Annotated in this window: 51 protein-coding genes, 1 tRNA gene and 1 pseudogene (2 of these 53 cut by a window edge); 31 read left to right on the forward strand and 22 right to left on the reverse strand. The window is 63.2% G+C overall.

Annotation, left to right across the window (positions count from 1 at the left end; all coding sequences use genetic code 11):
• Positions 1 to 881, forward strand: the 3' portion of a protein-coding gene (locus EA472_RS12280; RefSeq protein ID WP_124191808.1) for an ABC transporter ATP-binding protein. The gene continues 133 nt to the left of window position 1, outside the view; only the last 881 of its 1014 coding nucleotides appear in the window; its start codon lies beyond the left edge, outside the window; it ends in the stop codon at positions 879 to 881.
• Positions 878 to 1651, forward strand: a complete 774-nt coding sequence (locus EA472_RS12285) for an ABC transporter permease (protein WP_124191809.1) — start codon at positions 878 to 880, stop codon at positions 1649 to 1651. Before EA472_RS12280 ends, EA472_RS12285 begins: the two co-directional genes overlap by 4 nt.
• 163 nt (positions 1652 to 1814) lie before the next feature.
• Here EA472_RS12285 and nikR read toward each other — a convergent pair whose 3' ends face one another.
• From nikR to EA472_RS12300, 3 genes are all read right to left on the reverse strand, one after another.
• Positions 1815 to 2243: a nickel-responsive transcriptional regulator NikR gene (gene nikR, locus EA472_RS12290; RefSeq protein WP_124191810.1), complete on the reverse strand. Its 429-nt coding sequence runs from the start codon at positions 2241 to 2243 to the stop codon at positions 1815 to 1817.
• A gap of 119 nt (positions 2244 to 2362) precedes the next feature.
• Positions 2363 to 2578 carry a hypothetical protein gene (locus EA472_RS12295; protein ID WP_124191811.1) on the reverse strand — a complete coding sequence of 72 codons (216 nt, stop codon included), beginning with the start codon at positions 2576 to 2578 and terminating at the stop codon, positions 2363 to 2365.
• Positions 2579 to 2677: 99 nt separating this feature from the next.
• Positions 2678 to 2887, reverse strand: a complete 210-nt coding sequence (locus EA472_RS12300; protein WP_124191812.1) for a hypothetical protein — start codon at positions 2885 to 2887, stop codon at positions 2678 to 2680.
• Between the two features lie 128 nt (positions 2888 to 3015).
• Between EA472_RS12300 and EA472_RS12305 the strand changes: the two genes are divergently transcribed.
• A complete protein-coding gene (locus EA472_RS12305; protein WP_124191813.1) occupies positions 3016 to 4734 on the forward strand; it encodes a glutamate--tRNA ligase in 1719 nt (572 codons plus the stop codon).
• A 45-nt stretch (positions 4735 to 4779) separates the two neighbouring features.
• Here EA472_RS12305 and EA472_RS12310 read toward each other — a convergent pair whose 3' ends face one another.
• Both EA472_RS12310 and EA472_RS22540 read right to left on the reverse strand, forming a co-directional pair.
• Positions 4780 to 5688 (reverse strand): carboxypeptidase-like regulatory domain-containing protein, encoded by a 909-nt coding sequence (locus EA472_RS12310; protein ID WP_124191814.1) that lies wholly within the window; start codon positions 5686 to 5688, stop codon positions 4780 to 4782.
• A gap of 244 nt (positions 5689 to 5932) precedes the next feature.
• Entirely contained in the window at positions 5933 to 6097 is a 165-nt protein-coding gene (locus tag EA472_RS22540; protein ID WP_165874880.1) for a hypothetical protein, read from the reverse strand.
• A 153-nt stretch (positions 6098 to 6250) separates the two neighbouring features.
• Between EA472_RS22540 and EA472_RS12315 the strand changes: the two genes are divergently transcribed.
• Positions 6251 to 7477, forward strand: a complete 1227-nt coding sequence (locus tag EA472_RS12315) for an RNA-guided endonuclease InsQ/TnpB family protein (RefSeq protein ID WP_124191815.1) — start codon at positions 6251 to 6253, stop codon at positions 7475 to 7477.
• 12 nt (positions 7478 to 7489) lie between these two features.
• Here EA472_RS12315 and EA472_RS12320 read toward each other — a convergent pair whose 3' ends face one another.
• Complete coding sequence (locus tag EA472_RS12320; protein WP_124191816.1) at positions 7490 to 7975, reverse strand: DUF456 domain-containing protein; 486 nt, start codon at positions 7973 to 7975, stop codon at positions 7490 to 7492.
• A gap of 112 nt (positions 7976 to 8087) precedes the next feature.
• Entirely contained in the window at positions 8088 to 8759 is a 672-nt protein-coding gene (locus EA472_RS12325; RefSeq protein ID WP_124191817.1) for a hypothetical protein, read from the reverse strand.
• Between the two features lie 180 nt (positions 8760 to 8939).
• Here EA472_RS12325 and EA472_RS12330 point away from each other — a divergent pair, with 180 nt between their 5' ends.
• The gene (locus tag EA472_RS12330) at positions 8940 to 9662 is read left to right on the forward strand and encodes an SDR family NAD(P)-dependent oxidoreductase (protein ID WP_124191818.1); all 723 of its coding nucleotides are present in this window, start codon (positions 8940 to 8942) and stop codon (positions 9660 to 9662) included.
• 30 nt (positions 9663 to 9692) lie between these two features.
• Here EA472_RS12330 and tmcA read toward each other — a convergent pair whose 3' ends face one another.
• Complete coding sequence (gene tmcA / locus EA472_RS12335) at positions 9693 to 12065, reverse strand: tRNA(Met) cytidine acetyltransferase TmcA (RefSeq protein ID WP_124191819.1); 2373 nt, start codon at positions 12063 to 12065, stop codon at positions 9693 to 9695.
• Positions 12066 to 12419: 354 nt separating this feature from the next.
• Here tmcA and EA472_RS12340 point away from each other — a divergent pair, with 354 nt between their 5' ends.
• The 13 genes from EA472_RS12340 (at position 12420) to EA472_RS12400 (ending at position 24982) form a co-directional block, all read left to right on the forward strand.
• Positions 12420 to 12779 carry a hypothetical protein gene (locus EA472_RS12340; protein WP_124191820.1) on the forward strand — a complete coding sequence of 120 codons (360 nt, stop codon included), beginning with the start codon at positions 12420 to 12422 and terminating at the stop codon, positions 12777 to 12779.
• 297 nt (positions 12780 to 13076) lie between these two features.
• On the forward strand, positions 13077 to 13439 hold the full coding sequence (rpl7ae, locus tag EA472_RS12345) for a 50S ribosomal protein L7Ae (RefSeq protein WP_124191821.1): 363 nt from the start codon (positions 13077 to 13079) through the stop codon (positions 13437 to 13439).
• An 11-nt stretch (positions 13440 to 13450) separates the two neighbouring features.
• Positions 13451 to 13675: a 30S ribosomal protein S28e gene (locus tag EA472_RS12350; RefSeq protein WP_006064297.1), complete on the forward strand. Its 225-nt coding sequence runs from the start codon at positions 13451 to 13453 to the stop codon at positions 13673 to 13675.
• Between the two features lie 4 nt (positions 13676 to 13679).
• The gene (locus tag EA472_RS12355; RefSeq protein WP_124191822.1) at positions 13680 to 14228 is read left to right on the forward strand and encodes a 50S ribosomal protein L24e; all 549 of its coding nucleotides are present in this window, start codon (positions 13680 to 13682) and stop codon (positions 14226 to 14228) included.
• Positions 14225 to 14689 (forward strand): nucleoside-diphosphate kinase, encoded by a 465-nt coding sequence (ndk, locus tag EA472_RS12360; RefSeq protein ID WP_124191823.1) that lies wholly within the window; start codon positions 14225 to 14227, stop codon positions 14687 to 14689. The genes EA472_RS12355 and ndk overlap by 4 nt, the downstream gene beginning before the upstream one ends.
• Before the next feature lie 153 nt (positions 14690 to 14842).
• Positions 14843 to 15223 (forward strand): DUF7344 domain-containing protein, encoded by a 381-nt coding sequence (locus EA472_RS12365; protein WP_124191824.1) that lies wholly within the window; start codon positions 14843 to 14845, stop codon positions 15221 to 15223.
• A 264-nt stretch (positions 15224 to 15487) separates the two neighbouring features.
• Positions 15488 to 16090 (forward strand): superoxide dismutase, encoded by a 603-nt coding sequence (gene sod / locus EA472_RS12370; protein ID WP_124191825.1) that lies wholly within the window; start codon positions 15488 to 15490, stop codon positions 16088 to 16090.
• Positions 16091 to 16269: 179 nt separating this feature from the next.
• The gene (locus EA472_RS12375; RefSeq protein WP_124191826.1) at positions 16270 to 19485 is read left to right on the forward strand and encodes an FAD-binding and (Fe-S)-binding domain-containing protein; all 3216 of its coding nucleotides are present in this window, start codon (positions 16270 to 16272) and stop codon (positions 19483 to 19485) included.
• Positions 19486 to 19511: 26 nt separating this feature from the next.
• Positions 19512 to 19778, forward strand: a complete 267-nt coding sequence (locus EA472_RS12380; RefSeq protein WP_124191827.1) for a DUF5827 family protein — start codon at positions 19512 to 19514, stop codon at positions 19776 to 19778.
• A complete protein-coding gene (locus tag EA472_RS12385; RefSeq protein ID WP_124191828.1) occupies positions 19775 to 20638 on the forward strand; it encodes an ATPase in 864 nt (287 codons plus the stop codon). Before EA472_RS12380 ends, EA472_RS12385 begins: the two co-directional genes overlap by 4 nt.
• Before the next feature lie 202 nt (positions 20639 to 20840).
• Positions 20841 to 22004 (forward strand): thiamine ABC transporter substrate-binding protein, encoded by a 1164-nt coding sequence (locus tag EA472_RS12390; RefSeq protein ID WP_124191829.1) that lies wholly within the window; start codon positions 20841 to 20843, stop codon positions 22002 to 22004.
• 15 nt (positions 22005 to 22019) lie between these two features.
• Complete coding sequence (locus EA472_RS12395) at positions 22020 to 23912, forward strand: ABC transporter permease (protein WP_243637839.1); 1893 nt, start codon at positions 22020 to 22022, stop codon at positions 23910 to 23912.
• On the forward strand, positions 23909 to 24982 hold the full coding sequence (locus tag EA472_RS12400; RefSeq protein WP_124191830.1) for an ABC transporter ATP-binding protein: 1074 nt from the start codon (positions 23909 to 23911) through the stop codon (positions 24980 to 24982). The genes EA472_RS12395 and EA472_RS12400 overlap by 4 nt, the downstream gene beginning before the upstream one ends.
• A 126-nt stretch (positions 24983 to 25108) precedes the next feature.
• Here EA472_RS12400 and EA472_RS12405 read toward each other — a convergent pair whose 3' ends face one another.
• The gene (locus EA472_RS12405) at positions 25109 to 25687 is read right to left on the reverse strand and encodes an MBL fold metallo-hydrolase (protein ID WP_124191831.1); all 579 of its coding nucleotides are present in this window, start codon (positions 25685 to 25687) and stop codon (positions 25109 to 25111) included.
• A 217-nt stretch (positions 25688 to 25904) separates the two neighbouring features.
• Between EA472_RS12405 and EA472_RS12410 the strand changes: the two genes are divergently transcribed.
• A complete protein-coding gene (locus EA472_RS12410; RefSeq protein WP_124191832.1) occupies positions 25905 to 27152 on the forward strand; it encodes a helix-turn-helix transcriptional regulator in 1248 nt (415 codons plus the stop codon).
• A gap of 122 nt (positions 27153 to 27274) precedes the next feature.
• Positions 27275 to 27349, forward strand: a tRNA-Glu gene (locus EA472_RS12415).
• A gap of 192 nt (positions 27350 to 27541) precedes the next feature.
• Here the strand turns inward: EA472_RS12415 and EA472_RS12420 are convergent.
• Positions 27542 to 28054, reverse strand: coding sequence for a hypothetical protein (locus tag EA472_RS12420; protein ID WP_124191833.1), 513 nt, complete (start codon positions 28052 to 28054; stop codon positions 27542 to 27544).
• Positions 28055 to 28357 (reverse strand): hypothetical protein, encoded by a 303-nt coding sequence (locus EA472_RS12425; RefSeq protein WP_124191834.1) that lies wholly within the window; start codon positions 28355 to 28357, stop codon positions 28055 to 28057.
• 767 nt (positions 28358 to 29124) lie between these two features.
• Between EA472_RS12425 and EA472_RS12430 the strand changes: the two genes are divergently transcribed.
• On the forward strand, positions 29125 to 31020 hold the full coding sequence (locus EA472_RS12430; protein WP_124191835.1) for a beta-CASP ribonuclease aCPSF1: 1896 nt from the start codon (positions 29125 to 29127) through the stop codon (positions 31018 to 31020).
• A 645-nt stretch (positions 31021 to 31665) separates the two neighbouring features.
• Here EA472_RS12430 and EA472_RS12435 read toward each other — a convergent pair.
• Positions 31666 to 32322, reverse strand: a complete 657-nt coding sequence (locus EA472_RS12435; RefSeq protein WP_165874881.1) for a DUF7504 family protein — start codon at positions 32320 to 32322, stop codon at positions 31666 to 31668.
• A gap of 504 nt (positions 32323 to 32826) precedes the next feature.
• Complete coding sequence (locus EA472_RS12440) at positions 32827 to 33624, reverse strand: hypothetical protein (RefSeq protein WP_243637840.1); 798 nt, start codon at positions 33622 to 33624, stop codon at positions 32827 to 32829.
• Between the two features lie 265 nt (positions 33625 to 33889).
• On the opposite strand from EA472_RS12440, the gene EA472_RS12445 reads away from it, so the two are divergent.
• Positions 33890 to 34081, forward strand: a complete 192-nt coding sequence (locus tag EA472_RS12445) for a DUF5786 family protein (protein WP_124191837.1) — start codon at positions 33890 to 33892, stop codon at positions 34079 to 34081.
• Positions 34082 to 34192: 111 nt separating this feature from the next.
• Here the strand turns inward: EA472_RS12445 and EA472_RS12450 are convergent, their stop codons facing one another.
• The 3 genes from EA472_RS12450 to EA472_RS12460 all read right to left on the reverse strand — a co-directional run bounded on the left by EA472_RS12450 (position 34193) and on the right by EA472_RS12460 (position 38055).
• Complete coding sequence (locus EA472_RS12450; RefSeq protein WP_124191838.1) at positions 34193 to 35536, reverse strand: ribonuclease J; 1344 nt, start codon at positions 35534 to 35536, stop codon at positions 34193 to 34195.
• Positions 35537 to 35893: 357 nt separating this feature from the next.
• Positions 35894 to 37492, reverse strand: coding sequence for a M56 family metallopeptidase (locus tag EA472_RS12455; protein ID WP_124191839.1), 1599 nt, complete (start codon positions 37490 to 37492; stop codon positions 35894 to 35896).
• Positions 37489 to 38055: a hypothetical protein gene (locus EA472_RS12460; protein ID WP_124191840.1), complete on the reverse strand. Its 567-nt coding sequence runs from the start codon at positions 38053 to 38055 to the stop codon at positions 37489 to 37491. The genes EA472_RS12455 and EA472_RS12460 overlap by 4 nt, the downstream gene beginning before the upstream one ends.
• Before the next feature lie 63 nt (positions 38056 to 38118).
• Between EA472_RS12460 and EA472_RS12465 the strand changes: the two genes are divergently transcribed.
• The 4 genes from EA472_RS12465 (at position 38119) to EA472_RS12480 (ending at position 43034) form a co-directional block, all read left to right on the forward strand.
• On the forward strand, positions 38119 to 38487 hold the full coding sequence (locus tag EA472_RS12465) for a phage NrS-1 polymerase family protein (protein ID WP_124191841.1): 369 nt from the start codon (positions 38119 to 38121) through the stop codon (positions 38485 to 38487).
• A 5-nt stretch (positions 38488 to 38492) separates the two neighbouring features.
• Complete coding sequence (locus EA472_RS12470; protein ID WP_124191842.1) at positions 38493 to 39806, forward strand: hypothetical protein; 1314 nt, start codon at positions 38493 to 38495, stop codon at positions 39804 to 39806.
• Between the two features lie 28 nt (positions 39807 to 39834).
• Positions 39835 to 41823, forward strand: coding sequence for a PKD domain-containing protein (locus EA472_RS12475; RefSeq protein WP_124191843.1), 1989 nt, complete (start codon positions 39835 to 39837; stop codon positions 41821 to 41823).
• A gap of 122 nt (positions 41824 to 41945) precedes the next feature.
• The gene (locus tag EA472_RS12480) at positions 41946 to 43034 is read left to right on the forward strand and encodes an HNH endonuclease (protein WP_124191844.1); all 1089 of its coding nucleotides are present in this window, start codon (positions 41946 to 41948) and stop codon (positions 43032 to 43034) included.
• Between the two features lie 29 nt (positions 43035 to 43063).
• Here the strand turns inward: EA472_RS12480 and EA472_RS12485 are convergent, their stop codons facing one another.
• Both EA472_RS12485 and EA472_RS12490 read right to left on the reverse strand, forming a co-directional pair.
• Positions 43064 to 45001: a right-handed parallel beta-helix repeat-containing protein gene (locus tag EA472_RS12485; RefSeq protein WP_124191845.1), complete on the reverse strand. Its 1938-nt coding sequence runs from the start codon at positions 44999 to 45001 to the stop codon at positions 43064 to 43066.
• Between the two features lie 9 nt (positions 45002 to 45010).
• Entirely contained in the window at positions 45011 to 46585 is a 1575-nt protein-coding gene (locus EA472_RS12490) for an Hsp70 family protein (RefSeq protein ID WP_124191846.1), read from the reverse strand.
• Between the two features lie 95 nt (positions 46586 to 46680).
• Between EA472_RS12490 and EA472_RS12495 the strand changes: the two are divergent.
• A pseudogene (locus EA472_RS12495) lies at positions 46681 to 47012 on the forward strand (IS1595 family transposase); the annotation flags it as partial.
• A 224-nt stretch (positions 47013 to 47236) separates the two neighbouring features.
• Here EA472_RS12495 and EA472_RS12500 read toward each other — a convergent pair.
• Positions 47237 to 48088: an ABC transporter permease gene (locus EA472_RS12500; protein ID WP_124191847.1), complete on the reverse strand. Its 852-nt coding sequence runs from the start codon at positions 48086 to 48088 to the stop codon at positions 47237 to 47239.
• The gene (locus EA472_RS12505; RefSeq protein WP_124191848.1) at positions 48089 to 49024 is read right to left on the reverse strand and encodes an ABC transporter permease; all 936 of its coding nucleotides are present in this window, start codon (positions 49022 to 49024) and stop codon (positions 48089 to 48091) included.
• Positions 49025 to 49357: 333 nt separating this feature from the next.
• On the opposite strand from EA472_RS12505, the gene EA472_RS12510 reads away from it, so the two are divergent.
• The 3 genes from EA472_RS12510 to EA472_RS12520 all read left to right on the forward strand — a co-directional run bounded on the left by EA472_RS12510 (position 49358) and on the right by EA472_RS12520 (position 52602).
• Positions 49358 to 50512 (forward strand): extracellular solute-binding protein, encoded by a 1155-nt coding sequence (locus EA472_RS12510; protein ID WP_165874882.1) that lies wholly within the window; start codon positions 49358 to 49360, stop codon positions 50510 to 50512.
• Between the two features lie 66 nt (positions 50513 to 50578).
• Positions 50579 to 51586 (forward strand): ABC transporter ATP-binding protein, encoded by a 1008-nt coding sequence (locus tag EA472_RS12515; RefSeq protein ID WP_207891159.1) that lies wholly within the window; start codon positions 50579 to 50581, stop codon positions 51584 to 51586.
• Positions 51587 to 51591: 5 nt separating this feature from the next.
• Entirely contained in the window at positions 51592 to 52602 is a 1011-nt protein-coding gene (locus tag EA472_RS12520; protein WP_279387176.1) for a proline racemase family protein, read from the forward strand.
• A 115-nt stretch (positions 52603 to 52717) separates the two neighbouring features.
• On the opposite strand, the gene EA472_RS12525 is transcribed toward EA472_RS12520, so the two are convergent.
• Positions 52718 to 53899 (reverse strand): M24 family metallopeptidase, encoded by a 1182-nt coding sequence (locus tag EA472_RS12525; RefSeq protein ID WP_124191852.1) that lies wholly within the window; start codon positions 53897 to 53899, stop codon positions 52718 to 52720.
• A gap of 613 nt (positions 53900 to 54512) precedes the next feature.
• On the opposite strand from EA472_RS12525, the gene mutS reads away from it, so the two are divergent.
• The gene (gene mutS / locus EA472_RS12530; protein ID WP_124191853.1) at positions 54513 to 57281 is read left to right on the forward strand and encodes a DNA mismatch repair protein MutS; all 2769 of its coding nucleotides are present in this window, start codon (positions 54513 to 54515) and stop codon (positions 57279 to 57281) included.
• A gap of 90 nt (positions 57282 to 57371) precedes the next feature.
• Here the strand turns inward: mutS and nucS are convergent, their stop codons facing one another.
• Positions 57372 to 57671: the final stretch of an endonuclease NucS gene (nucS, locus tag EA472_RS12535; protein ID WP_124191854.1), read on the reverse strand. The gene runs 450 nt beyond the window's last position; the window shows 300 of its 750 coding nt (coding positions 451–750); its start codon lies beyond the right edge, outside the window — the gene reads right to left on this strand; it ends in the stop codon at positions 57372 to 57374.

The raw sequence follows: 57671 nt of genomic DNA on the forward strand, positions 1-57671 counted from the left end.
CGCTCGTCCGGGCGATGACGGGCACGACCGAACCCGACGCGGGCAGCGTTCGACTGCTCGGCGACTCCCCGAGGACCGTCGATCGAAACCGACTCGGCGTCCTTCCGCAAGCGTTCTCGCCGCCCGATCGGCTCACCGCGCGCGAACTCGTCTCCTACTACGCGGGACTCTACGACGGCGCTCGCGATCCGGACGACGTCCTCGCGGACGTGGGACTCCTCGACGCGGGCCGAACGTGGTACGAGGACCTCTCGGGCGGTCAACAGCGGCGGGTCTGCGTGGGATCGACGCTGGTCAACGATCCCGACGTGCTCTTTCTCGACGAGCCGACGACGGGGATCGATCCGGCCGGCCGACGCACCGTCTGGCGGCTGATCGAAGAGCTCGCGACCGCGGGGACGACCGTCGTCCTCACCACCCACGACATGGTCGAAGCCGAACGGCTCGCAGACCGCGTCGGACTGCTCGCGGACGGCGCGCTCGTCGCCTGCGGCGATCCCGACGATCTCGTTCGGACACACGGCGGCGAGAGCCGCCTGCGAATCGAAACGGACGCCGAGCCGAGCGCGCTCGACTTCCTCGAGCAGCCGGTGGCGCGCGCGATGGAGGCGGGGGGCGGACGCCGGACGCTGCGTGAGGACGGTGCGCTCGTCGTCTCCGGTGTCGAACCCGCGGAGATCGGGCGGCTGGTCGACACCCTCGAGGAGCGCGGAATCGAGTACACGGGCCTCTCGTGGAGCGAGCCTGATCTGGAGGACGTCTACCTCGCGCTGGCCGACGAGACGGAGCGAGAGCGGACCGGCGACCTCGAAGCGGACGAGCGAGAGGGTGCGGACGCGACCGGGGACGAAGCCGCCGGACGAGCGGGTGAGACGGCGTGAGTCGCGTCGGACGCGTCCGGTCCGAAACGGGTGCCGGATGGCGATCGTTCGTACGCCGCCGAACGGCGGTCTTTTTCACGTTCTTCTTTCCGGTGATCCTGATCGTCATCTTCGGCGCGCTGGTGCGGACCGATCCGACCGGGGGCGGACTGTTCGCCGAGCCGGCGGCCTACTACGTCCCCGGCTACCTCGCCGTCGTCGTCCTCTTTACGCCGCTGTCGCGGATGGGAAGCGAGGTGGCGAGACACCGGGAGGGGAACCGCTTCGAGAAGCTGGCGACGACGCCGCTGTCGCGGGGGGAGTGGTTGCTCGCCCAGACCGTCGTCAACGCGGTTATCATCGGGATCGCGAGCCTGCTCATCCTCGCTCTGGTGATCGCGCTGACCGGCGCGCGGATCGCCTTCTCGGCGCTACTCGTCCCGTACGTCCTCGTCGGCGTCGTCTGCTTTTGCGGGGTCGGGGCGATGCTCGGCAGCTACACCGACTCCCGCGACGGGGCGGTCGCCGCCAGCAACGCGATCGGGCTCCCGCTGTTGTTCCTCTCGGAGACGTTCGTTCCGCTCGAGCAACTGCCCGGCTGGTTCGAGCCGCTGGTCGGCCTCTCGCCGCTTACGTACTTCGCCCGCGGCGTGCGAGCGGCGACGTACCCGGAGTACGGAACGCGAGCGATCGCGGGCGTCGATCCCGCGCTCGCGAACCTGGGCGTGCTGGCGGTGCTCGCCGTCGTCGCGTTCGCGCTCGGCGCGCGGTCGATTCCGCGAACCGACTGAGCCGCAAACCGACCGATCCACCGGCTGGCTGAACCGAGAGCCGACCGATCCGACCGCCGAGCGGGCCGAACACCCACCGATCCGACCGCCGAGCGGTCCAAGAACCGACGGGGCGGTCGCTCGAGTCGTCGAGTATCGACCAACGAACGATCGGCGACTTCGACTACCGATTCTGTGCGATCGGATCGAAGTCGTCGACGGGAATAACGGAGTAATCGACCGTCAGCGCGTCTTTCGTCGCCCTGATCTTGCCGACGAACGTCGAGATGTCCTCGAGGTCTCCCTCGAGAACGAACAGCTCCATGCAGTGGTGATCGCCGACGTGACTGTGAAAGTTCGAAGCGACGAGTTCCTCGTGCTCGTGGCGGAGGTGCATCATCCGCTCTTCGACGCTCGTCGTCTCGTAATCGAACAGCACCGTGACGATCCCCATCAGGTCCCGATCCTCGAGACGGGTGTCTTCGAACTCCCCGAGTAGTTTTCGCGACGCCTCCCTGACGACTTCGCTCCGGCCGGTGTAGCCGTGCTCGTCGGCGAACTCGTCGAGCCGATCGAGGAGTTCGTCCGGCATGGAGATGCTTACGACTGCCATGTAATAACTCGGCGGCGAAAATCTATTAAGGCTTATCATCGGTCCGAACGCCGGCGTCGTCGCGCGCCGCGCAGTCGCGAACCGCGGCCCCAGACGCCGTCCGTGCGACGTGCGTCGCGTTAGCGTTCGTATTCGTCGCCGCGCTCGAGCGGTTCGTCCTCGTCGTTCTCGAGGATCGCGTCGTCGCTCAGCCTGACGAAATCCGTGCCGCCGCACTCACATCCCTGCGGTTTCCCGATCGGCCGCGGATCGCCGTCCTCTCGTTCTCGCGCGGCGTACACCGATCCGCACGCCGCACACTCGACCATCAATCGATCCGTCCCCCCGTCGACCATTTAAAATACATGATTAGTCGTGTATATAACTGTTGTCCTCCGGAGCGTCCCGGACCGGGAACGGACGCGAACTGCGGCCGAGAAGAATCGGAACGCCCGTCAGGCGGTTTCTCGATCGATTCCGGTGAACACGCTCCACGCGCCGAGCAAGACGAGGAAGAACGTGGCCCCGATGCCGGCCCGGAGTGCGAGTTCTTCCCAGCCGGTCGCTTCGGCGTGGACGAGCGCTGCGGCCCACCCGCCGACGAGGATCGCGAACCCGGTCGCGACGACGAGCATGAGCAGGAGTCGGTCGGTCGGAACGTTCATCGGCGGACGTCGGCGTCGCGGCGCGTTAAGGGACGTGCCTGAGTGCGCCACGGCCGCGAGGATTCGAGCGGCCGATTCGCGGGACGACACCGCGGGGGTTTTGGTCGGGGCGCGAATATCCCTCCCCAATGAACGACGAGTTGCGCGAGCGCGTCGAGCGCGAGGCCGAAAAGCACGCGCTGTTGAACGCCGTCAAACACGAAAGCGACGCCGACGTCGGCGCCATCATGGGGCCGCTGATGGGCGACAACCCTGACTTCCGCCAGCACGGCGACCGGATTCCGGGCGTCGCCGGCGGCGTCGTCGGCCGCGTCAACGACCTCTCCTACGAGGAGAAACGCGAGCGACTCGAGGAGCTCGCCCCCGAGGAACTCGCCGAGATCGAGGCCGGGGACGAGGAAGACGAACACGACCTGCCCTCGCTACCCAACGCAGCGGAGCACGAAGAGATTCGAATGCGGTGTGCGCCGAACCCCAACGGCCCGTGGCACGTGGGCCACGCTCGGATGCCGGCAGTCATCGGCACCTACCGCGACCGCTACGACGGCTGGTTCTGCGTCCGGTTCGACGACACCGATCCCGAGACGAAACGGCCCGACCTCGACGCCTACGACGCGATCCTCGAGGACCTCGAGTACCTCGGCTTCGAACCCGACGAGATCTACCGGGCGAGCGACCGCCTCGAGACGTACTACGATCACGCCCGGGAGCTGATCGAACTCGGCGGGGCGTACACCTGCTCGTGTCCCGGCGAGGAGTTCTCGGAGCTGAAAAACGCCGGCGAGCCGTGTCCCCACCGCGACAAGGATTCCGAAACGGTGCTCGCGGAGTTCGAGGAGATGATCGACGGCGAGTACGAAAGCGGCGAGCTGGTCCTTCGCGTGAAAACGGACATCGAGCACAAGAATCCGGCGCTACGCGACTGGGTCGCCTTCCGCATGATCGATACGCCTCACCCGCGCGAGGAGGCAAGCGAGTACCGCTGCTGGCCGATGCTCGACTTCCAGTCGGGCGTCGACGATCACCTCCTCGGCATCACCCACATCGTCCGCGGAATCGACCTGCAGGACTCCGCGAAACGACAGCGGTTCGTCTACGACTACTTCGACTGGGAGTATCCCGAGGTCGTCCACTGGGGACACGTCCAGATCGACGCCTACGACGTGAAAGTGAGCACGTCGACGATCGCCGCGCTGATCGAGGAGGGGGAACTCGACGGCTGGGACGATCCGAGCGCACCGACGCTCTCGAGCCTCCGACGGCGGGGAATCCGCGGAGAAGCGATCGTCGACGCGATGGTCGAACTCGGCACCTCGACCAGCGACGTCGACCTCGCGATGAGCGCCGTCTACGCCAACAACCGCGAGCTGATCGACGACGACACCGACCGGCGGTTCCTCGTTCGCGAGGGCAACCAGCTCCCGCTCGGCGGGAGCCCGCCCGACGAAGCGAACCCACCGTTGCACCCCGACCACGAGAGCCGCGGCGTCCGCGAGATCCCGGTCGGCGACGCCGTGCTCCTCGAGCCCGACGACGTTCCGGCCCGCGAGGAGCGCGTCTGGCTCAAGGGGCTGGGCTGTTTCCAGTACACCCGCGATACGCTCCAGTACACGGGCGAGGACATCGACGTGGTCCGCGATGGCGACGTCGACGTCGTCCACTGGGTGCCCGCTCGCGAGAGCGTCCCCGTCAGAATGCGGACGATGGACGGCGACGTCTCCGGTCGCGCGGAACCGGCCGTCGCCGAGCTCGAGGCCGACGAGGTCGTCCAGTTCGAGCGCGTCGGCTTCGCCCGCGTGGATCGTCACGAGGACGACGAGACGGTAGCCTACTACGCCCACCCCTGACGTTCGGTCCCCACTAATTCGCGGCTTTTCGGCTTCGACGGGCCGTTACGTCGACTCGAGCGAGACGGCAAGCTCCGTCGTGCGGCCGAATCGAACGGTGACGGTCCCGCGACGCACGTCGTAGCCGTCCGCGACGGCCACGACGGAGTGTCGGCCGTGCTCGAGGTCGGTCTCGAACTCGCCGTTGCCGTCCGTCGTGAACGATTTGCCGCCGACGCGAAGCCCGGCGTTCTCGATCGGATCGCCGTCCTCGTCGGTGACGATTCCGCGCAGGCGTCCCGTCTCGGGGATCTCGCGGTCGCCCTCCTCGAGTTCGACCCACGCGAGCTCCGACGTTCCGGCCGCGACGTACACCTCCGCGTAACCGTCGTCGTATCCGGGAGCGTCGCTGACGCGAACCTCCCACCAGCCCTCGCTCACCCGGAACCCTCGGCTCCACGTGCTCGAGTCGGGAATCGCACCCTCCGGCGCGTCCGCGTAGTACTCGTCGTCGCCGTAGACCCTGACGCGACACGGGATCGTCTCGCCGCCGCCGACCTCGGTGGCGTACACCTGGAGTTCGCCCACGTCGTCGCCCCACTCGCGCTCGAGCGACACGTCCGCGGTGATCGATCCGCCGGGCGCGACCGCCACCGCTCTCCGCTCGTCGGCGTAGCCGTCGGCGCTCACCTCGAGAACGGTCGAACCGATTTTGCCGACCTCGTCTCCCTCGAGTTCGGCGGCGTCGATGACGATTTCGTAGGTGCCGTCTTCGTCCGTCGTATCGGAGTTCGGCCCGACGGACGCCACCGCGTCCTCGACCGGTTCGCCGAAGTACGAGATCGTTCCGGAAACCCGTGCATCGTCTTCCGACGCCGTCGCCGTCGTCGTCCAGCTGACCGTCGTCGGCCCGACCACCAACGCCCCGCCCGCGAGACCGACGCGATTCAGAAACGTTCGCCGATCGTTCGTCATGGAGTGATCACCCGGACTTCTTCGAACATCCGAGCATAGGCTTTCCGAAACGAGTAACGATCGGTAATCGTGACAATACAATCGAGGAGAGAGTCAGTCCGAGCGGGAATCGGTCGGTGCCCAGGGGCTCGACCGAACGACGATCGAAACGGCACCATCGTTCGAAACTGCGGCGCTCGAACCATCACCGGTCTCGGCCCACGATGGTCGAGCCGACGACGCTCGAGGACGGAACCTCGGCTCGTCACTCGAGCAGGTCGTCTGCGCTGTCCGGGAGCGGATCGGCGACGACGCCGTCCTGGCGGCCGAGCACGCGGGCGTGAGCGGCACAGACGAGCCGGTTGTCGTCCCAGGGGATGTGCAGTTCGACGACCGCGGACCGACCGCAGTCGTCCTCCGAGCAGTCCATACGGAATCGACCGCGGGCCGGAAGTTCAGTATTTCCCTCGACGCGCGTTTACAAGCAGTATAGGAGAATGCCCCGGGGCTTGACCCCGGGGTTGAATCCGATAGGCTATGATACAAACCAATAAGTAGACACGTCTCGAATCGACAGGCGGCGATGGAATACAGTCACCGCTACCCTGCCTACCCGACACAACAGGTAGCGGTACGACTGGACTACCACATCGACGTTCATCGCCAAGCGTACAACTACACTCTGTACGAGTACGAACACGTTGACGCCGCCAACATCGGCTCAGCGTACAAGCATCACGACCGCCTCACCGACTGGAAAGATGAGTACCCTGTGTTCACAGAGATTCATTCGAAAGCACTCCAGAAAACCGTCACACGGTTCTACGACAACCTCTCGAACCTCTCTGACCAGAAGGCGAACGGAAACAAGGTAGGTGAGCTGAAATGGAAGTCGCCGAAGGAGTTCCAGAGTATGACGTACTCGCAGTCTGGCTTCGAACTCAAAAACACGAGTGGCCGACGTGCGACACTCTGGCTCTCCAAAATCGGCGACATCCCCATCCGATACCACCGCAACATCCCCAACGAAGCAGACATCAAGGAAGTCACAGTCAAGAAAGAAACGACCGGCGACTGGTTCGTCTCCTTCGGACTGGAAACCGATGAGGCTGACCTGCCCGAGAAGCCCGACGTGGATTCGCTCGACGCGAGCAACAGCGTTGGGGTTGACCTCGGCATCCTCAACTACGTCCACACGTCGGACGGGAAGACCGTGGACTGGCTCGACCTCGAAGACGAGTACGAGCGACTCCGCCGCGAACAGCGCACACTCTCGCGGAAGCAGAAAGGGTCGAACAACTACGAGAAACAGCGTCAGGAAGTGGCGAAGGTCAAGCGTCACATCCGCCGGAAGGTGCTGGACTATCAGCACAAGATTACGACGTGGCTCGTCCGTGAGTACGACGCGGTATTTGTTGAGGACTTGAACGTGAAGGGGATGTTGGAGCAGTCGCACAACGCCCGGAACAAGCAGGACGCGGCGTGGCGACAGTTCATCACCCTCCTCGAATACAAAGCACGATTGTACGGCACTCACGTCGTGCAGGTCGAAGCCTCTGGAACGACGAAAGAGTGCGCGTCGTGTGGTGTGGAGACGGCGAAGCCCATCTGGGTACGCGAACACTCCTGTCCGTCGTGTGGGTTTGCGTGTGACCGTGACGCGAACGCAGCGATGAACGTCCTTCAACGCGGCTTTTCTGAGTTAGGGCTGGGATGGCCCGAATCCACGTCTGTGGAGACTGCGCTCCCTACGGACACCACTCAGGTGTCTGCAAAGCGCGTCGTCGAAGCAGGAAGTCTCGGGGCTTGACCCCGAGGCGATTCACAGGAGGAAGACGGCGACGAGGAATCCGAATAGGATCGACAGCGTCAACAGCACCTGCACCGCCGTCGACGCGAGGATGCCGACCGTCGCGTAGAGAGCCGAGCGAGCGCTGTGTCCGGCGTCGCCGTCGCGGACGTACTCGAGGACGAAGACGGTCCCGAAGAGCCCGACGAGCAGTCCCACCGGTCCGGTAACGATCATCAGCGCGATCCCGACGACGGCGGCGCTCCCGGTCGTCACCCAGGACGCGCCGCCGGCGCGTGCGGCGATCGAGCCCCCGAAGAACTCCGCGAGCAGGGTGACGACGCCGAGCACCGTCAGGACGACGAGCGCGACCGTGCCGGGCTCGGCGAACCCGGAGTGCCACCAGTAGAGGTAGACGCCGGAGAGCGAAAGCAGCCCGCCGGGGACGAGGGGAACCACCGTTCCGACGACGCCGACGACTAACAGCGCGATCGCGAGGATCGCAACCACCTCGACCATACGTGAGCCGACGGCGCATCGAGCCAAAGACCTGTTGTTCTCATCGATCCGGCCGCTCGCTCGAGTGCGTGCAACGAGTAACTCGTTCACCGACCGCGATCGGTCGTCCCGGTCACGTCCCTCGGCGTCTGCGGAGCCAGAGGGTCCCGCCGACGGTGGCGACGCCGACGACGCCGACGACGAGAATCGCGACAGCGACGATCACCGACCACACTCCGACCGATCCGCCGGAGCCGTGTCCGAGCGTCAGCACGTAGTAGGTGCCGTCGTCCACGACGATCGACGATTCCGGATTTCCATCCGGGGCCTCGACCGGCTCGCCGGTTTCGATCGCTTCCCGCGCGGGAGCCGACGCGTTCTCGAGGCTGACCGCGAGTTCGTCCGCGACGGATTCGGAACTGCGTTCGTCGGCTTCGACGACGATCGACTCCCCGTCGACGTTGGCTTCGAACTCGTAGAACGTCCCCTCGAAGCGGACGAACTCGTAACGGTCGTTCCAGAGGAACGAGTACGTCGTGGAGGCGTTCGGAATCGTCCCCTCGTAGTGGCCGTCGTCTGTCGCGGCCTCGAACGCTTCCCGGACGTCGTCTCTCGGCGGGCTCCCGCGATCCGCGTCGTGGATGTTCGGAGCGCTCGCGAGTTCTGCGTGGTCGGTTTCGGGATCGAACTCGGTCGCCGAAAGCGACGGCGGGCCGGCGAGGCCGACGACGCTGAACGCGAGGGCTGTTGCCAGCAGGATGGCGCTCACGGAGAACGCGAATCGATGAATGGAGGGCGGGGACATGCACGGCGGTTTCTCGAGCAGTCCCGTATAGATGTCGGATCGGCAATCTGTTTTCGCCGACGAACGAGCGTCGGTTCCGGCAACGATCAGCGTCAGAATTCCGGCGACGAGCGGTTGCGTAGACGACGTCGCCCCAACCCTATCAGCACCGTTATGACGTCCGTTGGAAAACGGACCCGTATGCAGCGAGCCATCATCGTCGGCGCGTCCTCCGGGATCGGCGAGGCGCTGGCCCGAGCGCTCGCCGACGACGGCTACGAGGTCGGACTGGCCGCCCGACGACGGGAGCGGATGAAACGGATCGGCGCGGAGTTGCCGACCCGCGCCGCGGTCGCGACGATGGACCTCACGGACGCCGAAGACGCCCGCGAGGGATTTTTCGAACTCGCGAGCGCGATGGAGTCGGTCGATCTGGTCGTCATCAGCGCCGGCGTCGGCCACCTGAACCGGGACCTCGAGTGGGGGCCGGAACGGGAGACGATCGACGTCAACGTTCGCGGATTCGTCGCGATCGCGACCGCGGCGATGGAGCACTTCGAGTCGACCGGCGGCGGACACCTGGTCGGCATCTCCTCGGTCGGCGCGGTCTTCGGTAATCCCGGCGCGCCGGCGTACAACGCTTCGAAGGCGTTCGTCTCGACGTACCTCGAGGGATTGCGCCACCGCCAGGCCGGCCGCGCGACCGACGTGACGGTCACGACCGTCGAGCCCGGCTTCGTCGACACCGAGATGGCGATGGGCGAGGACCTGTTCTGGGTGGCCTCGCCCGAGACCGCCGCGCGCCAGATCGCTCGAGCGATCGACCGAGAGCGCGATCACGCCTACGTGACGCGGCGCTGGCGACTCGTGGCCTGGCTGCTGAAAGCGATGCCGGAACCCCTGTTACGGCGAGTGATCGGTTGAGGTCGATTCGGCTACTTCGCCGGTGGGCGTTCAATTTGTCCCGTCGAACCGATCGCGAACCTCGAGCGCCGCTTCGGTGCCGTACCGATCGACCAGCGGGCGGACCGCCGCTCCCAGCGCTCGCATGCACTGTCTCGCCGACGGGTACTCGAGGCGGTCCGCGACCGACGACCAGTCGCGGCCCTGCAGAACCCGCAGGACCAGCAACCGCTCCTCGCGGTCGCTCAACTCGACGCGCTCGGGGTTCGTCAGGAAGTACCGCACGACGAGGGCGCGAAACGGGCCGGGATCGACGTCGTACAGTCCGGGGCCGTACGCCGCACCGGCGACGACGCGCCACTCGTGATCGGTCACCTCGAGCGGCGGGGCGGCGTCTTCGTCCACGCTCCGGAGGACTTCGCGGACGACGTCGGGCTCGAGGTCCGCGAGCGAGTCGGTACACAGCGCGGGGAACCGGCGGACGAACCACTCGGCGTGTCGGTCGTGGATCGCCTCGCCGGCCGCACTCGTCGGCTCGAGCATGAGCGCCGAGTGCTCGCCGCTGGCGTCGTTTCGCGTGGTCGAGACGTGGATCGTCCGGTAGCCGCTCTCGCGCCAGAATTCGAGTAGCTCCGGCGTCGCGCCGAAGCCGGTGCCGAGCCAGTCGACGGCCTCGGCTCCGTCGGGTGCGGCGTCGATACCGTCGGATTCAGCGCCGGACCCGCCCCCGTTCGAACGCGCGCCGGCGAACTCCTCGCGGACGCGCTCGAGGAGGTGCGAGCCGAGCCCACGCGAGCGAACCGCGGGGTGAATCGCGATCCGGACGACGCGCAGGCCGGCCGGCTCGCCCGCCGACTCGTCCCGAAGCTGGCTCGTGAGCACGTCCGGGAGCATGTTCCCCCGGACGCGTCCCCCCTCGTACATCTCGGCGCGCGTCGCGCGCGGGAGGTTTCCTTCTCGGGCCAGCAGCGCGACGCCCACGACGTGGCCGTCGTGGATCAGCGCGCGCACCTCGAGGTTGGGCGCGTCGAGCAGCCGCGCGAGGTCGTTCGGCTCGGTCCGGTAGTGCGCCAGCACGAGCAGCCCGAACGTCTCGCGCAGGAGCGGTTCGTCCGCAAGCAGTGCGTCGGGCTCGAGGCGGCGGTAGTCGACGGTTTCGGGATCCGCGTCGTCCACGAGCGGGGCGACCGGCGGCCGCGCGTCGAGCAAGAGCGCGCGAAACGCCCACACCTCGACGGGATCGCCGGCGGCGTACCGGATCGGATCGACGAGCGTGCGCTCCTCGACCGCGTGGTCGCTCTCGGCGAGCCGGTCGCGAAACCGAACCGAGAATCCTCGACCCGCGCCCTCGTAGCCGTGGATCGTCGTCGCGAACGCGATCCGGTCGGCCGCGAGAAACGACTCGAGCCGGGCGACGGGAAGCGCCGCCGCCTCGTCGACGATCGCGACGTCCGCAGCCTCGAGTTCGGCCGCCGCGGCGGCGGGCTCGGCAAATCGCACCCGCCCCCCGGTCGCCGTCTCGATTCGCCGCTCGTCGACGGTCGTCGTCGCCTCGAGCGTCTCGCACAGCGCTCGCGCCCGCTCGAACACCTCTCGAGCGTTTCGCCATCCCGGCGCGGTGACGAGCACGTCCGCGCCGTCGGCGGCGAGCGCTCCCGCGGCCAGCCCCGCCGCGCTCGACTTTCCGCGGCCGCGGTCGGCCTCGAGGACGACGGCCCGCTTGGAGTGCTCGCCGCCCGCTCCGCCTGCGTCCCCGCCGCCGTCGCTCGCCGGCAGCAACGACTCGAGCGCCGAGACGGCGTCCGCCTGATCGGCCGTGCGACACGCCTCGTACGCGTCGGGGGGGAACCGCGCGTCGGGCGGAATCCCGATTTCCTCGCGGACGTCGCTCCGCGTCGGGGCCGGTCGCGTCAACCCGTCGGCCTCGATCCGCCCGCCATCGAGGTCGACGATCGCGACGCCGCGGTGGGCTCGGAGCGTCTCCACGAGTCGCCGCCGAAAGCGACCGGTGACGTCGGCGAGTTCGAACGGCGGAACGGCCAGCGACTCGTCGAACGCGCCCCGCCGGGCGGGCCAGTCCGCGAGCGACGGGACGAGCAGAACGAGGAGACCGCCCCCGTCGACCGCTCCGACGGCTTTCCCCAGCGCGTTGGGGCGAAGCCCGGCGTGGGCGTCGAGCGCGACGACCTCCCGGGTCGTCCCGAGGAGTGTCCCCGCGCGGGCCTGCTCGAGGTGCTCACAGCGCAGCCGATCGTCGGGTCCGACGAGCGTCGTGTCGGTTATAGCGACGGGGAGGTGGTCGAGAATCCTCTCGAGTGCGTCGTATCCGAGTTCGCGATCGCCGGCGAGCACCAGGAGTCGACGCTCGTTGTTACGGCTCGCCTCCTCGGTGAGCGCGGTAGCGACGGTAGTACCTACGTGCAATTTCGTTGAGTTACAGTACGGAAAGGCGGGTTATATATCGTACTCGTCGAAGATCACTGCACTTCCGCCCTCCACTCGACAGCCAGCACCGAGCGTCCTGGTTGCTCGAACAGGAGCGGTGAGTGAGTATTGCAATAGTCGCTCGCTTCAACTATTGGTTGTGAGAGGCCAACGTACGGTCGCCTACGCGATTGAGTAAGGGGCTGTCGTTGACGAGCGCGAGAATAGAAACCAATGCAAATAACTACGTTATGCTGAGTTGGAATAAGAACTGAGAATGAGAACATATCGGTGGCTGGAACGCTTTCGTGAGGTGTGGTTGCGAAGTCGTCCTCATAGCGAAATCGATCATCAATGTATCGCTTCTTGAGGACGAAAAGCCGGAATATCGGACTTGCGCTGTGGCTATTCGGCATCGGTGCCGTAACGACCTGGACGGCTGTCGGTCACTACGAGAAGTATCTTACCGATGGCGTGGTCGCAGTCGTCGCAGATCCTGGGTTCGCGGTGTATCTCTTCACAATCATATTGGCACTGATACTTATGAGCGATGTGCTAACTTATCCACGCTACGCGGTTGTGGTATATACAGGCAGCGCTGGCATCATTAGTGCGGGCTACGTCCTGAAACCCCACTCAAGTCAGCTCCTCCTGAGTACGTTCTTCGCTACCGTGGCGTTGTACTATTTCGCCGTGACAATACTCGACCGGTGAATGTCGATACGGTGAGGTTTGCTCGCACTCCTTGCGGTACTGTTGGTGCGATCTCATCGTTTTCGTTCACCTCATTTGGACGTCAGTCCGGTATTGACTCACTATGCCTCTCATTGACACCCACCCGACCGTTTGAACACGCTTTTAAGGGGGGCAACGCTACTCGGAACTACACCCTACGCGGGGTTGATGATGCTCCTAGCCTCACAGGACTTCCGCCGAACTCCGTTCGGCCCGGAACCCAGTTTCCGGACGGCAGGGGAGCGCGAGCCCACGCGTAGGAGAGGTGAACAACCAATGTCAGTCTACGTAACCACCGACATCCCAGCCGACCTCGCCGACGACGCCCTCGAGGCGCTCGAGGTCGCCCGAGACACGGGCCGAGTAAAGAAAGGAACAAACGAAACGACGAAAGCGATCGAGCGCGGCAACGCCGACCTCGTCTACGTCGCCGAGGACGTCTCGCCCGAGGAGATCGTGATGCACCTCCCCGAGCTCGCGGACGAAAAAGGCATTCCCGTGGTCTTCATCGAGACCCAGGACGACGTCGGTCACGCGGCCGGCCTCGAGGTCGGCTCGGCCGCCGCGGCGATCGTCGACTCCGGAGAGGCCTCCGGCGACGTCGAAGACATCGCCGACAAGGTCGAGGATCTCGACTGAGGTGATCAGAGATGAGCGCTGAAGAGGAAGAAAGCGGCTCTACGCCCGCCGAGGTCATCGAGATCGTCGGCAAGACCGGCATGCACGGCGAAGCCATGCAGGTCAAATGCCGAATCAAGGAGGGCGAGAACCAGGGACGCATCATCACCCGCAACTGCCTCGGGCCGGTTCGCGAGGGCGACGTACTCCAGCTCCGCGAGACCGCACGCGAGGCCGACTCCATCGGAGGACAATAGCACAATGGTCGAGAAACGAACCTGCGACTACACCGGGGAAGAGATCGAACCCGGCACGGGCATCATGTACGTCCGCAACGACGGCACCGTGCTCCACTTCGTCGACTCGAAGGCGGAGAAAAACTACAAGCTCGGTCGCGAACCGCGCGACCTCGAGTGGACGGCGGAGGGACGGGCCGGCAAGGGTCCCGTCGAGGTCGACGCGACCGCCGACGAGGAAGCCGACCAGGACGAGGTCGTCGAAGCTGACGCGGACGAGGACCTCGAACCCGAAACGGCGATCGACGACGACGCCGACGACGAAACCGAACCCGCAGGCGACGAAGACGTCGCCGAGAGCGAACCCCTCGAGGGCGAAGCCGAGGAAGCCGACGACGGTGACCTCGAGGACGTCGAGGACGAATCCGTCGAGGACGAAGCTGAGGAAGCCGACGACGGCGACCTTGAGGACACCGAAGGTGGCGAAGAAGATGCCGAGGACGGATCCGACGCCGACGAAGTCGCTGAATCCGAGGCTTCCGACGAGGAAGACGAGGAGGACGAGGACCGATGAGCGATCACGAGCGAACCTTCGTGATGGTCAAGCCGGACGCGTTCGCGCGCGGACTCGTCGGCGAGGTCATCTCCCGGCTCGAGGATCGCGGTCTCAAACTCGTCGGCATCAAAGTCGAGACGATGCCCCGCGAGCGAGCCGAAGAGCACTACAGCGAACACGAGGACAAACCGTTCTACGACGATCTCGTCGAGTTCATCACCTCCGGGCCCGTCGTGCCGATGGTCTGGGAGGGACAGGACGCGACGCGCCAGGTCCGCCAGATGATCGGCGAGACCGATCCGCTCGAGGCCGCTCCAGGAACGATCCGCGGCGACTACGCACTCGATCTGGGACGCAACGTCGTTCACGCTGCCGACCACGAAGACGAGGGTGCGAACGAACGCGAGATCGCGATCCACTTCGACGAGGACGAACTCGCCGACTACGATCAGCACGACGCTGGCTGGCTCTACGAGTAACCCGTCTCGGCTCGCGACCGGCCATTTTGACCACTCCCGTTCGTGAAGTATATAATACAGGTATCGTTCTAGGTAGACGTAACATCTAATGTGTCGGCTGCAGTAGTGGGCGCTGGTGGTTTCGAATGGTAACTTACGGTAGGTGGTCCGTGGATGCGTGAAACGGAGCGGGAATCGGCTACGCTCTCCGCCGAGACGACTCCGTCGTTGGACCTCGTTTTCAATCTCCTCGCGAACGAACGCCGCCGGTACGCTCTCTACTTCCTGTACGAACAGCAGGACGGCGTCGCCACGGTCGAGGAGGTTACGGACAACGTCGCCGCCTTCGAGAATCGAAGTACTGGTCCCGAACCGCAGTCGGACCTGGAGGAACAAAAGCGTCAGATCCAGACGGAGCTTCGCCACGTTCACCTCCCGAAACTCGAGGACGCCGGCATCCTCGAGCACGATCAGCGAAGCGAAACCGTCCGGTACTGGACGCAGCCGACCCTCGAGGAGTGGCTCGAACACGCCTACCACAAGGAACTGACCTGACAGCCGACGACGGACGCGAACGCAGTCACGGTACCGATCGAAGCCGTTGAAAGATTTAACACGACGTTCGTGGTGGATCCACGTGGCATTCACGGGCCACTTCCGTGGCTGCAACGTCATACCGTTCGCTGACACGAGTGCACGAATTCACCGTCCGTCCGGGGATTCGGGCATTCGTCCGGCGATCGGTTATGGGGTGTGATATCATTTCACTCCTCAACACTTAACAGTCGAGACAGCAATACAAACTGTAGGTGCATTCCCATGACTGACCACGAACTTCCACCACTTCCGTACGATTACGACGCATTGGAACCGGCGATCTCGGAGCAGGTCGTCACCTGGCATCACGACACTCACCATCAGGGGTACGTAAACGGCCTCAACTCCGCCGAAGAGGAACTCGCGGAAAACCGCGAGTCGGGCGACTTCGGCTCGACGCCCGCCGCCCTCGAGAACGTAACTCACAACGGCTGTGGACACTACCTCCACACACTGTTCTGGGAGAACATGTCGCCGGACGGCGGTGGCGAACCCGAGGGCGACCTCGCCGACCGAATCGAGGAGGACTTCGGTTCCTACGAGGCCTGGAAGGGCGAGTTCGAGGCCGCCGCGGGCGCCGCGGGTGGCTGGGCGCTTCTGGTGTACGATCCCGTCGCCAAGCAGCTTCGGAACCTGAAAGTCGATCGCCACGACCTCCACGCGCTGTGGGGTGCGCATCCGATCCTCGCATGCGACGTCTGGGAACACTCGTACTACTACGACTACGGCCCGGACCGCGGCAGCTTCATCGAGGGCTTCTTCGACGTCGTCGACTGGGATACCGTCGACGAAGAGTACCAGAAGTGCCTCGACCACTTCGAGTAAGCGACGAGTTAGTCCATTCCACTTTTCTTCGCGGACGGCAGCCGAGCAGCGTCCCGTGTCCACCCCGAGTCGAGTTCGTCGTCCGCGTCGTCGCGAGCGGCGGTTTCGGTACTCATCGTTCACGTCGATTGTGAACACACACCACTCTTTATCCGTGGGCACGTCGATAGGTCGTCATCATGGCCGTCGAGGACGATCCAGCCACGGGGACCACACTCGACCACGCTTGGCGGACGAGCGACGCGGAAACCGCCCCGACGGATCGCGCGTCGCTGAAAGACGCACTCGAGGAGGCGTGTCGCGGCGAGGTCCGGTTCGACGAGTACGCGCGAGTCCTCTATGCGACCGACGGGAGCATCTACGGTGCACAGCCGGCGGGCGTCGTCGTTCCGCGCGACGAAGACGACGTGCGGGCGGCGGTCGCCGTCGCGGCCGACCACGACGCGCCGGTGCTTCCCCGCGGAGCCGGCTCGTCGCTCGCCGGACAGGCGGTCGGCCCGGGTTGCGTCGTCCTCGACCTCTCGAGACACGTGGACGAGATTCTCGAGGTCGACCCCGACGCGAAGACCGCGGTCGTCCAGCCGGGAGTCGTCCAGGACGACCTCGACGCCGCCCTCGAACCTCACGGGCTGAAGTTCGCACCCGATCCGGCCTCGTCCAACCGGGCGACGATCGGCGGCGGAATCGGTAACAACTCGACGGGGGCCCACTCGGTCCGGTACGGCATCACGGACGCCTACGTCGACGAGTGTCGGGTCGTGCTCGCCGACGGCTCGGTGATCCGCACCCGCGACGTCGTGATCGACGGCGACGAGTGGAATCGGATCGTCGCCAAGGACGACCTCGAGGCCGAGATCTACCGGACCGTCCGGGCGGTCGTCGAGGAGAACCGAGTCGAGATCGAGACGCGGTATCCCGATCTCGAGCGCTGCGTCAGCGGCTACAACCTCCAGAAGGTGATCCGAACCGCCGACGGCGAGACGACCGACGATCTCACCGACGACCAAACCGACCTCGCCGACGGGTCGGACGCCGAGGGCGAGCGCATCATCAACCTCTCGAAGCTCCTCGTCGGGGCCGAGGGAACTCTCGGCGTCGTCACCGAGGCGACGCTCTCGCTCGTCACCCGGCCCGAGGAGACCGCGTTATTGCTCTGTTGGTACGACGACCTCGTCGAAGCGCTCGCGGCCGTCCCCGAGGCGCTCGCGCTCGAGCCGAGCGCCGTCGAGTTGATGGACGACGAGGTGTTCAGGTTGGCCGCCGATTCCCCCGAGTACGCCGAGTACGTCGCGCCGATTCCCGACGATGCCGCGGCGACCCTGATGCTCGAGTTCGACTCCGAGGTGTTCGACGACCTCCCCGCTGCGGTGTCGGAGGCCAGCGGGAAACTCGTGGAGAGGGGATCGGCGTTCGGCGCGCTCGAGGCGTTCTCCGTCGAGGATCAGGCGCGACTGTGGAAGCTGCGCAAGGCCGCGATACCGCTGTTGATGAGTATGGAGGGCGATCCGAAGCCGTATCCGTTCGTCGAGGACGCCTCCGTGCCGCCGGACGAGCTGGCCGAGTACGTCGTCGGTTTCGAGGAGATTCTCCGGGACCACGAGACGACGGCCGCCTACTTCGCTCACGCGGGCGCCGGCACCCTCCACATCCGGCCGGTGTTGAACCTCAAAGAGGACGACGGCGTCGAAACGATGCGTTCGATCGCCGAGGACGTCACCTCGCTGGCACTCGAACACGGCGGCGCGTTCTCCGGAGAGCACGGCGACGGCCTCGCGCGCACGGAGTTCAACCCCAGGCTGTACGGCCCGGACCTCTGGGCGGCGTTCAAGGAGGTGAAGTCGGCGTTCGATCCGGACTGGCTGTTGAACCCGGGGAAGGTCGTCTACCGAGACGACGATCCCACTGAGATGACCGATCACCTCCGGTACGGAGCGGACTACGCCTCGCTCGAGCCGCGAACGGCGCTCGACTTCGACGACGACGGCGGTTTCTCCCACCTCGTCGAACTCTGTAACGGCTGTGGGACCTGCCGGCGGACGGACGGTGACGTGATGTGTCCGACCTACCGGGCGACCGGCGAGGAGATCGCCACGACTCGCGGTCGGGCGAACCTCCTTCGGGCGGCGATCAGCGGCGAGATCGACTCCGAGGAGCTGTACAGCGATCGGTTCCACGAGGAGGTGCTCGATCTCTGTATCGGCTGCAAGGGGTGCCAGAGCGACTGTCCGACCGGGGTCGACCTCGCGAAGCTGAAAGCCGAACTGAAACGCCAACGTCTCGAGCGGGAGGGGGCGTCGCTGCGCGAGCGACTGTTCGCGAACGTCGACCGGCTCGCGTCGCTCGCCAGCGCGGCCGCGCCGCTTTCGAACCTCGCTCCGGCGCTGCCCGGCTCGAGGACCGTTCTCGATCGAATCGTCGGAATCGCGCCGGAGCGGACGCTGCCGGCGTTCCAGCGCGAGAGCCTCGTCTCGTGGTTCGACGACCGCGGGCCCGCGGTGGCCCGCGAACGGGCGACGGATCGCGTCGTCCTCTATCCCGACACGTACGCGAACTACTCCGATTCGAGCCCCGGGCGGGCCGCCGTCGCCGTCCTCGAGGCCGCGGGCGTTCACGTCGCGGTGGCGGATCTCGGACCGACCGGGCGTGCGGCGTACTCCCAGGGGATGCTCGGGACGGCCACCGAGCGCGGACTGGCGCTGCTCGAAGACCTCGAGCGGTACGTCGATCGCGGCTGGTCGGTCGTCTTCGTCGAACCCTCGGACTCGTCGATGGTCGTCGACGAGTACCGCTCGCTGCTCTCGGGCGAGGTGGCCGACGCGCGACTCGAGGCGCTCGCGGCGAACACGTACGACGTCTGTGAGTTCCTCGACCGGCGTCGGCTCGACGAGCGGATCGAATTCGACGTCGGCGACGCCGGTCCGCTCGTCTACCACGGTCACTGCCACCAGAAAGCCCGCGGAACCGACCACCACCCGGTCGCAGTTCTCAGGCGCGCGGGCTACGCGGTCGAGCCGGTCGACTCCGGCTGCTGTGGCATGGCCGGCAGCTTCGGTTACGAGCGCGAACACTACGACCTCTCGCGGTCGATCGGCGAGCTGCTTCGGGGCCAACTCGAGGACGCGTTCGGCCACGCTTCGTCTTCGCCGAGGGACGCCGCGCCGTCCGGTTTCGAGACGAGCGACCGCAACCGATCGGCGGTCGTCGCCCCGGGCGTCTCCTGTCGGACGCAGGTCGGTGACTTCGACGGCTACGACCGACCCGACCACCCGATCGAGGCGCTCGCTCGCGCCCTCGAGACCGACTCCGGAGGCGACGAGAACGTCGGTGACGGACGGGCGACGGGCCGCCGGACCCGGGGTGGCGACGCCGGAACGCCGCAGAAACGAACGATTTAGGCGCTCGAAGGCGATAGCCACGGCGTATGCCCGTTCCGAAATCCGAGTTCGACAGCTTGCCACCGTGTGACTTCTACACGCCGGCGGAACTCCTCGAGGCCGACCAGATGTACACGGTCTACGAGATCGCGCGGCTCCTGCAGGGACTCGAGCCCGACGCCGAGATCGATCGCGAGACCGAAGACGTCCTGCTGGACTGGGCGATCCCGTGGATCATGACCAACGCCGACGAACTCGTGGTCGCCGAGCCGCGAAACGACGACGAACCCGGCTACTACGGTCTGGCGGAATGATCTTGCTGGTCGTCGGTGCCGACCGCGTCGACGCCGGCAAGACGACGTTCTCGGTCGGCCTGCTCGAGCGGACCGGCGCGGTCGGCTCCAAACCCCGCGCGGGGAACGACTACTGGTTCGACCACGACGACTGCCGGCGCGCGCTCTCGGACGGACGCCTGTACGGCAAGGACGCCCGCCGACTCGCTCGAGCCGAGGGCCGGTCGCGAGATCCCGAGGCGCTCAACCCTGTCCACCGCCTGTGGCGGCCCGCTCCCGGCGGCGGCAACGGACTGCTCGGCAGGGCCGACCGCGAGTTTCTCGTCGACAGGGTCGGCCGCCCCGAATCCGCCGGCGGCGACGGAACGACGCTCGTCCGGAACGCCACGGCCGACGTGCCCGCGGCGGTCGCCGACGCGCTGGCACTCGAGGAGGCGATCGCCGTCGAAACCGTCGACGAACTCGACGACGTCGCCAGGGAGCTGTACGTACCCCAGTTCGAGCGCCTTGCCGCAACGCTCGAGTCGGCTCCCATCGCCGTCGTCGAATCGTACGCCGACATCGCGAGGCCGCTGCAGTCGCTCGATCCGGCGTCGGTCGCCGCGGTCGCCGCCGTCGAACCGGGTCGGGCGCGGATCTACCCCGGCGATCGCTACTGTCGAGCCTGCGAGATCGCCAGCTCGAGCCCGAAAGACGGTCGGCTCGAAAAGCGCGTGCCGGACGTCCTCGAGTACCTCGATCCGCCCGAGCGGGTGAAACTCCCCGCCCTCGGCGGAGACGAACGGACCGATCCCGAACGCGTCGCTCGCGCGTACGGGTCCGCGTACGACGCGCTGCTGGATGCTGCCGGACGGTCGGCGAACGACGGGATCGGTGCGTGACCCTCCCAACGGACGAATCGGGCGCACCTGACCGAGCGCGGAATCGCTCGAGCGCGTTCCGGGCCGAGCAGTCGTCGACGTCGCGTGGTCTGACTCGAGGCCGTTGCGACAGTGCACCTCGAGGCGGTCGCGACGACGGGGGCCGAATCGACGACGGCGTCGGATCACAGCGGTTAAGACCACCCGGTGGAACAACCGTGTAATGAGACGACGAACGTTCGTCGGTGCTGTCGGTGGAACAGCGACGCTCGGTGTTGCGGGCTGTCTGACGCGGGACGGAAACGGGAACGGAAACGGAGGATCGGGATCGGACGACGGATCCGACGATCCGTCGACGGACGATTCGGCCGCCGACGGATCGGACGGAGAGTCGCTTTCGGGAACGCTCGAGGTCGTCACCTACGAGTCGATGATCGACGGCGAGAATCCCGCCGGTCCCTGGCTCAAAGACGCGTTCGAGGACGCCCACCCTGACGTCGAACTCGAGTGGACGCTGCTGCCCGACGGCGGTATCAACCACTACATCCAGCGCGCCGAGCAGGGCGCCGAGATCGATCCCGACGTTTACCTCGGGTTGAATATCGACGACCTGGTCGCGGTCGACGACAACCTGGAGGACGGCGGCCTGTTCGCCGAACTCGAAACTGACCGGGTCGATCGAGCCGACCGCATCCGCGATGGACTCGACATGGGCGACCCTCACGGCCGCGTGCTCGCGTACGACACGGGCTATATCAGCCTCGTCTACGACGAAAGCGAAGTCGACGAGCCGGAGACGTTCGACGACCTGACCGAACCCGAGTACGAGGACGCGCTGCTCGCACAGAACGCACAGACGTCGGCTCCCGGGCAGGCGTTCCTGTTGTGGACGATCGACGCCTACGGCGAGGACGGCTACCTCGACTACTGGCGCGATCTGCAGGACAACGGCGTTCGCATCCTGGACGACTGGTCGGATTCGTACTACGGCGCGTACATGGAAGAGGAACGACCGATGGTCGTCTCTTACTCGACCGATCAGGTGTTCGCCGTCGCGGAGGGCAACGACCTGACGCGACACCAGGTCGGCTTCCTCAACGAACAGGGCTACGCGAACCCAGAGGGAATGGCCGTCTTCGAGGCCACGGAAAACGCGGAGGTCGCGTACGCCTTCTTCGATTTCGTCCTCTCGAACGAGGCCCAGGCCGAGATCGCCGAGCGCAACGTCCAGTTCCCGGCCGTCGAATCGGAGTACGTCGACCTCGACGACGAGTTCGACGAGTACGCCCACGTCCCGCCGGAGGCGGTGACGGTCGGCTACGACGAGCTTCGCGGTACCCTGGACGGCTGGGTCGACGACTGGGCCCGCGAAATCGCGAGCCAGTAACCACCCGTTCCAGCCGTGTCCCCAGCCGGTCGCACCGTCTTCGTCGATCGCGCCAGGGACTGCCTCGAGCGGCGCGCGCTCTGGCTGACCGCGCTGGCGACCGCCGCGGTGCTCGTCGCGATGCTGTATCTCCCCGTCAGCATCGTCTTCGCGAACGCGATCCTCGCCGACGGCGCGGTGACGCTCGAGCACTTCGCGGACGTCCTGACTGACCCGTTCTACGTCGGCGTCCTCGCAGACGTCTTCGCCGATCCGCTCGCGATCGGAACCCACCTCGCCTCGCTCGCGGGGTGGCTCGGCGCGATTTCGCTCTCGATCTCGCTCGAGTATCCGATTCCCGGCACCGACGTTCCGATCCCCTGGCTCGCAGTCGAGACGCCGGGCGTTCGGACGGGACTGTTCGGATTTACCGCCTATCAGGCCGCGCTCTCGACCGTCGCGAGCGTCGCACTCGGCCTGCCGGCGGCCTACGTCCTCGCGAACTACGAGTTCGCCGGCCGCCGGACGCTCCGGTCGCTGACCATCGTCCCGTTCGTCCTCCCCGGCATCATGGTCGCGGTCGGCTTCTACGCGATGTTCGGACGCGCGGGAACGCTCAACTCGATCCTCGGCGTCGTCGGCCTCGGCCCGTTCCCGTTCGTCGAGACGAACCCGCTCGCGATCGTCGTGCTGGCTCACGCGTTCTACAACGCGCCGCTGGTCGCACGGATCACCGTCGCCGCCTGGGAGTCGGTCGACCGCCGCGCGGTCGAGACCGCCCGGAGCCTCGGAGCCGGCGAACGTCGAGCGTTTCGCGACGTCGTCGTGCCGCAGCTGGCTCCCGCGATCCTCACCGGCGCGCTGTTGACGTTCATCTTCACGTTTATGACGTTCCCGATCGTGCTCGCGCTGGGCGGGCTGGGGCTCGCAACGGTCGAAGTCTGGATCTACGATCGCATCCAGCGTCTCGACTACGCCGAAGCGGCGACGCTCGCGGTCCTCGAGACGATACTCTCGCTCGGGCTGACCTACGCCTACCTCCGGTACGAATCCGCCCAGGCCGGCTTCTCCCGGGCCGCGACCGATCGTCCGAGGGAGGCACTCTTTCCGGATCTCGAGACGATGCTCTCGCCGAAACGACTCGCGATCGGCGCCTACGGAGTCGTCGCGCTCGTCGTCTTCGTCGGCCCGATGGCGAGTCTCGTCGTCGGGAGTTTCACCGACGGTTCCGGGTTCACGCTGCGAAATTACGCCTTCCTGCTCGAGCGCCAGCTCGACGGTGCGAGCTTCCAGACGCGACCCCTGCCCGCGATCCGAAACTCGCTTCTGTTCGGCCTCGCGACCCTTCTCGTCGCGGTTCCGATGGGCGTGGTGATCTCGGTGCTGACGGTGCGCGCCGGCCGTAGCGGCACCGTCGTCGACACGCTCGCGATGCTCCCGCTCGCGGTCAGCGGCATCGTCTTCGGGATCGGTCTCCTGCAGGGGCTCGTCTTCGGTATCGCGCTTCCCGGCGGCTGGCGACTCCAGATCACCGGCGCGGTCGCCATCGTCGCCGCCCACGCGGTCGCCGCCTACCCGTTCGTCACCAGAAACGTCTCGCCGCTGCTGTCGAGTCTCGACCCGGCGATGGTCGAGTCCGCCCGCGCGCTCGGCGCGTCGCGCTACCGCGCGCTGATCGACGTCGAGCTGCCGCTGGTCGCAAGCGGCATCGTCGCCGGGGCGGCGTTCGCCTTCGCCATCTCGATCGGCGAGTTCTCTTCGACGGTGATTTTGGCCAGCGGGAGCGAGAGCTACACGATGCCGGTCGCGGTCGAGCGGTACCTGGGTCGGCGTTCCGGACCAGCGATCGCCATGGGAACGCTGTTGCTCGTCGTCACCGCGGTCAGCTTCGTCGTCATCGAACGCGTCGGCGGGAGGTACGAACTGTGACCGAACTCCGACTCGAGGGCGTCTCCAAGCGCTACGGGGATCGCGACGACGGGACGACCGCGTTGTGCTCCGTCGACCTGACCGTCCGCGACGGCGAGTTCTTCACCCTCGTCGGTCCGTCAGGCTGCGGGAAAACGACCACGCTGCGGACCGTCGCCGGCTTCGAAACGCCGACCGAAGGAACCGTCTCGTTCGACGGCGAGTCGATGACCGACGTCCCGCCGGAACGTCGCGACGTCGGCGTCGTCTTCCAGAGCTACGCGCTCTTTCCGCACATGACCGTCGCCGAAAACGTCGGCTACGGCCTCCAGTTTCGGGAATCAACGGAGAGAAAGCCGACGGACGAGCGCGTCGACGAACTGCTCGAGTTGGTCGACCTCTCGGGGATGGGCGAGCGCTCGCCCGATCAGCTCTCGGGCGGCCAACAACAGCGCGTCGCGCTCGCTCGAGCGCTCGCGCCCGAGCCCGACCTCCTGTTGCTCGACGAGCCGATGAGCGCACTCGACGCCCGCCTCAGGGAGTCGCTTCGCTTACAGCTCAAGCGAATCCAGTCCGCCCTCGAGATCACGACCGTCTACGTCACCCACGACCAGGCGGAGGCACTCGCCGTCTCAGACCGGCTCGCGGTGATGAACCGGGGCCGGCTCGAACAGGTCGGGACGCCACAGGAGATCTATCACGAGCCGGAGACGCGGTTCGTCGCGGAGTTCGTCGGCGACAACAACGTCTTCGACGGGACCGTTCGCGCGACGAACGACGGGCGGACGACGGTGGCCGTCGGCGACGCCACGTTCGAACTCGCCTCGCCCGCGGTCGACGGCGGCGCGCTCGAGTCGGCGGCGTCGGCCGACGATCGGGATCGATTCGGCTTCTGCGTGCGTCCGGACGCCCTCTCGCGGGATGCCGACCGAAACCGGTTCGACGTCACCGTCGAGACCTGCGAGTTTCTCGGCGAGAGCGTCCGCGTCCACGGGCGGTGGAACGAGCTGCCGATCGTGTTGCGTCTCTCGGACGTACCGGACGACGTGGTGACCGTCGGATTCGATCCGGACGACGCCCACGTCCTCTGAGCAGCGGTGTGGCGCGTTCGAACGACGTGATCCGGTGTGGTCGCGCTCGGACGAGATACTCACCGATTGGGATACCGGAACGGAGGCGACGGCGTGAGCGCTCGGGAACCGACCGCGAAAGCGAGCTCAGACCTGTCGGGCCATCCGCGCCGAGAGTTCGACGTGATCGTACGGATCGGTCGTCACGCTCGGCCCGTGGCCGGTGTGCATCTCGGCGAGCTCCTCGTCGATTCGTTCCAGGACGCGCTCGATGCTCTCGATCAGCGTTCGCCGGTCGCCTTCCTCGAGGTCGGTCCGACCGAAGCTCCCGTTCTGAAAGACCAGATCGCCCGCAAACAGTACGCCCGCCGATTCCGAGTACAGACAGACGTGATCGTCCTTGTGGCCGGGCGTGTGGAGAGCGACGTACTCGTGGTCACCGAGTCGGATCGTCTCTTCGTCGTCGATTTCGCGGTCGACGCCGTCGAACGACGGGTCGTACCCCCAGACGTCGACGTCGAAGGCGGTCGTCACCGCCTCGAGGTTGCCGACGTGATCGGGGTGAGTGTGCGTGAGGACGACGGCGTCGAGATCGTCGACGCGCGACCGAATCCGATCGACGACGTCGAAGTTCGCTCCCGGATCGATCAGCACCGTCCGCTCGCCCTCGACCAGGTAGACGTTGCTCGTAAACGCCCCTATCCCCGACGCCAGGTTGGTGATCATGGCCGCCGGTACGCGGTCGATCCGTTAGTGCGTATCGACATCGGTTTCCCCGGTCGAAACGTCCGCTGGTCGATCGATCCCTCGTCGGATCTCGCTCACGATTTCGAGGCGGGGATCGACGACCGCTCGAAAACGGCACTTTCCCGTCGAGCGCAGCGCGATCGGATCGCACCCGTATTCACAAGGATTTTTAGCTCCGGCACGTAGTGGTAGACGAATGAATCGGTCGGTTTCCGTTGGATTCGTCGTCCTCGTCGTCGCCATCTCGGTCGCCGGCATCAGCTCTCCCGCGGTGGTGTCGCCGGCCGAACCCGTCGCCGTCTCCGACACACACCAGACCACGGAGTCCGTCGCCGCGTCGACCTCGTCGATCAGCCAGAACGACGTCGACTCGAGCGACTTCGATACGACGACGTTCGAGATCGTCGTCCACGAGAACGGTAGCGCGACGTGGACGTTCCGCCACGAACGGCGTCTCGGCGACGGCGACGAAGACGAAGACGAAGCTCGCGCGAACTTCCTCGAATTCGCCGAGGAGTTCGAATCCGAGGAGTCGGAGGCCGGTCTCTACCAGCGATTTACCGATCAGGCCGAGGCGCTGACCGACCGAGGCAGCGAGACGACCGGTCGCGAGATGGAGGCCACCCACTTCAACCGTTCGGCGAGCGTCGACGAGCAGCTCAACGCCATGGGAGTCGTAGAGATGTCGTTCGTCTGGAAGAACTTCGCCGCTACCGAGGAGAACGGACCCGTCGTCGTCGGCGACGTCTTCCAGGACCTTTACATCACGAACGATCAGTCGATACTCATCGTCGCAGGCGACGGCCTCACGTTCCAGTCCGCCGATCCCGAGCCACAGTACGTCGGCACCTCCCTCGAACACGCCGACTCGGTTCAGTGGAGCGGCGAACGCGAGTTCCTCGACGGCCACCCGCGCGTCGTCCTCGAGCAGTCCGAGGCGGATGGCGACGGTGGCGACTCCACGTCGCTCTCGGAGATGGCCAACGACGACGGATCGCTCTCGTCGACGCTCCTCGCGGTCGCGTTCGGCGCGTTGATCCTGACGGTCGTCGGCGTCGGTGCGCTCTGGTACCGTACCCGCGAGTCGCCTCCCGAAAGCCGGTCTCACGACGCACCGAAACGGACCGCCGCCGAAGGCACGACCTCACCCGACGCCGAATCGTCCGCCGAACCGGCTGCGGGAACCGACGACGACGGGGCGTTCCCCGACGAAGAACTACTCACGGACGAAGACCGAGTCGTCAACCTCATCCGGGAGAACGGCGGCCGGATGAAGCAGGTCAACATCGTCGAGGAAACCGGCTGGTCGAAATCCAAGGTCAGCATGCTGCTTTCCGACATGGAAGACGACGGAACGATCAGCAAACTCCGCGTCGGCCGCGAGAACATCATCAGCCTCGAGGGATTCGAACCCGAAGCGACCAAATCTCCCTTCGAGGAGTGACCGTCCTCGAGCGTGTCACGCGGAACCACCCCCGGTTCGAAACGGAATCCTTAAACATCGCTCCGCGTTACTGAGCATACACAGCCGGCGCGTATCCCTGTCTCTCAGGACGTCGCGCCCGCGCTCCGATAGTGTAGTCCGGCCAATCATATTGCCCTCTCGAGGCAATGACCGGGGTTCAAATCCCCGTCGGAGCACTGGATTTACGGACAAATCACTCGGAAGGGTGATTTTCCCGTTCATTTTACGTCTATATTACAGTAGTCCACCGTGGGCTGAGACGAGATCTGCTACGTGACGCGTGTTTGACTCGCTGCCCCAGAGTTGGTTCACGATCAGTCACGGCTACGAACCGTCGGTCACTTGCATGCCGGCGAAAGATAATCGGTTCAGAGTTGTTCGAAAAGCGAGCGAGCACGGTGGACGTAGCTATTTTCGGTCCAACTGCGAGTCGTGCTGATGGCGTCGAGAAGCGCCAGCGCATCAGTCGAAGATAACTGGTCGGTTCGGACGAAAATCGAGAGGAGCGTTGGAACCGTGACGAGGCGCGTATTTGCGAGGGAGGCGTGGATGAGTCCGAGTTGGTTGAACTCATCGCAGAGGAACAACGATGCATCGGACTCATTAGCGAGCGTGACAGCGGCATTTTCACCGTCGTCAAGCGGGAATGTCGAATCGAGATCAACTTTTCGTGTGGTGAGCGAATTCTGTCGGCCGAGAACTACTGTTGCGGCCTGGCCGTGTTCATCGTCGTACGAAGCGATATCTTGGAGCTCGCTTTCGACTTCCGGTGGAACGATAACGTCGTACTCGGTGAGAAACAAAGAGAGCGGATCGGGGTCGGACTCGGCGACTACTCCGAGACTAACGAGTGCTGAAGAGTCTGCAACTGCTAGTGACATCTATAGCTCGGCGACTTCGTCGACGAAGTCTTCGTTTAGTTGCTGTTTGAGCACCCGGAAGTTGGCTGCCTTTTCGGCCCCGACGAGAGATTTGAGTTGGTCGAAGGTGATTTGGCCGTCGTAGTACGCGGCTGCGATCTCTTGAACGAGTGTATCGTCGTGTGTGGCGTCCTGAAGGTACTCACGAAGTGCAGTGACGAGAATGTCTGTCCGGTCCTCGCCAAGGACAGCTGCGAGCGCATCGGTCCGATCGATAAGCCGGTGAGGCGCGCGAAACTGTACTCGTTTTTTCTCACTACTCATCGTGTGTACATTGTGAGCGAGGCTACTTAGTCGTTGCCGTGTGTACACTGTGAGCCAAGTAACAACTGAAACGATTTACGAACATTCGTAGCGAGACGGCACAGAACCGACAGTTCGACGGTTCTGAACTGATAAATCGCGAGGTGTGTACAATGACTTCTATTTTCGCTCAACTGAGAGTCGTACTATGGCGTCGAGTTTGTACGAGACAATAGTTATCGAACCGGTCATGAATCGTTGGATGCCACGTTTCAAATCGTCCGGGTTGGTACTCTCTCGAGGCGGCGATGACGAATGGTTACCCCACTGAGCCCCCTGTGATAACGGTACTGGCCGAGCCGATTCTTTCAGTGTGGACGCAGTTCGGTTCGTTATAACCGAGAGGCGAAACAGCGGGCAGAAGCCCACGGTAGACACCTCGCGACCTCCAGATCACGAGGCGCATATGGCCAAGGTCTTCTAGGACGGTGGGTGGGCGCTGCCGGCTTGCCCTCAGCTATTCGGTCTCATCGGGCCACACAAAACTAGTAGGTAGCTATCTCGAGTTCCCGGTCGTGCTTAACGGTTACTCTCGAATGAGATGTCGGTACGTGGTTTGCGTATGCGAAGGGTTTTGTGCACGGTCGCGTAGACCTAGGTAGCCGTTCGTCATGCTCTCCACGCGGGAGGCCAGCTGACCGATTCGTCCCGAGATATTCTGGCAAATCGGTCCTGAGTAGGAGGGACGCCGATCGCCGGGATCGAGCTTGCGGACAGCGACAGCATCTATGAGCGAGGATACGACCAACTCCGAGTTACTCGAGCGCGTTCGAACCGAAGTACCGTCTCACCTCGACGTCAGCGAGGTGCAGTACGAGGGACCCGACCTCGTGATCTATACCGAAACGCCCGAGCAGTTCGCCGAGGACGGCCAGATCCTGGGTAAACTCGCTCGAGCGCTTCGCAAACGCGTCACGATCCGTCCCGTTGCGGGACAGCAGGCGAGTCCAGCCGAAGCAGAAGGAGCGATCCGCGCGATCGTTCCCGACGAGGCGAACATTCAGGACCTCGAGTTTCACTCGACGGTCGGCGAGGTCCTCATCGAGGCCGAGAAGCCCGGACTGGTCATCGGCCAGCACGGCAAGACGCTCCGGGAGATCACCCAGGAGGTCGGATGGAATCCGGAGGTCGTCCGCACGCCACCGATGGAGTCGTCGACGGTGGACAACGTCCGGAACTTCCTGACCCAGGAACGAGGCGAACGCCGGGACTTCCTCCGGGACGTCGGCGAGAAGATCCACCGGGAGCCCCGGAAGGACGTCGACTACGTTCGCGTCACCACGTTGGGCTGCTGTCGTGAGGTTGGACGGGCGAGTTTCGTCTTCCACACGCCGAACACGCGTATCCTCGTCGACTGCGGCGACAAACCCGGCGCGGAAGGCGAAGTGCCGTACCTCCACGAACCGGAGGCGATGCCGCTCACGGACCTCGACGCCGTCGTCCTCACCCACGCCCACCTCGACCACAGCGCGTTGCTTCCGCTGCTGTTCAAGTACGGCTACGACGGCCCGATCTACACGACCGAGCCGACGCGAGACCTGATGGGGCTGTTGCAATTGGACTACCTGAGCGTCGCCTCGAAGGAAGGCCGGACGCCACCGTACTCGAGCGAGCAGGTTCGCGAAGCGATCAAGCACACGATCCCTGTCTCCTACGGCGACGTCACCGACATCGCGCCCGATATCAAGCTCACGATGCACAACGCGGGCCACATCCTGGGGAGTGCGTCGGCTCACTTCCACGTCGGTAACGGGTTCTACAACGTCGTCTTCTCCGGCGACGTCCACTACGAACCGACGCGGTTGTTCAACGGCGCGGTCAACGACTTCCCGCGAGCCGAGGCGATGGTGATGGAATCGACATACGGTCGGCGGAACGACTACCAGACGGACACCGAAAAAAGTGAAGCGCGCGTCCGAGAGATCATCAACGAGACGTACGAGCAGGACGGAATCGTCGTCATCCCCGCGTTCGCGGTCGGTCGCTCCCAGGAACTCATGCTCGTTCTAGAGGAGGCGATGCGAGAAGACGAGATCCCGACGATGCCCATCTACCTCGACGGGATGATCAGGGAGGCGACGGCGATCCACACGGCCTACCCGGAGTATCTCCGCGATGGCCTTCGTCGGCGGATCCTCCACGACGACGACAACCCGTTCGTCGCCGAGCAGTTCAGACAGGTCGACGGCGGCCAGGAGATGCGCGAAGACATCGCCAGCGGCGACCCCTGTATCATCCTCTCAACCTCGGGGATGGTCACCGGTGGTCCGATCATGTCCTGGCTCGAGTTGCTCGGCCCGAACCCGGAGAACACGCTGCTGTTCGTCGGCTACCAGGCCGAAGGCACACTCGGTCGGCGGATCCAGAGCGGCCGGACGGAGGTCGCCCTCGAGGGAGATCGACTCACGCTCGCCTGCCGAGTCGAGTCCGTGAGCGGGTTCTCCGGTCACGCCGATCGTGCCGGGCTCGAGCAGTACGTCGAGGAGATGAACCCGCGACCCGAGCACATCCTCTGCGTCCACGGCGACGAGCAGGCCACGGATCAACTCTCATCGGCGCTGTATCAGAAGTACAACGTTCGGACGTATCAGCCGAAGAATCTCGAGACGTTTCGCCTCTCGTAGCAACGTTTGTCACGATTAACGGGTGTGTAGCGGAATTCCGCAAAAGGAACGCTCAAGGTGGTTCGGCGGCGGGAATCACTCTTGGACTCGAGTCCGTCGGTCCTCCATCTTGAACAGTTCTTCCTCGGGCATCCACCGCACCGATTCCGACTGCCAGGAAATAGGTTACAGGTAGTTCCCACGAGGAAACACGTTCCGACCTTCGGTCGTGTCACCGACGAAGCGACCAGCTCGGGCGTGACCATCGTCACACTCTAGACGACGATTTCGCACCCACGAGACGTTTCACGTGCCAACGCAGGCCGGATCAGCAGGTGTCATTTTGACACGAGATACCCAATTTAACCGCATGACGAGATGTTTCCGGTGTGGATCCACCGATGGCGCTCCTCGACGTCGTAGCGACCACCGATCCGGACACTACCGTCGCGTCGATCTGTCGCGATTGCGAGGACGACCTCGTCTGGAACAGCGTCGAAGTCGGACCTGCCGGTACGTATGGCTACGCAGACGACTACAATCGGACCGCCGTCTATGCCACGAGAACGTCGGATCGTGCGTCGAACGAGACAGCGGACGCTGCGACGAAAAAACTGAATAACATCCTCTGTCGAGCTCACTTCGAGAAACTGAATTCCTGACGGCCTATCGGTGGTGTGTCCGCCGATACTCGAGTTCGAGGTCGCCCTGTCCCGTTCGTTCGACCCAGACGATCCCGTCGACGAGTGTCTCGAGTGCCGCCATCGTCCGTTCGTCGTGGGCGGTGTACTCGATCCCGAAGACGGTCAGGCTCCCGGCGGCGCGCTGGTGCTCGATCACGCTCTCGAGAACGTTCGTGAGCCGCTCGAGGCCAGCCTGCTCGAGGGTTGGTGTAAGCGACCGAACGATCACGTGCGGGGTCGAACACGACGTCGACAGCGCCTCCTCGAGGTCCCAGAGCGCGAGCGTGATCTGCGTGAGTTCACCCGTCCGAGCGAGCGAAATCGTCGGGTGCTCCTGGTAGAGGGATTCGACGTGATCGTCAGCAGTCGTATCGATCACTCCCACCCGATGTTCCCCCGTCGGTGTGATCGCGTTCTGCTGTGCGATCGTTTCGTCAGCGTCGGTCGCCGTCGTAACGATGATGCGACAGTCGTCGGGCGCTGCGTACCGTTCCGTTATCCGGAGCGGAAGCGCGTTGTCAGTCAGTGGTGAGGATCTTGCGACACAGATGACCGATCCGTCAGGAATCGATCGTGGGAGGGTATCGAGATCGACGGACTCGTCCACTGTGTCGTGTGCCCGTCTCGTAGTTTCGTTCATAGATATATCGTGATGAGTGCTCGTAGCGGTAGTTAGCAGGAGTTTCGAGGCGCGTGCTGTCCGACGTACTCGAGGGTCTGTTCCGGATAGTGTCGCTCGCCACAGAGCCGACACTCCGCGACGACGGGAGATGGCTCGGCCGCCCCCTGAATACCAAGAGCAGCTGGTTCGAGGGTGACTTCACGAAGCGTTCCTCCACACGTCGAACACGGGAGATCGAATTCTGATGTCATGGGTATTGGATAGACGATCTCATCTCCGGTGGCCTCGTCCACCGACGTGCGTGCATGGGGAAAACGCGGCGCAGTCGGCCGACCACTGCCAGCACGTGTGTCCAACGAGGCGACCCGGAGGAAATGAGACCGCAGTTGCAGTTGCTACAACCGAATACCGAGTCACGTAAATAATTTTTGCAACGCAGTGCGTACGTTCCGTAAAAACAGTGTGTGTTAGCGGGCGTTTTCTGAAAGTCTCGAGCGAATAGTGTCGAGTGCGTTGTCATGATCAAATTCGCCCGAGTAAGCGAGAGGAGGGCGATGTCGTCGTCGACCTGTGGTCGCCAGACCTGGACGAATCCCTGGGAGCCAGAGAGCTCGTCGACGCAAGAGACCGGTTTCTGCCAGAGTTCTGCCTCAATCCCCGTGTATCCGGGATGAATCTCCTCGGGAAGTTCGCGGACCGTCTCCAGCCTGTGTGTGAATCGTCTTCGAGTAGCGAGCTGATGTCTCCTTCGAGGACGTGCCGGTCGGCTTGCTCGCGTAATTCTGTCCGGTAGGTCCGGGCCACGTTCAGGACGAACGTTTCGAGATCCCTCGCCGGGACGAGCTTCGCGACGTCCTCGAGGATCTCGTCCCGACGCTCGAGCGGTTCTGTAAGTATCCCAGATGTGACGTCGTCCGTGATCGGGTTGTGGTAGAACCCGACGTACGCCTTGGGTGTCGACCCGGGAAGATACGTGTCGGGGATTTCGATGATCGTCCCGTGGTCTGTTTCGCCGTACTCGTCGTACGACCGCTTTAGAACCCGTTTGAGTGCGGGCATATCTGACCGCTGTGGAGAGATCGAGAGTAACCATCGGAGCGTCTCTCGGTCAGGGTTCTCGTCGTGATAGAAGAAGCAATGATCCCGGTAGTCTTCGAAGGCGATCCAGCCAAGGTATTCGACCGGACCGCCGTCTGCGACGAGCACTTCTTCGACGGTACGGACGTTCGCCGACGGGTATCGCTCGTGGGTGATTTCGGCCAGGCGGTCGATCTGTTGTCCGGGGTCGACGTCGTAATCGAGTTGCAGTTCGCTCGTCATGGATGTTCGATCCGGTGGCTAACGGCGTCGAACAGCTAGAAGCCGGGAATCCGACGGGTAAGCGGGATCTGTCGATCACAAAAAAACCTATCGATGTCTCTCCAGATCGGTAGTGCAGTCGAGGCTGGGCCGAACCCGTTACACCCGCGATAGAAATGAATACGCTTCCGATTTCGTGTGGGTGAATACCACTGCTCCGGGGAATTTGCAACACGGTGGGGAGTGAATCGGTGGGAATATAGGCCTCGCTCGCAGGGTGTGTATCATGGGTTTTGGAAGCTACGACGAGTCCGAACAACAGCATCAAACGCAGGACACAGAAGACGACGAGGATGCTGCCGTCAACGTTCACGAACACGAGTACGAGGGCTCGATCTCCGTCGAAACCGGTGGCTCGACCGACGATCTCCTCGGTCAGCTCCAGGACATTAAAGAAAACAACGCAGACGACGAGTAACGTCGGTTCGCAACCGAACGTGGAGGTAACCGTCTGTGGGCGGAACACCAACAATTTCCACTTTCGAGGACAGAATATCGATGAGCGACTCCACCGCTCGGGAGCTACGAGTCAGACGAGCTGGATGATGTTCCCGTTCGAGGTCGTGTGCAGGTCACGGCCGAGCGTATAGCCCTGATTCGACGCCAGATCGACGTACCCCGAGAACCCCGCGAGATCCTGATGGGCCGGAATAACGTGCTGTGGCTGGAGTGCATCGAGCATCGTGTAGTGGCCTTCCTGACAGAGGTGGCCGGAGACGTGGATGTCCGAGTAGACGCGGGCACCCTGCATCCCGAGCAGTTTCTCGGCCTGGTAGCGTTGCCCCTCATTGGTCGGTTCGGGGATCACGCGGGCAGAGAAGACGACTTTGTCACCCTCCTCGAGATCGTACGGCGTCTCGCCGCGGGCCATCCGCGTGAGTAACGCTCGCGGCTCGCCCTGGTGACCAGTCACGACGGGGAGGAAGTTCCCCTTCCCGTCGTTCATGATCCGTTCGAGCGTCTGGTCGATCGATCGGCGATAGCCGACCATCTGCACGTCGGACGGGAAGTCGACGTCCAGTCGTTTCGCAGTCCCCGAGTACGTCTCCATCGACCGACCGAGGAGGATCGGCTGGCGACCGATCTCTCGAGCGAACTCGACGAGCGACTTCACCCGCGCGATGTGACTCGAGAACGTCGTCGCGACGATCCCGCCGTCGTACTCTTCCATACTGTACAGCGTATCTCGAAGGTGCTCACGGGCAACGGACTCGGAGGGCGTTCGCCCCTTCTTGTTCGCGTTGGTACAGTCCTCGATGTAACAGAGGACCCCGTCGCCCTCGCGACCGATCTCACGGAAGCGCTTCATGTCGATCGGGTCGCCGATAACCGGTGAGTGGTCCATGCGCTTGTCCAGCCCGTAGACGATTGCGCCCTCGGGCGTGTGGAGGACCGGGTTGATCGCCTGGATGATCGAGTGGGTGACGTTGACGAACTCGAGTTCGATCCCGTGATCACCGATCTGCATCGAGTCGCCGGCGTCCATCTGGATCAGCTCGTTGTCGGAGCCGAACTTGTTCTCGTCCTCGAGTTCGCCCTTGACCAGCTCGAGCGTAAACGGCGTCGCGACGATCGGAGCGTCGTATCGGTGCGCGAGTTTCGAAATCGCACCGATGTGGTCCAGGTGGCCGTGCGTCGGGACGATCGCCCGCACGTCACCCTCGAGGTCGGACATGACCCGGTCGTCGGGGATCGCACCCATGTCGATCAGGTCCAGACTGTGCATTCCTTCCGTCTGGATGTTGTCGTGAATGAGGACCTTCGAGAGGTTCAGTCCCATGTCGAAGATGACGATGTCGTTCCCGGCACGAACGGCAGTCATCTGCCGTCCGACCTCTTCGTAGCCGCCGATAGTTGCAATTTCAATTTCCATTAGTGGTGCCGATCATAGCAGTCTGTCCACACAGTGTGGCCCAACAGAAAGTGGAGAGCCAGTGATCGCAGTCGACCGACGATGACCGAACCTCGGCCACGTCGTCGACGACGACTTCCTACCGTGCGAAAGACGGCGCGTCTTTCGGTTAGCTGCCTAGATGGCGCTCGAACGTATATATTCCCGGATTCGCGTCGGTACGTAGTCGATCGGCGAAAATAGATATCCGAATATTCTGGCGAATAAGTGCCGGTGTGCACACGCTGGCCTCCGATACGTTTCTCTCGAAACGATGTTTGCGTCGCATCCGGACGTGCCAGTTCAACTCACGGTCGCCATCGTAACGGCTGTGAGTCATCAATCGGTCGGTCCCTCCGTCGCGAGGACGAGACTGACTCGTTCGTCCACACTCGCGTGGGCGTTCGCGACCACGACGGACCCGAACAGCATCCGGTACGGTGCGGCGAATAGCCACGAGAAACTGCCCTCTCGAGGGTTACCGCCGAACTGCGCGTGAGAATCGGTGGTGGACACGTCGAGCCCCTCGATAGTTCGGAGCGCGCCGACGAGGGCATCGGCCCCGTAGCGGTCGGCTGCGTAGCGGTCGGCCTCGCGTTCAACCTTCGGATAATCGTATGCAGCAACGAGCAGGTTCCGCCCGCCGACCGCGACACCGACCACCGAGGCGAGCAGGTTCCACAGCGGATCCCGATTGCGGACGTGATACTCCTCGTGAGCGACAACGGCGGCGAGTTCTTCCGGTTCGAGCTCATCCCGGAGGCCACTCGAGAGCACGATTACCGGACTCCATGGTGACACTTGCGCGACGTAAGCCAGCGGGCGATCGGTCTCGAGGATTCGGACCGGGACGATCGACTCGACCGTCCTATCCAACGTGGTTGCGACCCTGATGCGTCTGAGCTGTCGAACCTGTCGAACGAGGTGCAGTCCCCACAGCAAGACGAGTCCCACCAGCGGCAACGCGAGGACGACCACGAGGATCGTCGTGATAGCGCGGGGGAAGGGAACACCGAGTGCACCGTGAGCGGAGACGATCTCTGCGGTGGGAACGGTGAACCGTTCGAACCACCGGCCGTCGGTGAGCAGTCCGATCAGCGTCGCTAGTGTCGCCACGTTGAACGCGAGTACGTATCCGAACCAGCCGGCACGCGACGACAACGAGGAAACTGGCTCGATCGAGAAGGAATCGACATTCGCCAGAAACACGCGACAGAGATGCGCGTAGACGCCAAGAAACACCACCGTGTGGATGGACAGAGCCCAGAGTAAAAACAGGAGGTGGCTCGTCGGTACCTGGTCCTGAACGTGACTGACGAGCCCGACGTTTCCCGTCGTGACCAACAACGGGAGGCTCGAAAACGCCGCGAACACGGCCACGGTCTGCTGTCGTCTGAGGGGGGCAGGAACTGCACCCACGACGTAGGCCGTGGTGCTGAGTAAGAGCCCGGCAAGCAACAGTGTGAGCCCACGGAACAGGGGTGACTCGGCGAGAGACCACATGATCACTAGTACGCCCCCCACTGGCAACGCCAGACTCGGCGTGATTCGTATCCTCTCGACGTCTATTATCTCCGGAACGTGGTAATATAGCCTCTGAAAGTGGTACAGACCTGGAAGGAGTGCGGCGACGGCGACCGCGAGACAGACGGTGAACGCAACTGCGGTCGCGTGCGCGGACGTACCGACAACCGCAGCGATCGTCGCGAACAGCAGCGAGGCGACTGCGAGCGTCGTGTACGGTAGCGATGTCGAGACGGCAACGTCGACGTCACCGGTAGACCGATCGGCCGTGACCGCGAGCGAATACAGTCGACCGTCCACCGTCCACCGTTGGCTCTCACCGTCATCGTTTCCGGTGCCTAAAACGTCGTCGAGTTCGATCTGCACGAGTCTCCAGGGCTTCGTCAGCGATCCGGAGACTCGCGCGAGTGTCATGGAGAGGGAAGAAACGCCGGCAGGTTCGTCAGCGACTCCTCGAGATCGACGCCCTCCGTCTCACCGGCCTCGGTGACCGACGGTTGTACGCCGGAGGGAAGCAGTTGCTGGAACTGCGTGTTCGACAGAAGGAACACGGTGGGGTTGTCTTGTTCGAGCATTTGGTCGTACGCCATGTAGTTCACCCTGGTTCCCTCCCGATACCGGCTTTTGACCGTCTCTGATAGACTATCGGGCACGCGGATGTAGCCCGTCGTGTCGCTTCCGTGTTCGGCTCTGAACACCTTCGTGCGTTTCACGTCCTGGTAGTTCGACTCACGGAGCGGGTACTGTGAAAGTACGAGATAAGTAGCGATCCGTTCGTAGTTCCAGTACATACAGTGATCGTGAATCTCGTGGTCGAGTCCGACCACGTTGTGGACCGCTGCTGGAACTGGAATCTTCCGGCCCGTTTTCACCTCCTCCTGATGGAATATCGTCCACTCGTGTCCCATTTCTCTGCTACTGTGAAGCGATTCTATTACTGTAAATGCTTCTGCCACGAGAGGAGATTCGGCTTCCATAACCATTTTTATATATGAAATTTGATTATTATTAACTCCCGTTGGTTCCATGGACGAGTTGCTATGTCCGATAAGACACCGAGGCTCGGCACGTCCGTGCTCGGAGACGCAGAACTCCTCGAGAAGGCGAGACACTCGGAGAACGGCCGCCGGTTTACGCTTCTGTACGACCATGGGTGGAACTCGTCGGTCGTCCGCGGCGTGTACGAAAAGCCCCGCCACGCACGGGTCGCTCTGGTCTGTCATCTCGTCTGGTGGACGCGTCACGATACGAGACAGGCGCGCCGGCTTTTCACCCGGTCTGCGCTGTGTCCTGACGACCGCACACGATACCAGGAGTACTTCACGACTCTGGTTCAGTCCGCGCTTCGCCTTCTCGGTACCGAGTGTTACGAGCCGAATTACACGTCGACCAGCCCCAACGGTATCTGAATACGATGACTCACGCACCCACACCGGACGAGACCCGAGACGACCGGCTGACCACTCGCCGCCGCTGTCTGACCAGTATCGCCGCCGGTGCGACGCTGTTGGCCGGCTGTCTCTCCGCCGACGGCGACGACTCGGCGTCGCCTGACGGCGTGTCGGATGGCGACCTGCCGGAGTTCAGCGTCGACGAGGACGCCCAACCCACGCCGATGGTGCTCGATGCCGCGACGCTCGTCGATCCGGGATCGATCGAGTTCCTCGACGAGTTCGCCGTCGAACTCGCGATCGCGAACGTCGGCGGTGCAGCGATTACGGACCTCTCGATGACGGTCGGCCTCGAGTACGTCGACGGTTCCGACAACCCGCTGATGGAGACGCTCAACGAACCGGACCCGGTCGAGGTGACGCTTCCGGAGATCGACTCCGGCGACTGGGAGACGGTCGAGGCAGCGGTTCGCGTCAACGCGGAAGGTGACTGGGAACTGGCCACGGACGCCAGAGAGCATCCGGAGTTCCATCACGAGGTCGAGGTCGGTCCAGCGCGTCTGGCACCTGGCGAGTCGGTCGCTTCGGACGTCGGCGGCTTCGAATTCACGTCCCTCGAGCCGCGCTACGACCGGAGTCTACACTACGATACGGAGGAAGGCGGCGTCGGACTGTTCAATCAGGAGGCCACCGGCGTGCTTGCGGGTGACTCGACGGAGGTGCTTCTAATCCACCGGTTCGCCGTCGAAAACACGAACGACGACCGGTCCGTCGGATTCGGCTCCGTGGTCGCGGACAACCAGTTCGCGAACGCCGTCGTCGAGGCGACTCCGGGCGACGTCGTTACGTCGGACGACATGCGCGACGATCTCGACACGCTCGCCGTGACAGACGCAGACGAGCCGTTCGGCAACAACGTCGTCGATCCCGGTGAAACGGCCGAGATCGCCGTCGTGCAACTCGTCGATGAGTCGTCTCTCGCCGAGGCGTCGCTCACATTCTCGTTCACGGGTGACGGCGACGACATCGTGTTCGAAACCGGCGATGACGTCCCCTCGATCCCGTCGTTCGAACTGGTCGATGCGTCGATCGAGAACGCCAGCGACGAGGAGCCAACCATCGAACTGACCGTCGAGAACGACGGCGACGCCGCGGGGACGTTCCGTGGCGGCGCTCAGTTCCACGCGTCCCGCCCGACCGCGTCCGACTGGGTGTACCTCTCGGAAGGCGTGGAAGCGACGCTCGACGTCGGCGAGCGCGAAACGCTCGAGGTCGAAGCCACGAGAGGCGACGACCGGTTCCGCGTGCTTCCGTTCGAGACCGAACTCGAGCGCTAACAACAGCCCACTTTCCACCATTTCACCAATGTCCAACACCACCCGCGATCTCACGGAGACGATGTACAGCACCGCACCCGAGCAGGCTAACACTCGGGCGACGACACGTCCCAATTCGGCGACGGACGCGGTCTCGGCTACCACCCGCCGGCGAAGTTTACAGCTCGCCACCGCGACAATCCTCGGCGGACTCGCGACAGGGGCGGTGTCCGGTACTGCGGCGGCGGCGTCGATCACGTTCGTCGACCCGCCGGCGTCAGGAACCGACCGTGTCGCCGTCGAGGTGCGACCCGGCGACAGCCTAGCCGACGAAGACCTTCGCATTCGCGTCTTCGGCCCTGACGGATCCGAAATAACCGAGTCGCCGGGTATGCTCGCTGCAAACGAGTCCACGACGCTGTCGCTCTCGCTCGAGCGGTCTCTCGAGTCGGACGAGAACGTTCTCGTCGCGTTGTTGCCGACGGGTGGCTACGACCGTTCCGCGGCAACTTCGGAAGCATACGCAACGGCAGAACGCGGGGTGAAAGATCTCGAGACGTTCAACGGTGTCGAGACGACGCTCGTCGAAGCAGATCCCGACGCCGGATTCGACTACCCGTATTTGTTGTACGCACCGAGCATCGTCGACCCCGAAGCCGACCGGCCGATCCTCGTGGAGCCGGCGAACTCCGGGACTGCTGATGACGATATGGCGGTCCACGAAGAGGCCGGCAGAGATCTCGTCTCGTTCCAGAACGAACTCGCGGACAGGATCGAGGTTCCGTTCGTCGTTCCGGTGTTCCCTCGCCCGGCGACCGAACCGGTGGACTGGAGCCACTACACGCACGCCCTCGACGACACGACCCTGGCGCTTTCCGACACACCACTCGAACGAATCGACGAACAGGTGCTTCGGATGGTAGAAGACGCACAGGAGCGCCTCGTCGAGGGGGACTACCCGGTCAGAACTGGTGAGAACGACCTGCTCCTCAACGGCTTCTCGGCGTCTGGCAACTTCGTCGATCGGTTCACGTTCCTGCATCCGAAGCGAGTCAACTCGGTCACGGCCGGCGGCCTGAACGGTATGGCGCTACTCCCGGTGGAGGAAGTCGACGGCGAGACGCTCCCCTACCACGTCGGGATCGCGGACGTGGCGGGGCTCACCGGTGACCCCGTCGACCTCGAGGCAGTCGACGACGTCGACCAGTTCCTCTACATGGGGGCAGACGACCAGAACGATACGATTCCCTACGACGACGCGTGGACGGACGACGACCTCCGGCAGACGGCGCTCTCGATATACGGTGACGACATGATCGACGAGCGGTTCGTCCGGTCACAGGAACTGTACCGTAAAGCGGGTATCGACGCTGCGTTCCGCGTCTACGAAGACGTGGGACACGAGGTCCCTCCTCACGTTCGTGACGATATCGTCGCGTTCCATCACCGGAGCATCGACGGTGAGAAACCGGGAGAACTCGGCGAGAATCTCGTTCCGGATCCGTCCATCTCAGTCTCTCCGTCCGATCCGGCACCCAGCGAGACGGTCGAGTTCGACTCCGGTAATACGGATCCTGGCCGGGGTACGGTGATCGCTCACGAGTGGACGTTCGAGGATGGGGAATCGGCGGCCGGAGAGACGGCGACTCGCACGTTCGACGAGGCCGGCGAGCACGTCGTCGAACTTACGATCACCACCGATGCCGGCAAGCAACACACCGCCGACCGAACCCTCACCGTGAGCCAAAGCGACTCCGGATCGTCCAGCGAAGAGGTCGATGTGCCAGACGAGACCGACGACGCCCCTCCAGAGGCGTCAACAGAGACGTCGCCGATGAAATCGGAGACTCCGACGGAGGGATCACAGACCACCGACACGACAACGGAGGAACCCACCGAAACGTACCCGTCGACGCCGGGCGGCATCGGTGTAAACGTCCCGCCGTTCGGCGTTCCGGTTGCCGTAGCGACCGTCCTCGGAGGCGCACTGGCGATAAAGCGCAAAATCGGAACCGGACGGGACCGAGACGCTGAGTAGCAACCGACGTCCCGGGACCTGACTTTCGACGGAGCGTACCGCCGTTGACAGGGTCTCTATTCGTCGCCAAAAGAACGTTCGACCGAGAATTATACGTTCAACGAAAGAAGAGGTGAGAACGCGTGAGCAACCAGTCGAAACAGGTGTACCGAAAACACGGGATCGATCCGAACTACGACTCCCAGCACACCTACGGAAAGCGCGAGTCGTACTACGACGACGGACGCTACCCGCCGGATTGGGCTCAACGCCGGGAGGCCGTCTGGGAACGACAGCGCTACCGGTGCGGCCGCTGTGGTGTGTACAAGGGAGACGTCTCGGTCAGCGAGGTTCACCACATCGTCCACCTCTCCAACGGTGGATCGAACGCTCTGGAAAATCTCGTGGGGCTCTGCGGTGATTGTCACGCGCTCATGCATCCGGATAATGACAGTCTCAGAGGGAACCCGTGGAGAGCCGAACTCTTTCCCGGGGAGTCCGCCGACGAACGCGTCGCCGTCATCCGAACGCCGCAGGGCAACGAGGAACTGGAACTGGATATCACTCGGTTGAGCCAACTGAGTTCCCCTGACGAGAACGACGACGCAGTGACGTCGGCGACGGTGCCGACCAGTGCTGCTCTCGCGAAACGCGCCAAGACCGAGCTCCCGCGTATCCTGCTCGATAACGGCTTCGTGCCGCGGACGACGCCGTACCACCGGGTGAGCGTTCGGACACGACCGACCGGCCTCCTCGCAGCGATCACGCCCCGAGATATCGAACTTACCGCTCGCGGCGACGGGGAGACACTGGAGGTCGAAGAGTGCGACGACGGCGCGGACGTCTACCACGCAGCGGACACGACCGTGTCCGAGATCGAGTTGGAAGATCCTTCCGGTGAGACGCGGTCACACCGGCTGGAGCTGAACCACGGCGAGGGGGCACGACTCCGTGTCGAGAGCCCCGTTTCGGCGCCACCGCTCTCGACAACGACGGCACCGGAGTACACGCTCGGCGCGCTCCACTATTTCGGCTGGAACTCCCTGAAAATCGGTCTCATCCCGGGGCTCCTTCTGGCGTTCGTATTCCCGTCAGTCGTTCCTGCCGGCGGGTCGCTCGCGGGACTGGTCGCGTTCATCCTGCTCGTTGGCCTCCTCGTTCGCTCGCCGGGGATCTACCGGGAGGTTTCCGGATCCCCGTCCGAGCGGATCGTCGACGATCGGAGGGAGTGAGCGCGCTCGCCGATTGTCAGCTCCTCGTCTCAGAAGCTGTCGTGGATCTCCGCGTCCTCGCGGTCGATGTCCTGTAGGTGCAACTCCCCGTCGCCGTTGCCGCTTGCGTTCGTCTCATCGATCCGGACCGTCTCGCCAGCCAAGTCGAACCCGTAGTCGCCGTTGTCGTCAGCACGGCAGCGTTCGACGACGATCGAGTCCTCGCTCCGGCCGCCATCGAATCGCACGCCGCTACGACGTGTCGAACCGAACAGGTCGAGGTCGCGAAGTTCGACTGACTGGCCGTCGACGCGCTCACCCTCGATCCGCAGGTTAGCCAGCCTGCTCTCAGTGACCGTCGTCTCCTCGAGGACGACTTGTGTGCCGCCGCGGACGCTGACGCCGTATCCCTCCCTGACGGTAGTACCGGCGCCGCCGTTGCGGTCGAACACGCTCCCGCTCACGGTGATCACGCCGTCGTCCGTCACCCGCGCGTCGAGTCCCGTGTCGTCGTTGTCGGCCACCGTGACCCCGTCGAGAACGGCCGTTGCGATCCGGTGTTCCGTGCCGATCCGTATCCCTTCGCGGTCGTTGTCGACCGCTTCGACGTCGGCCAGTTCTACCGTTTGCGAGTCACGGCTCCCGTCGATGCAAATTCCGCTTCTGCTCGCGGAGTCGGCAACGAACGTGTCGGTTATCTCGACGTTTTGGCTGCCGGTCTCGGACGCAACCACGTGGATTCCCTCGTTACCACTCGCGACCACTTCGGCGTCGCTGATCGCGACGTGTTCGCCTCCCTCGACGACGATTCCCCGACCGTCGGTCGCCGCACCGACTCCCGAATCCTCGTTGTCTTGCGCCACGACACCGTCGATGGTGACGGTTCCGTCGGCGGGAACGGACAACGACACGCCGGTTCCCACCGTGTTCCGTACGGTGAGATTCCGGATCTCGATTCGCTCGCCGATAAGGTCGACGCCGACGTCGCCGACGTCCTCGACGGTGACGTCCGACAGCGTCAGCGCGCCTCCCGCGACACCGCTGTGGATTCCACCGTCGTCGAATTCGACGATCGTGAGCCCCTCGAGTTCGACGTCGGCATCGCCGAGCGTGACCGCTGCGGTGTCCGCACCGCCCCCCGCGAGGGTGGCACCCTCTGGTGCGGTCACCGTTACGTCCTCGGTGAAGATCACCCGCTGGGCGTACGTCCCCGGTTCCAGCTCCAGTGTTCCCCCGGAGACGACTCTGTCTGCCGCCTCCTGGAGCACGTCGTCCGGGGTCACGACGACGTGTTCCTCCGTGCGGTCGTCTCCTGACCCGACGTCCGTCGTACTGTCGAACAGACCGAGACCGTGTGCGAGGATGACGCCTCCGGAAATAACCCCGCCCAGCGTGAGTAGCTCCCGTCTGGACACGCCGCTTTCGACGGTGACGGTCTCCTCAGCACCGCCGCCGAACTCCTCTTCGGATCCCTCTCCAATGTTGACACCGACCGTATCGTCGATCCCTGATCCACGTTCCGTATCGTCCGTGTTCCACTCCCCGTCCCCGCCACCTGTCGTCTCTTCTGGTCCGTCACCGGTCCCGGTACCCGGTTCGCCGTCGTCACGTCCGTTCGGGTGGTCACCACCTTCCGCTTCGCCACCGGCGTTATCTTCTTCGGTCCCTTCACCAGGCTTCCGCTCGGTCGGATCTTCCGTCTCCCGGCCGGTGACCGGCGTGCCGTCCCGCCAGCCGTACGTATACGAAGCCCCACTCACGTCACCGACGAGCTCGTCACGGGCCCGTTTGACGTCTCTGAACAGGTCGTCGGCGTTGAGGTCGTCGCCGTCGGCGATATCGACGTCGTCCGGATCGAACCGATCAGGATGGAATCGTCTGGCCTGTTCCCGGAACGCGTTCAGTATCTCGTCTTCCGACGGCGACGGAGAGACGCCGAGTACGTCGACCGCCGAAACGTCCGTGTTCGAGCCGTTGGCGTCAGTCATTGGATCGCCTCACTTCACCACCGGGAGCCCCGACCGCATCGTTTCGATGTTCCGTTCGCTGTATTCGACGCCCGACTCGATGGTAATGCCGTCTGAGTGTCCCTTCTGGACGCTTTCGGCAGTTACCTCGAGGATTCCATCCGCGTTGATGCGAAACGTCACGTCGACTTTCGCCTCGCCAGCGGGGAGTCTCGGGAGTCCGCTGAGCACGAATTCGCCGAGAAGCGCGTTCTCCGAGGCGGTCATCGACTCCCCCTGATAGACGCCGACGCGTATGATCGTCTGGTCGTCCTCCGTTGTCACGAAACGTTCGGTTTGTTCGGCCGGAATTGACGCGTTTTTCCGGATCACTTTGGCGAAGTTGTCCCCTTTCAGCTTCGTGCCGAGCGATTTCGAGGTGACGTCGATGAGCACAGCGTCGTCGTACACCGTCGGGAGGTCGTAGCTGTCGTCGGTGGTCTCGAGGGCGGTCTCTTCCTGTCGTTGCAGCGCCTCCGATCCCTCTTCACGAACGGCTGGCAGCGAGTCGCTCAACAATCCGGCCTGAACGGCGGCCCCCTTGGCGACCACCTCGTCGGGAGACTCACTCCGCCGGACGACATCGCCGAACGCCTCCTTCAGTCGCGTCCCGACCTGTGGCATGCGCGTCGATCCACCGACGAGCAACACTACGTCCAGGTCGTCGGCATCGACGCCGCTCTCCTCGAGCACGTCGTGGCAGGTCGCGACGGTCGGATCCAGCAGGTCCTCGGTCATACCCTCGAACTGCTCGCGCGTGATCGTCTTCTCGAAGTTCCAGTCGTCGACGATGAACGGAATTCGGATCGTCGTCTTTTCCCGATGGGTGAGTTCGTGTTTCGCCTCGCGTGCCGCCTTCCACAACCGCTGGATTTTCTGTGGGTCTTCCGCGACTGACTGACCGGTCTCCTCGGCGATGATCCGTTGCATCTGGGCGACGAGTCGGTCGTCCCAGTCGTCTCCTCCGTGGTGGCGGAGTCCGTCGGTCGCCACTACCTCGAAGATACCCGCGGTCGCCTTCACGATCGAGACGTCGAACGTTCCGCCGCCGAGGTCGTAGACGAGTGCCGTCGTTTCGTCATCACGGTCGATTCCGTGAGCCAGCATCGCCGCTGTCGGCTCGTTGATGATCCGGTCGACCGTGAGCCCGGCGATCCGACCCGCCCGTTTCGTTGCCTCCCGCTGCTCGTTCCCGAAGTACGCGGGGACCGTGATAACGGCGTTCGTTACCCTGGAGCCGAGTTGATCCTCCGCGGTCTGCTTCAGCTTTTTGAGAATCAGCGCCGAAATTTCTTCGGGGAGGTATTCCTCGCCGTTCACGTACGCAACGGGATCCTGCTCGCCCATCCGCCGCTTCACCGAGTTGATCACGCGTTCGGGGTGTTGCGTCTCGAAGTTGACCGCGGTGCGACCGACGTAGACCTCTTCGCCGTCCTCATCGAATCCAACGACGGACGGAACGGTTCTCTCTCCAGTTTCCGCAGTGAGAACCACCGGATCAGTTCCGACGATTCGGGCCACCGCGCTGCTGGTGGTTCCGAGGTCGATTCCAACGGAGTGAGCCATTATGGACCTCTTCTAACGGAATTATTGAAATTATTGTGGCCCGAATACACGAGCTGACTGTATTATAAACCTGCTTCGGAGTCCGTCCGGGAATTAGCCAGCAATCGACGATTCGCCTCCTCCGTGCTGAGCGCAAAGAGGAGCCGTTCACCGTCGATCCCGTGGCTTTCGAGCGTACGACCCACTGGACGAGGACGACGCAATCGACCGCGAATACGTCCACGGCGACGGTGAGTACGTCGATGGAGACGGTCGCGTCGATACCTGCGAGAGCCACGGACCGCTGGCTCGATTCTGGCTCTCGTCTCGTTGTGGCGTCTCCAAAGACAAGCTCACGCCGTACTTTACAGCGTTCCAGCTCCGCCGACGAGTCTATCGGAAACCGGGGAGAGAAGCGCTGAAAACCATCCTCGACACTACGCTATGACTCATCACCAATCTCCGTCACAAGAGCGACATGTACATACTCCCGTCGGAACACTTCTCTGCGAACAAATCACGAGCGGAAACTCGTGTACCAAACTCGGTCGTGTAGCACTCGTTGAGCGGGTCTACGGCTTCACGATCAGACTCACTCTACGACCCGCTCGTTTCAACGCCGTTCGAAGTCCCAGAGTAGTCGGCTTGGTGGACTCGAGAGACGCAGACCGATTAGAGATAATCGCTAATACCGAAGAACACCTCTGCAAGCACCACGAGAACGATCTGTGCTAGCATCAGTACCGACGCGATCGCTGCGATCTCCGCCGGTGGTACGATCCGGAAGAGATTGTACATCGCTATCGGTACCAGATCGATCTCGGGGCCCATCAGGAATAACGATATGATGTACATGTTGAACGAGAGGATGAAGATGATGATCAATCCGCTAATAATACCCGGTTTGATGATTGGGAGCGTGATTTTTAGATAGGTTTGTAGTTCGGTTGCACCAAGATCTCGTGCTGCTTCATCGAGCGAATGATTGTAATTCTCTAGGCTGGCTCCGATAGTCCGGATGGCGTACGGAACCGAAAACGCTAGATGTCCCATGAAGAGGATCCAGAACGAGGACTCGATGATAATTCCGAACGTGGATTGTATCCGAGAGACCAGCAGCAGAATGCCGAGTCCAATCAAGAGCCACGGGAAGACGAGCGGCGAGATCAGGATCGTTTGAAGCGTCGTCGAGTATTTGAAATCGTACCGGACGATACCGAAGGCAGCCAGCCCGCCGATGATCGTCGACGCGACGGCGGTGGCCAGCGCCAGTGCTGTACTGGCGATCAACGCAGAACTGAGGCCGAAATCAACGAACGTGTTCGCTGCTGCGATGTACCATTCGAGGGTAAAATCGGTGGGAAGCCCGGCGGCAAATCGGTCCGTTCCAAAGGAGACGACCGGAATCAAGACGAGAGGCGCGAGTAAAAAGACGAGGACAGCAGAGACGAGCAGTCGGTAGAGTACGTTAACCGCTCTCGATAGCAGAACGTCGCGTTGTACGGTCGGAGTTTCCGTTGTCATTTAGATCCCCCCCGTCTTCGTGTCCATTTCGCGTAGTGCCCGTTGGTAACAGAGGATAACGCCTAGCCCGATAACGACGAGAAGCATCGCCATTGCGGAGCCGTACGGCCAATCACCGGTTCCGATAAAGGTGTCGGTGATCGTCACCGCCATCACGTTCGTTTCTCCCCCGAGGAGGGACGGTGTGACGTACGAGGCGAGGGTGATCGCGAAGACCATTAGCGTTCCGGCGGCGATCCCGGGCAACGAGAGTGGTAAGAGTACTTTTAGAAACACTTCGACCCGATTGGCCCCAAGGTTTTGGGCCGCTTCTTCCAGCGAGTAGGGAATCGTATGGAGCACGTTAATTAGTGGGAAGACCATGAAGGGAAGTAATACGTGAGTCAAGCCGATAATAATCGCAGTCTCGTTGTAGAGGAGTTGGGGTTCGCTGGAAAACAAGCCGGTCAACAGTAGCAACTGCGAGACTACCCCTCCCTCCTGTAGGAGCAAGAACCATCCGAACGTCCGAACGACGACGTCAACTGCAAGCGGTGCAAGCGTCGCGACGACGATCAGTCGACCCGTCCACTTTTTCCCCCGAACGGCAGTATAGGCCAGCGGATAACCCATCACCAGCGTGAGAGCGGTGACGATAAGTGCGACCCGGATCGTACGGAATATAACCGTTCGACTGGCCTCGCTCGTAAATATTCGCTCGTAATTGCCGAACGTGAAGTACGAGCCGATGCTCCCGTCCACGAACGGCCGGAGGCTCAATTCGAACAGGATCATCGTCGGAAGGACGATGAGGATTCCGACAACGAGCAAAGCCGGAAGAATGAGTGTGAGTCTCCCCATCGAGGTTCTCTTGTAGGTTCGAATGAACGAGGAAAGCCTCTCGTCCAGGCGCTTCCGGAGTAAAGATAACCTGCCGTGTGGTTGTTCGGCAGCCATGCCTAGTGGCTTGACAACAAGCCGCTTAAACTTTTTGTGCCTCCTCCATCTACGATTCTTGTGTACGACTCTCGGGGATAGACCACTATAATTTTCTAGCGTTTGAAATATCCGATATAGGAACAAGCGGTTGCGAATATCTGGTCGTCCCTGGAAGCATTCCGAATCCCCACAAGTTACTTTCCATCATTCGACCGCCTCTTTCCGGCCGTTGACTGTGGGGTCGTTCAGGTCCGGGAGTACCATATTTAAGGGAGCGGAAATCGTACACAGATATTGTGTATGTCAAAAACGTAATGCGAAAATTTTTATCAGAGGGTGATGAATACTGGCATGGGAATGCGTAGCAGAAACATTGGGGAAGAAGGCACACACGGTACGGAAACGACATGCAACCGACGACGTCTCCTGACAGGAGTGGGCGCTCTCTCCGTAAGTGGAGTCGCCGGCTGCGTCTCGACGAACGGAGAGGAGGAAACGATAGAGGGTTCAGGTGATATCGGTGGTGAGACGCTCAACGTGATGATCAACGCCGGACGGTTCGCCGAGATGTTTGAACGGTCGGTTATTCCGAACGCTGAAGAGAAATACGATTTAACGATAAACGCGGATATCGCGTTCACGGGCGAGCAAACGTCGGAGATCACTGCCAATCCCGATAATCCGCCGGATGCGGTGATGTTAGGACGCGACGGAATTTACGAACTGGCTCAACAGGATCTACTCGAGCCCCTCGACGAACACACGGATACCGTAACTCACTACGAGGACGTTCACGATCATCTCAAGTGGGACGATGACCACGGAGTAGCGTGGTCACTCGGTGAAGCCAGTCCGCTGGTAGTGCGAGGTGATGAGCACTGGGATCACACGCCCGATACCTGGGACGAAGTCTTCCGAGAAAGCGAGACCATCTCCCTCGTCCCGTTTGATTGGGCTGAAGGCCCTCAAGTGTTGATGATGGCTGCTGCGATCGCGACGGACGACGACTTCTCGTCCGCCGATCTGGATATCGACGCCGGGTTCGAATACCTCGAAGAACACGTCGAGCCAAAAGTGACGAATATTTGGCAAAACGAACAACAACTTCTCCAGCTCGTCGGAAACGAGGCCACCGATTCGTTCGTACCGTGGATCGATTATATCGATCCCGAATTACTCCGTGAGGAGAATTACGAGATGGTCCGACGTCCCGACCCTACCGGCATCCCGTACGCCCAGTGTGTGGCCGTGACCAGCAACTCTGACAATAAAGAGGCCGCACTCGCATACATTAACGAGGCGCTGGATCCCGACTTGCAGGAAGAGGCGTCCGAGTACATGGGTCAGGGGGTCACGAACGCCAACGCCGAAATGGCCGAAGTAGCCGAAGATATTGGCGCGCCATCGGCGGAGGAGTTCGAAGAGCTGGAGTATCAAGACTTCGAGATGATGTGGGAAAACCGCTCGGAATGGGCCGAGCGGTGGTCAGCACTCTTCGGGGGGTGAGAATCCGAGATGACGAACAGAATTCGTTACGAAAACGTCTCCAAATACTACGGAGACGTTTGTGCGGTGGAGGACGTATCACTCACCGTCCGAGAAGGAGAGTTTCTGGCCGTGATCGGTCCCTCCGGTGCCGGAAAAACCACGATTCTGCGAATGCTTGCCGGCTTCGAAAAGCCGAGTGGGGGCGAAATCTTTCTCGGTGAGCGAGAGATCACACAACTCCCACCACACAAGCGTGACACCGGTATGGTCTTCCAGGATTACGCCCTGTTTCCACACATGAGCGTCCGGGAGAACATCGCGTTCGGACTCAAGAACGAAGGACTTCCCAAGGACGAAATCGAGGACCGAATCACAGAGGTGCTCGAGATGGTGGACCTTCCGGGGTTCGAAGATCGAAAGACGACAAATCTCTCGGGAGGACAACAACAGCGTGTGGCAACAGCGCGGGCGCTCGCGATCGAACCTGACGTCCTTCTCATGGACGAACCGCTCGGTGCGCTTGACAAAAAACTCCGCGATCAGCTCGAGGTCAAAGTAATTAGATTGCAGAAAGAGCTCGGCATAACGACGATGTACGTGACCCACAACCAGGAGGAAGCCCTGAAAATGGCGGATCGTGTCGCCGTTATGAACCAGGGAACGATCGAACAGATCGATCCGCCGGAGAAGATCTATCACGAACCGGCTACCGAATTCGTGGCAGACTTTATCGGCGATACGAACTTCATTGAGGGATCCGTCGTCAAAGAAAACGGGTCGTCTATCGTCGAGTCGGACGGAACGAAAATTAAGGCCAATTCGACGTCCGTCTCGGACGACGCCCACATCTTCGTTCGTCCCGAGCGAATGACGATCGAATCAGAGGACTACGAGGGGCCGGGCAATGCGGTCCCAGCAACCATCGACGAGGTCATTTTCGTCGGCTCGAAGACTCAATACTACGTGACCGCCCTCGATTCGGAGTTCGTGATCGAGATCCAGAACGACGGACCGACGGCAAACTCGTTCACCGAAGGAGAGGAGGTAACGGTCGTCTGGGACGAAGACGACGTCGGAATCGTCGAAGGGTGATAGAAATGCCGATTTTGAATCCGCCGATCGAGACTCTCGAAGTACACAGTGCGGGACAACCGGTGCGCGTCGTTACGGACGGCATCGACTTTACTCACCTCTCCTGGGAAAGCATCCCCGAACTCCGGCGGCAGTTTGCAGCGGAGTTCGATCACGTTCGTCGACACCTCAATCTAGGCCCGCGCGGACACGAGGACCTCGTCTGTTCGTTTCCCGTGACTCCCGGCGATGAGCGGGCCGATCTCGGCTTATTCTTTACGGACAAAAGTAGCTATCTCGATATGTGCGGTGACGGCACCATTGGAACGATATCCGCATTCGTCCGGGCGGGTCGGCTGCCGAAATCCGATCAGTTTACCGTAGAGACACCGATCGGTTTAGTTGACACGACGATCACCTACAATGAGGAGAACGAGCTAGAACGGGTCTCGGTAAACGGAATCGAAACGGTCGTCGTAAACGAGCGGGCCGTCTCGCTCCCCGTCGACGACCGAGTGGAAGACATCGCCGTTTCACTCGTTTTTGCGGGCCATTTTTACGGACTCGTCGATGTGACCGATGTGGGATTAGATCTCACGGCGGATTCGATACGCGTCGACGCGTTCCGCCGGATCGGTACGCAGCTCAGAGAGAAACTGAACGATCGGCCGCCTACCAATCCGCTAACGGGAGAAACCCAGCCCGTTGCAGTCGTGTTGTTCTATGATGAGCGGACGGACGGTCCTGATGCCAATCTCATCGTGTCCGGTGACGGGGCGATCGGGCGGGGACCGTGCGGGACGGGGACGTGTGCAAAAATGGGGAAGCTGTTCGAGGAAGACCGACTCGGACTCGACGAACCGTATCCACATCGAGGGCCCTTCGGAACGGAGTACCTCGGACGGCTTGATTCGTCGGCAGAAGCGGAAAACGGGACCGTGTTGCAGGCCTCGGTTAGTGGCGTGGGGTATCTCACTGGAAAGCAGTCCATCGTGTGGCATCCGAAGGACGAGTTCGAGCCCACCGTATTGAGTTAGAAGACTGTGCTCCGCCGTTGAAGGTCCTGCTTCGCCTCGACGACTTTCGATGTATTCTGCGTTAGAAGTACTCGAGAGGAGTCATCCGCGGGGAATTGCTCGAACGTTCCACCGCCTATTGGACGGAAAATAGTTGCTGAGGAAAGTCCGCCAGAACGTCGGCGCCGTCGGCAGTGACCAGGAACGTCTCACTCAGTTCAAAGCCGACGTCGTCCTGCCAGATTCCTGGGATCATATGGAACGTCATTCCCTCTTCGAGTACCGTTTCGTCACCGGGTCGGATACTCGCCGTGTGTTCGCCCCAGTCCGGCGGGTAGCCGAGCCCCACCGAGTATGCGATGCGATCTTCCTTTTCGATCCCGTAGTCCGTAATCACATCACGCCATGCCGCTTCCACTTCCTCACACGTTACGCCTGGCTCGACGCGATCGATCGCTGCGTTGATCCCCTCAATAACGATATCGGACGTTTCGACCAGTTTTTCAGGGGGGTCCCCGAGAAACGCCGTTCGGGCAAGAGGTGAATGATAGCGGTTTCGACACCCGGATAGTTCGATGATCACAGGATCACCGTTTTCGAACCGGCGATCGCTCCAGGTCAGATGAGGTGTTCCGGTGTGGTCACCGGAAGGCATGAGGGGGACGATCGACGGATAATCGCCACCGTAGGTATCGGTTCCTCGAACGAGGGCGTCGTAGATCTCCGCGACGACTTCGTATTCGGGAACACCCGCTTCTATGGCGTCTAATCCGGCGCGCATCGCGTTCTCAGATATTCTGGCAGCTTGACGCATGTATTCCAACTCCCGTTCGGATTTTTTCGCTCGCGTCCAGTTGATGAGCAGCGTCGTATCCGCAAACTCCGCCTCCGGAAGATTGTGCTGGAGACGCGTATACGCTTTCGCCGTGAAATAGTAGCTGTCCATCTCGAGCCCGATCCGGCCGTTCGCAGCGTCGAGCTCCTCGAGGACGGCGGCGACGGCATCCATCGGATGGAGGTCGTACGGAGAATGGACGTGGTCGTCGCTGTAGGCGCGTATGCTTTCCTCGGACAGCCACGTCGTCGCTCGTGCACCGTTTGCGTCCTGGCTTCGTCCGACCCAGATCGGTTCCTCCCGGTCCCTGGTGACGATCACCGCCTGATGGACGTAGAACGACCACCCGTCGTATCCGGTCAGATAATTCATATTCGACGGATTTGAGACGATTACCGCATCGAGTTCGTTCTCCGCCATTCGTTCCTCTAAGCGAGCCGTTCGTCGTTGGTACTCCGCTTCGTCAAAGACATTCTCTGGCATGGTAGTTAGATCGTTGAGACTAAATGTGATAAGGTTTGTGTATATGAGGTACAGTTATCGTTTACACATTCCCTTAGACGCTTCAACTGCTCTGAACACACCGTCGGTCGTGCGTTCACCTTCGTTGGTAGCGGATCTCCCGTGTACGTCAAAAACGAAACCCGACCAGGTTGCACCCGGCAACGGAACCTGTGCGTACATATCCATGTCACGGTACGAATCGGTCAACTGATACGGAGTGAATTTTCTCGCTTCTATCTGTAAACAGCGAGCGAATCCCACCGTTCACGGTAGGCGGGTATCGCGTCACTGGACGAAACAATCTCTGATTCCGACGGTCCGTTACAGGCCCCCCCTTGCAGCGGAGTCACTCGACCCGGAACCGAGTAGCACGGCCGTTCTTGGAAGTCGTGCGAGGGCCGATGGACCGTCGTCGGATGCGTAGGGCTCGGTCCGTGCTCGGAATTCACTGCACCGCCGTTACCAGTCGTCGCGTTCGTTCGCAGAATTCCCCCTCGAGCCGGTATCTATCCCCCGTCGAACGAATCCGGTCGAAAACGTCGTCGATCGACGACCAGCAAGCTATTTCCGCGTTCGGCGGCGGGATTCGAGTATGGATCCGGCGCTTGGCCCTCCCGAAGAGATGGCCGAGAAACGCGACGAGCTGACGCCGATGATGCGTCAGTACCACGACCTCTGTGCGCGCTACGACGACGCACTCGTGCTCTTTCAGGTCGGTGACTTCTACGAGACGTTCTGCGGAGCCGCAGAGCGGACCGCGCGACTGCTCGAGATTGCACTCACCAGCCGCGAGGACAGCACGGGCGAGTATCCGATGTCCGGCATTCCGATCGACAACGCCGAATCGTACATCGAGGAGCTGCTCGAGGCCGGCTATCGCGTCGCCGTCGCCGATCAGGTCGAAGAGCCCGGCGAGTCGCCGGGCGTCGTCGAGCGGGCGGTCACCCGCGTCATCACGCCGGGGACGCTCACCGAGGACGAACTGCTCGCGAGCGACGACAACAACTTCGTCGCCGCGGTCGCTCGCGGCGACGGGATCGACGGGCGCTCGAGCGAGGACGAACTCGCGCTGGCACTGCTCGACGTCTCGACCGGTGACTTTCTCGCGACGAGTTCGCGGTCGACGGCGGCTATCGCCGACGAGGTCAGTCGGTTCGACCCCGCCGAGGCGGTCGTCGGTCCGGACGCGTCGGGGGACGTCCTCCCGGACGACTGCATGGTGACGCCGTTCGATCCCGGGGCGTTCGATCGCGACGGGGCTGGGGAGTTGCTCTCGTCGTACTTCGGCGACCCGGACGCGCTGCTCGCCGGTGACGCCGAGGTTCGCGCCTGCGGTGGCGTACTCGCGTACGCCGAGTACGTCCGGGGTGGCGAGCACGAGGGTGAGCGCGGACGAGAGCGCGAAGACGTGGACGAACACGAACCCGGAGACGGCGACGGAAGCGGTTCCACGGCGGGTGAGACACCCCGTCGCCGCCTCGAGTACCTCACCCACCTCACCCGGTACGATCCCCGTGAGTACCTGCTGCTCGACGCCGTTGCCCTTCGAAGCCTCGAGCTGTTCGAACCGCGGGCCGTCCGCGGCCGCGAAGACGCGACGCTCGTCGGGATCGTCGACGAGACCGCGAGCGCCCTCGGCGGCCGGAAGCTTCGCGACTGGATTCGCCGACCGCTGCTCGAGTCCGACCGGATCGAGTCGCGACTCGACGCCGTCGAGGAGCTGACCGGCGCCGTCCAGACCCGGGAAGCGCTACACGAGAATCTCCGGGACGTTTACGACCTCGAGCGGCTCATCGGACGCATATCCCGCGAGCGCGCGAACGCCAGGGATCTCCGTTCCCTCCGCGACACCCTCGCGGTCGTCCCCGAGCTTCGGGCGCTGCTCGACGACTGCGACTGCGACCGACTCGAACGGCTGCGCGCGGACCTCGATCCCCTTTCTGACGTCCGCACGCTCGTCGACGACGCGGTCGTCGAGGATCCCCCCATCGAGATTACCGAGGGGGGAATCGTCGCGGAGGGGTACGACGAGACGCTCGACGAGCTGCGCTCGACCGCGCGAGACGGCAAGCAGTGGATCGACGACCTCGAGGAGCGCGAGCGCGAGCGGACCGGGGTCGACTCGCTGAAGGTCGGCTACAACTCGGTTCACGGCTACTACATCGAGGTGACGAACCCGAACCTCGAGGCGGTGCCCGACGACTACGAGCGCCGTCAGACGCTGAAGAACGCCGAACGGTTCGTCACGCCGGAGCTGAAAGAACGCGAGGATCGGATCGTCAGCGCCGAAGAGCGGGCGGACGAACGCGAGTACGAACTCTTTCGCTCGGTTCGCCGCGAGATCGCAGACGAGGTCGAGCGCGTCCAGCGGCTCGCAGACGCGGTCGCCACCCTCGACGCGCTCGTCTCGCTCGCGACGGTCGCCGCCCAGTACGACTACTGCCGCCCGGACATTCTCGAGCGTCCCGACGGCCGGACCGACGACGGGACGGCGGGCGGTCTCGAGATCGACGTCGAGGGCGGTCGCCACCCCGTCGTCGAGCGGACCCAGGAGTCGTTCGTTCCCAACGACGCCCGCCTGACCGACGACCGGCGGCTGGCGGTGATCACCGGACCGAACATGTCCGGCAAATCGACGTACATGCGCCAGGTCGCCCAGATCGTTCTCCTGGCACAGGTCGGGAGCTTCGTCCCGGCGAAGTCGGCGCGAATCACCCCGGTCGAGCGAATCTTCACGCGCGTGGGTGCGAGCGACGACATCGCGGGCGGCCGCTCGACGTTCATGATCGAGATGGACGAACTGGCGACGATCCTGCACGAAGCCGACGAGCGCTCGCTCGTCCTGCTCGACGAGGTCGGTCGAGGTACCTCGACCGCGGATGGACTCGCCATCGCGCGGGCGATCACCGAGCACGTCCACGACGAGGTCGGCGCGACGACCCTGTTCGCGACCCACCACCACGCGCTGACCGACCTCGCGGACGACCTCGAGGGCGCGTTCACGCTCCACTTCGAGGTCGATCGGGACGACGGCGAGGTCGTCTTCCGTCACGAGATCGCTCCCGGCGCGGCGACCGGCTCCTACGGGGTCGAGGTCGCGACCGCAGCGGGCGTCCCCGGTCCCGTCGTCGAGCGGGCTCGAGAGCTGGCCGCCGAGACCGACGGCGACGAACTCGAGGCGGGCGAGACGGTCGAGGGCGACCGGCCGGTGACGGACGGATCGACGACGACCGCAACCGCGGACGGGGGAGACGTGCCCGCGGACGTCGCCGCCGAGCTTCGGGCGCTGGATCTCGCGCACCTCACGCCAGTCGAGGCGCTGACCGAACTCGATCGGCTCAAGCGATTGCTCGAGGAGTGAGCGACGCGGCGCGATCTCGTCGCGTTTCGATCACGGCGATGGTGCGGAAAACGCGAAATCGGAATCGGCAGTTCGAACGAGTAACGCACGTTACCCGGGATCGGGCTCGAGCGAGACGAACTCGAGTCCGTGTTCGGCCAGCAGTCGGTCGGCGCGGTCGGTGACGGAGGGAGCGACGAGAACGCCTCGAACTGCAGCGTCGGCGTGGAGGTCGCGCTCGACGGCGTCGACGTACCGCCGAAGTTGACTCACCGCGTCCGGGCCGACGCGGCGGCGTTTGAGTTCGACTACGACGGTCCGGCCGGCCGCGTCCTCGCCGTAGACGTCGACGGCCCCGGCGGGCGTGTCGCGTTCGGTCGCCAGCGGCGAAAAGCCCGGCTCGAGCAGATC

Origin of the sequence: Natrarchaeobius oligotrophus (assembly GCF_003841465.1) — an archaeon.
GTDB lineage: Archaea > Halobacteriota > Halobacteria > Halobacteriales > Natrialbaceae > Natrarchaeobius > Natrarchaeobius oligotrophus.

Excerpts from the sequence above, each read along its gene's own strand:
- nikR (WP_124191810.1), bottom strand. The coding sequence starts at position 2,243 with ATGGCAGTCGTAAGCATCTCCATGCCGGACGAACTCCTCGATCGGCTC.
- EA472_RS12295 (WP_124191811.1), bottom strand. The coding sequence starts at position 2,578 with ATGGTCGACGGGGGGACGGATCGATTGATGGTCGAGTGTGCGGCGTGC.
- EA472_RS12300 (WP_124191812.1), bottom strand. The coding sequence starts at position 2,887 with ATGAACGTTCCGACCGACCGACTCCTGCTCATGCTCGTCGTCGCGACC.
- EA472_RS12305 (WP_124191813.1), top strand. The coding sequence starts at position 3,016 with ATGAACGACGAGTTGCGCGAGCGCGTCGAGCGCGAGGCCGAAAAGCAC.
- EA472_RS12310 (WP_124191814.1), bottom strand. The coding sequence starts at position 5,688 with ATGACGAACGATCGGCGAACGTTTCTGAATCGCGTCGGTCTCGCGGGC.
- EA472_RS22540 (WP_165874880.1), bottom strand. The coding sequence starts at position 6,097 with ATGGACTGCTCGGAGGACGACTGCGGTCGGTCCGCGGTCGTCGAACTG.
- EA472_RS12315 (WP_124191815.1), top strand. The coding sequence starts at position 6,251 with ATGGAATACAGTCACCGCTACCCTGCCTACCCGACACAACAGGTAGCG.
- EA472_RS12320 (WP_124191816.1), bottom strand. The coding sequence starts at position 7,975 with ATGGTCGAGGTGGTTGCGATCCTCGCGATCGCGCTGTTAGTCGTCGGC.
- EA472_RS12325 (WP_124191817.1), bottom strand. The coding sequence starts at position 8,759 with ATGTCCCCGCCCTCCATTCATCGATTCGCGTTCTCCGTGAGCGCCATC.
- EA472_RS12330 (WP_124191818.1), top strand. The coding sequence starts at position 8,940 with ATGCAGCGAGCCATCATCGTCGGCGCGTCCTCCGGGATCGGCGAGGCG.
- EA472_RS12340 (WP_124191820.1), top strand. The coding sequence starts at position 12,420 with ATGTATCGCTTCTTGAGGACGAAAAGCCGGAATATCGGACTTGCGCTG.
- rpl7ae (WP_124191821.1), top strand. The coding sequence starts at position 13,077 with ATGTCAGTCTACGTAACCACCGACATCCCAGCCGACCTCGCCGACGAC.
- EA472_RS12350 (WP_006064297.1), top strand. The coding sequence starts at position 13,451 with ATGAGCGCTGAAGAGGAAGAAAGCGGCTCTACGCCCGCCGAGGTCATC.
- EA472_RS12355 (WP_124191822.1), top strand. The coding sequence starts at position 13,680 with ATGGTCGAGAAACGAACCTGCGACTACACCGGGGAAGAGATCGAACCC.
- ndk (WP_124191823.1), top strand. The coding sequence starts at position 14,225 with ATGAGCGATCACGAGCGAACCTTCGTGATGGTCAAGCCGGACGCGTTC.
- EA472_RS12365 (WP_124191824.1), top strand. The coding sequence starts at position 14,843 with ATGCGTGAAACGGAGCGGGAATCGGCTACGCTCTCCGCCGAGACGACT.
- sod (WP_124191825.1), top strand. The coding sequence starts at position 15,488 with ATGACTGACCACGAACTTCCACCACTTCCGTACGATTACGACGCATTG.
- EA472_RS12375 (WP_124191826.1), top strand. The coding sequence starts at position 16,270 with ATGGCCGTCGAGGACGATCCAGCCACGGGGACCACACTCGACCACGCT.
- EA472_RS12380 (WP_124191827.1), top strand. The coding sequence starts at position 19,512 with ATGCCCGTTCCGAAATCCGAGTTCGACAGCTTGCCACCGTGTGACTTC.
- EA472_RS12385 (WP_124191828.1), top strand. The coding sequence starts at position 19,775 with ATGATCTTGCTGGTCGTCGGTGCCGACCGCGTCGACGCCGGCAAGACG.
- EA472_RS12390 (WP_124191829.1), top strand. The coding sequence starts at position 20,841 with ATGAGACGACGAACGTTCGTCGGTGCTGTCGGTGGAACAGCGACGCTC.
- EA472_RS12405 (WP_124191831.1), bottom strand. The coding sequence starts at position 25,687 with ATGATCACCAACCTGGCGTCGGGGATAGGGGCGTTTACGAGCAACGTC.
- EA472_RS12410 (WP_124191832.1), top strand. The coding sequence starts at position 25,905 with ATGAATCGGTCGGTTTCCGTTGGATTCGTCGTCCTCGTCGTCGCCATC.
- EA472_RS12420 (WP_124191833.1), bottom strand. The coding sequence starts at position 28,054 with ATGTCACTAGCAGTTGCAGACTCTTCAGCACTCGTTAGTCTCGGAGTA.
- EA472_RS12425 (WP_124191834.1), bottom strand. The coding sequence starts at position 28,357 with ATGAGTAGTGAGAAAAAACGAGTACAGTTTCGCGCGCCTCACCGGCTT.
- EA472_RS12430 (WP_124191835.1), top strand. The coding sequence starts at position 29,125 with ATGAGCGAGGATACGACCAACTCCGAGTTACTCGAGCGCGTTCGAACC.
- EA472_RS12435 (WP_165874881.1), bottom strand. The coding sequence starts at position 32,322 with ATGAACGAAACTACGAGACGGGCACACGACACAGTGGACGAGTCCGTC.
- EA472_RS12440 (WP_243637840.1), bottom strand. The coding sequence starts at position 33,624 with ATGACGAGCGAACTGCAACTCGATTACGACGTCGACCCCGGACAACAG.
- EA472_RS12445 (WP_124191837.1), top strand. The coding sequence starts at position 33,890 with ATGGGTTTTGGAAGCTACGACGAGTCCGAACAACAGCATCAAACGCAG.
- EA472_RS12450 (WP_124191838.1), bottom strand. The coding sequence starts at position 35,536 with ATGGAAATTGAAATTGCAACTATCGGCGGCTACGAAGAGGTCGGACGG.
- EA472_RS12455 (WP_124191839.1), bottom strand. The coding sequence starts at position 37,492 with ATGACACTCGCGCGAGTCTCCGGATCGCTGACGAAGCCCTGGAGACTC.
- EA472_RS12460 (WP_124191840.1), bottom strand. The coding sequence starts at position 38,055 with ATGGAAGCCGAATCTCCTCTCGTGGCAGAAGCATTTACAGTAATAGAA.
- EA472_RS12465 (WP_124191841.1), top strand. The coding sequence starts at position 38,119 with ATGTCCGATAAGACACCGAGGCTCGGCACGTCCGTGCTCGGAGACGCA.
- EA472_RS12470 (WP_124191842.1), top strand. The coding sequence starts at position 38,493 with ATGACTCACGCACCCACACCGGACGAGACCCGAGACGACCGGCTGACC.
- EA472_RS12475 (WP_124191843.1), top strand. The coding sequence starts at position 39,835 with ATGTCCAACACCACCCGCGATCTCACGGAGACGATGTACAGCACCGCA.
- EA472_RS12485 (WP_124191845.1), bottom strand. The coding sequence starts at position 45,001 with ATGACTGACGCCAACGGCTCGAACACGGACGTTTCGGCGGTCGACGTA.
- EA472_RS12490 (WP_124191846.1), bottom strand. The coding sequence starts at position 46,585 with ATGGCTCACTCCGTTGGAATCGACCTCGGAACCACCAGCAGCGCGGTG.
- EA472_RS12500 (WP_124191847.1), bottom strand. The coding sequence starts at position 48,088 with ATGACAACGGAAACTCCGACCGTACAACGCGACGTTCTGCTATCGAGA.
- EA472_RS12505 (WP_124191848.1), bottom strand. The coding sequence starts at position 49,024 with ATGGCTGCCGAACAACCACACGGCAGGTTATCTTTACTCCGGAAGCGC.
- EA472_RS12510 (WP_165874882.1), top strand. The coding sequence starts at position 49,358 with ATGGGAATGCGTAGCAGAAACATTGGGGAAGAAGGCACACACGGTACG.
- EA472_RS12520 (WP_279387176.1), top strand. The coding sequence starts at position 51,592 with ATGCCGATTTTGAATCCGCCGATCGAGACTCTCGAAGTACACAGTGCG.
- EA472_RS12525 (WP_124191852.1), bottom strand. The coding sequence starts at position 53,899 with ATGCCAGAGAATGTCTTTGACGAAGCGGAGTACCAACGACGAACGGCT.
- mutS (WP_124191853.1), top strand. The coding sequence starts at position 54,513 with ATGGATCCGGCGCTTGGCCCTCCCGAAGAGATGGCCGAGAAACGCGAC.